Raw genomic sequence first — 56,162 nt, 5'->3', positions numbered from 1 at the left:
AGTTCGCTGTGGGGCTGTTGCTCCTATAAAGTGCACGAAAGAAACTCTTGGAATAGCGATCGTACCAAGCGGCAGCCCACTCGCCGACAAGTCGCTCTGTCGACGACACCCTACGCCGGTAGTCGACTGTTCGGCGGATACCTCCTTCTTCCTCAAGCTCGATGTCCAGGTGAGTAAACTTTGGGGCCGCATCCGAAAACCTGAGATACATGTATGCAAACACCGCGATATGACGTTTACCCATTGATAAGCAACGATTTTCAATCGCCACCACCGCAGACTGGACTGTGGCGAAATCCTCTAGCCTAACCGCTCGTTCTAGACGAACGAAGTCAAGGAACAATCTCCGGTCGGTAATTGCAAGGTTGCCGTCGGCCGTGTCTCGAACCCCGTGCGACAGCAGTTTTTGCGCAACAAAGCGATAAATAGACGCCATTCGCCGGTCTCATTTTCATTTGCGAGGCAGGACATAGCATGCGGACTAACCCTAGTTCTTGTGAACTGGGCGCCCTTTTTGAGGTCGTCTCCCACTATTCAGTGGGCATTGAGCATTGGATTCTCGCTAGAACGCACTGACATAGAGGCCGCCGTCGACCGGTATGTTCTGACCGGTCAGGTAACCGGCATGGACCGAGCACAGGAAGGCGCAGATCTGGCCGAATTCCTCCGGTGTACCGAGCCGTTTGGCCGGAACGTTGGCTGCTGCTTGCGCTTTGCGCGCGGCGGCGGCGGCTGGATCTTCGGGCGTGCCGGCCTCGTGCGGGCCGCGCAGCCGGTCGGTGTCGAGTTTTCCCGGCAGCATGTTGTTGATCGTCACATTGCGGTCGATCACCGTCCGCGCGACGCCGGCAAGCAACGAAGTGAGGCCGGCGCGGGCGCCGGACGACAGGTCGAGGCCGGGGATAGGCACATAGACCGACAGCGAGGTGATGTTGACGATGCGGCCGAAGCCGCGCACCGCCATGCCGTCGATCACGGCCTGAACCAGTTCGACAGGGGTCACCATGTTCTGGGTGACGCCCTCGAGGATCTTTTCGCGGTCGAGCGCGCGGAAATCGCGAAACGGCGGACCGCCATTGTTGTTGACGAGGATGTCGGGATCGGGGCAGGCGGCAAGCAGCGCCTTCTGGACATCGGGCTTGGATACGTCGCCGACGATTTCGGTCACCTTGACGCCGAATTTCTCGCGCAGTTCAGCGGCGGTTTTGGCCAGCACGTCGGCGTTGCGGCCATTGATCACCAGATCGCAACCTGCCTCTGCCAGTGCCATGGCGCAGCCGCGTCCCAAGCCTTTGCTCGAAGCGCAGACGATGGCCTTCTTGCCGCGAATGCCGAGATCCATGGTGATTTTCTCCTCTGATTGCCGCCGCAACCTATCCGGATGGCTGGACCAATCGCAACCGTCATACGGTTGTTGCATGAATCGGGGCATAGGCTCAGGCGAAAGCAACGGTGACAAATGATGTACGGCGCAGAGCCTCGCACTTTCCGCAGCATGTTCATCTCCGACGTCCATCTCGGATCGAAGGCGGCGAAGGCCGAATTCCTGATCGATTTCCTGCGCCATCACGATGCCGATATCATCTATCTCGTCGGCGACATCGTCGACGGCTGGCGCCTGAGACGAAGCTGGCATTGGCCGCAAAGCCATAACGACGTGATCCAGAAATTGCTGCGCAAGGCGCGCAAGGGCGCCAGCATCACCTACATCGCCGGCAACCATGACGAGTTCGCGCGACAGTTCCAGGGCGTTCATTTCGGCGGCATTGTCGTCGCCGACCGCGCCATCCACGACACCGCCGATGGCAAACGCCTTCTTGTCATCCATGGCGACCAGTTCGACACCGTCGTCCATAATGCGCGCTGGCTGGCCTATCTCGGCGACTATGCCTACGACGCGGCGATGCTGCTCAACCGCGTCATCACACGTCTGCGCCAGGTGCTCGGCTTGCCTTATTGGTCGTTCTCGTCCTGGGCCAAGGTCAAGGTCAAGAAGGCGGTGAATTTCATCGGCTCGTTCCAGACCGTGCTGACCGAGGAGGCGCGCCGCTCGCATGTCGACGGCGTGATCTGCGGGCACATCCACCATGCCGCGATCGAAAGCTATGAGGACGTGCAATACATCAACACGGGCGACTGGGTGGAGAGCTGCACGGCGGTGGTCGAGCATTTTGACGGCAGGATGGAGATCCTGCACTGGGCGCATGTCCTGCCGGAGACTCCGGTCGGCAGCGAGGTGCTCGTGCCGATCGACATCAAGGGCAGGGCAGTCCAGGCGGCTTGACCAAATCCGGCCGCATCTCGCTTCAATCGGTTAGTCCAGCGGTTTCATCGACTTTTTCGCCGTGTTAAGCAGCGGCAGGTGTGGCGGGCCGACCCGGCTGAATGCCGTGCCGACGGATCGCCTGTCAATGTCCTCGCTGCCGCCGCTTTCGCCCGAACAGCTCGTCAAGCCACGCCATTTCGAACTGCGCATGAGCTTGATCTTCTTTACGCTCTTCGTTCCGCTCGGGACGCATGTGCCGTATTTCCCGCTGTGGCTGCAGGCGAAGGGGTTCCATGCCGAACAGATAGCCGTGATCCTCGCCGCGCCGATGTTCCTGCGCGTGGCGACGACGCCTTTTCTTACTGCGCTGGCAGACAAAGCGAGCGATCGCGCCAATGTCTATGTTGCGCTGGTCGCCGCATCGCTGATCCTGTCCGCCGGCTACCTCCTGCCGCCGACCTACACAACGGTACTTGCCGTGTCGCTGGCCCTGACGGTGGTCTGGACGCCGCATTCGCCGATTGCCGATTCGCTCGCCCTTTCAGGTGTTCGCCGCTTCGACTCGAATTACGCAAGCATGCGCAAATGGGGCTCGATCTCCTATCTCTGCGCCAATCTCGCCGGCGGTTTCATCCTGTCGGCGAGCGGTGCCCAGGCTGTCCCGGTGGTCATCTTCGCGGCGCTGTGTGCCGCGCTAGCCGCCGGACTGATTGCGCCGCGCCTCGGCCGTCCACGCCGCGCCTCGCCGCTTTCGGCCGCCGATATCCAGCAATCGGTACCGAAACTCCTCAACCGGTACTTCCTCTATTTTTCGACAGGCGTCGGCGTCATCACCGCCAGCCACGCATTTCTCTACGGTTTCGTGTCGATCTACTGGAAGTCGATCGGCATCAGCGATTCGGTTGTCGGGCTTCTGTGGGGGTGGGGCGTCGTCGCCGAGATATGCATGTTCGTCGTTTTCACCCGCGCTTTCGCCTCCTTCTCGGTCGTCTCAATCATGCTGATTGCCGGGATCGGCGCGATCGTGCGCTGGTTCGCCTTTCCGCTGATCTGGCCGCTTGGGCTTGGCGTTGGCGGGTTTTTCGCGATCCAGACGCTGCACGCGGTTTCGGTGGCGCTGGTGCTGATCGGCCTGCAAAAGATGATCGGTGAGACGGTCGCGGAAGAACGCACCGGGGCGGCGCAAGGCATCGCCTACTTCTCCAATGGCTTCTTCATGGCGGCGGCGACGCTGATTTCCGGTCCTCTTTACGACCGCTTCGGCGCAAATGGCTTCTTTGCGATGATCCCGATCGCTCTGACGGGCCTGGCTCTGATCGGGCTTGCCGCGCGGTCAGCCCCACAGCGCCCGCTCGGGCGGTGACACCAGCGAACCTTGGTAGACGAGACCGGGAACGCGGTCGCTGGCCAGCAGCAGCGGACCGTCGAGATCGACGAAATCGGCATCCTGCGCCAACAGCACGGCCGGCGCCATCGCAAGCGATGTGCCGACCATACAGCCGACCATGACACCAAGAGCCAGTTCGCGGGCGCGGTCGCGAAGCACGAGTGCAGCGGTCAGGCCACCCGATTTGTCGAGCTTGATGTTGACGGCGTCGTAAAGGCCGACAAGCGCTTCAAGGTCCTTCGCCTCGTGCACGCTTTCGTCGGCACAGATCGGTACCGGATGCGCGATGTGGCGAAGAATACCGTCATGTCCCGCCGGCAGCGGCTGTTCGATCAAGACGATACCGTGCTCGGCGGCAAAGGCGAGGTTTGCGACGATATTGTCGTCATTCCAGCCCTCATTGGCGTCGAGAATGATTCGGCTGTCGGGTGCTGCCGCCGTCACTGCACGGATGCGCGCGATGTCGTTGTCGCCGCCGATCTTGACCTTGAGTAGCGGGCGCTGGGCGTTAGCGCGGGCCTGCGCCGCCATCGCCTCCGGCTCGGCGAGCGACAATGTATACGCCGTCTCAAGCGGTCGTAACGGAACGGTTCGTATCGTATGCGCCACGGGTGTTCCGCTGATCTTCGCTTCCAGGTCCCAGAGCGCGCAGTCGATGGCACTGCGTGCCGCGCCGGCAGGCATGGCATCGAGCAGGGCGATGCGGCTGATGCCGCGCGCGATCTCGCTGCGCATCGCCTCGATCGCGTCGCGCACACCCTCCATGGTTTCGCCATAGCGCTTGTAAGTGACGCATTCGCCGCGTCCTGTACGGCCGTTTTCGGTGATGGCGCAGGAAATCACCTCCGCTTCGGTCTTCGAGCCGCGCGAAATGGTAAAGGTCCCGGCTATCGGAAAGCGCTCGGCCTCGACCGAAATGACACGCGCCATATTTTTCTGCTCCGGCTGTGCAACAAGGAGGATATCGGCAAATCGACAGGTCGGCCCCGTCAGGCTAAACAGGACGCCATGTTGACCATCCGCAAACGCGACGCAAGCGGCCCTGCCAAGGAGCCCGATCACCAGCCGCGCATCGCGATCGGCGAGGAGGGCGGCGTTCTCGGCTGCGCTTTCTCGGGAACCTGGACGACGCGCACCGTGGCGCTGGTCGATGCCGAGATGCGCAAGATCGAGAAGCGCAGCGGCTTCAAGACGCTGGCGCTCGACCTTTCACAAATCGAGAAGATGGACACAGCCGGGGCGTGGCTGATCGACCGCCTGGTCAGCAGCTTCGAAAAGAAGGGCGTCGAGATCACGATGCAGGGGCAAAGCGAGATAGCCTCGATCCTGCTTGGCGCCGTCGGGGACGCCGTTCGTCGCGAGCCCGAATCAGGTCCGGCAAAGCCGCCCAACTTCATCATTCGCGGGCTCGAGGCGGTTGGCCGGCGCGTTTATGAGATGCGCGACGATTTCCTGGCCGCAATGAATATCCTCGGCGCCACGATACGCGGCTCGCAGATGAAGCTTGGCCGTGGCCATGCCGTCAACATGGCGGCAATCTTCAACCAGATCGATCGCATGGGTGTCGGCGCCATACCGGTAGTCGTGCTGATGTCGGCCATCGTCGGTGCGATCGTCGCCCAGCAAGGCGCTTATCAGCTCAGCTATTTCGGCGCCGACATCTTCGTCGTCGACCTGGTCGGGGTGCTGATCCTGCGCGAGCTCGGCGTGCTGATGACGGCGATCATGATCGCCGGCCGCTCCGGTAGTGCGATCACCGCCGAGATCGGCTCGATGAAGATGCGCGAGGAGGTCGATGCGCTGAAGGTGATCGGTCTTAACCCAATCGGCGTGCTGGTGTTTCCGCGGCTCGTCGCGCTGGTCGTCGCGTTGCCTTGCCTGACGATCATCGCCAACTTTGCCGCACTGGGCGGCGGCATTTTGGCTGCATGGCTCTACTCCGATATTGCACCGGCAGCGTTCATCGACCGGCTGCGTGTCGCAATCGACCTCAGCACCATCTTTGCCGGCCTGATCAAGGCGCCGTTCATGGCCATGATCATCGGCATAATTGCCTCGGTCGAGGGCATGAAGGTTGGCGGCAGCGCCGAATCGCTTGGCCAGCATGTGACCGCCTCCGTGGTGAAGTCGATCTTCGTGGTCATTATCCTCGACGGGCTTTTCGCCATGTTCTATGCAGCGATCGAGTTCTGAGATGGCGCTGCCGGGCACAAACACGACCAAGGTGGCGGCGAAAGCCAAAGAAGACGAGATCGTGCTGTCGGCGCACGACGTCACGGTGTCGTTCGCCGATCAGGTCGTTCTGGACAAACTGTCGCTCGATATCTGGCGCGGGGAGATTCTCGGCTTCGTCGGTGCCTCCGGTGCCGGCAAATCTGTTCTCTTGCGCACCATCCTTGGCTTGACGCGCAAGCAATCGGGAACAATCAAACTGTTCGGCGTCGACGTCGAGAAGGCAACCGAAAGGGAGCGCCTTCGCATCGACATGCGGCTTGGCGTGCTGTTCCAGCATGGCGCCCTTTTTTCGGCGCTGACGGTCCTCGAAAACGTTCAGGTGCCGATGCGCGAATATCTCGATTTGCCGAAGAAGCTGATGGACGAACTTGCCATGCTCAAGGTCGAGCTGGTCGGATTGCCGCCGGATGCGGCGCAGAAATTCCCCTCCGAGCTCTCGGGCGGCATGATCAAGCGTGCTGCGCTGGCGCGCGCCCTGGCACTCGACCCGGACATCGTTTTTCTCGACGAACCGACGTCCGGGCTCGATCCGATCAGCGCGGCTGAGTTCGACGAATTGGTCGTCAAGCTGCGCGATACGATGGATTTGACCGTGTATATGGTCACGCACGATCTCGACACGCTGTTTACGGCGTGCGACCGCGTGGCGGTGCTTGGCAAAAAGAAAGTGCTGGTCGAGGGCACGATCGACGACATGCTCAGGAGCGAGGAACCCTGGGTAAAATCCTATTTCCGCGGAAAACGCGCCCGGCAACTTGATCTTGCGGCGCGCGCATAGCCATAAGTGAGCAATGGAAACCAGGGCCAACTACGTCATTGTCGGCATTTTCACGCTGGCCGCGATCCTCGCGGCTTTCGCTTTCGTCTATTGGACGGCGGCAATCGGCGAAAAGGGTGAGACGACGGTGCTGCGCGTGCGCATTCCAGGCTCCGCTTCGGGGCTCGGCCGTGGCAGTTTCGTGCTGTTCAATGGCGTCAAAGTCGGCGACGTGCGCCGTGTCTATATCGACGTCGACAATCCGACCGCTGCTATCGCCGACACCGAAATAGACCGGAATACACCCATCACCAAGTCGACGCAGGCCGATATCGGGCTTGCCGGCCTCACCGGCCAGGCCAACATCGAGCTCAAGGGCGCCGACCCCAAGGAGCCAAAACTTCTCGACGAGGCGGAAAAGGAAGGCCGTGTCGCCGAGATCGTCGCCAATCCGTCGGCGGTCACCAACCTGCTGCAGACGGCGCAGAACATCTTCACCCGCGCCGACAAGGTCCTTTCGGAGCTCGAAGGCTTCACCAAGGATGTTCGCGGGCCGCTGACGCAAACCGTCAACAATGTCCAGACCTTCTCCGATGCACTGGCCAGGAATGCGGACGGCGTCGACAAGTTCCTGGCCAGCGTCAGCTCGCTGGCGGACGAACTGAAGGGTGTTTCGGGCAAGCTCGACGGCACCCTGAAGGCGGCGGAAGGGCTACTCAACGCCGTCGACAAGGACCAGATCAAGAGCATCGTCGCCAATGTCGACACAGTCACTTCCAACCTCAAGGAAACCAGCAAGCAGTTCGACACGGTCATCAAGAACGTGGACACCGCGGTCGGCTCGATCAACGACTTCGCCCAGAAGACGCAAGGCACGCTGGCCAAGGTCGACGGCGTTCTCGACGGCATCGATCCGGCTGAGGTTCGCACCGCGCTGGCCAATATCCAAAAGGCCAGCGAAAACGCCAACGAGGCTGCCGCCGACATCGCCAAGGTGACCAACAAGTTCGCCAACCGAGCCGACGACATCGATGAAACCATCAAAGACGCGCACCAGCTCGCAGGACGCCTCAACGATGCCTCGGTGCGAGTCGACGGTATCCTTGCCAAGGTCGACAAACTGCTCGGCTCCGGTCAGGCCGACGGCGTCATGGCCGATGCGAGGGCGACGCTCAAATCGTTCAAGCAGGTCGCCGACACGCTGAACGCCCGCCTCGGCACCATCACCGACAATCTGGCGCGGTTCTCGGGACAGGGGCTGCAAAACGTCGAATCGCTGGTCCAGGACAGCCGTCGTTCGATCAACCGCATCGAAGAGGCGGTGACCGACCTCAGCCGCAATCCACAGCGGATCCTGTCCGGCGGCGAGGGTGAGGTCCGGCAGTTCGACGGCAGGGTGCGCCGTTGACTTCGGCCTGCGCCCACCGCAAGAACATAGCTTGCGGATGCGCGTTGTTTCCACGATCCGGGGGGGATCGCGTTTGAAATCGATCAGTTCAGGCAGCGTCAGATCGAGTGGGTTCAAGACCGGAGCGGCACTGCTGGCGCTTTCGCTCGCCGGCTGCGCGGCGCTGGGCGGCAAGCCGGCGCCGCTGGATACGTTTGAGCTTTCGGCGCCGTCGCTGGAAGCGCGTGCCCACAGCCGTCGCCAGATACTCATCGCTCAGCCATCGGCGCTCAAGGCGCTGGACAGCCAGAACATCGTCATTAAGCCATCGCCGCGATCGATCCAGTATCTCAAGGGCGCGCAATGGGCCGACCGGCTGCCGATGATCGTACAGGCGCGGCTGGCAGAGACGTTCCAGCGCTCGGGCAGCTTCACCGGCGTCGGCAAGCCAGGCGAGGGGCTGGCGATCGACTATCAGGTGATCGTCGAGATCCGCTCGTTCGAGGTGCGTGTCGATGGCGGCGAACATGCCGAGGTCGAGCTGTTCGTGCGCCTGTTGAATGACCGCAACGGTGAAGTGCGCGCTTCGAAGACGTTTAGCGCCATCGCGCCCGTTTCGGGCAATGGCAACCAGGCCTATGTCGGCGCGCTCGATGCCGCGTTCGGCGATGCGGCCGGGCAAATCGTCCGCTGGACGGACACCGTGATCTGAACCGGGCTAGCTGCTGTGAGGCGGCTGGAGACCGAAGCAGCTCACGGAGCGTATTCGACAAGCGTATGATCTTCGCCCGCGAGTTCATCGTTGATGATTGAGGCTATGGTTTCCCAATCACCTCCAGCCAGCCCTGCGCCAATTTTCGGGTAGCCGATTCTTTTGCCCGCGAATTTACCTTTGACGGCCTGCATGACTTTTCGAATTGCCTGGTAGTCGGCTTTCACGCCTTTGCCCTGCCAATGGAACTGAGTGTAGCCGTTGACAACATGGAAAATGCGGCTGCCTCGCTTGATTTCGGCAACGGATATGCTTCCCAGCTTGGCTGGGTCACCCTTCAATGTCGCGCAATCCGCAGCATATGCTTCGGGAAAACGCTGCTTTATGGAAAGAGCAATTCCTTTGCCCATCTGGCACTGGCAGTTGCATCCATGCACAATGACATCGAACGTTCCGTCGAGCGCAAGCTGAAGCAGATCACCGCGAATTGTCTGCATTGCCACGAGATACCGGCCTCTGCTCTGGGCGCAAACATCCGACCAAATCAGGAGATTTGCGGACTATCTTTTTCAGTATCGGGTCTAAGCAGAAAGGGCAGAGTGCACTTTCTGTTTTCCTGTCCCGCCGCTTAGTGCAGACGGCCGCTGGCATGGGCAAGCATGGTGTAGACCTTGCCGGTGTCCGACGTCAGGTAGGTCTGCGCCATGATGTTGTCGCGGTCGTTGCGCGACACGTCCTTGAGCAGCTTTTCGAAATCGTCGCAGTAACGATCGACAGCAGCGCGGAACTCCGCCTCTGACTGATATTTGCGGCGGATCTCGTCGAACGTCTGTTGGCCCTTCAGCGTGTAAAGTCGGCGCGTGAAGACGTCGCGCTCGCCGCGCCGGTAGCGGTTCCACAACTCGATCGAGGCGTCGTGATCGATGGCGCGTGCGATATCGACCGAGAGCGAGTTCAGCGATTCCACGACATGAAGCGGCGAACGCGCAGCGGGAGCCGGGCGCGGCGCTTCGGCAGGCGCTGCCGGCTTGGCGTCGTCTTCGCGCGATGCACCGGTCAGGAGGTCACGCACCCAACCGCCCTGCGGCGTGCGGCCGTTGGGGTCGCGCTGGCGCGGCGCTTGGTCTGCGGGACGTTCGAGGTCGAGCGTGCCGCGCAGCGCCGTCTCGCCCGAAGGCGCCTGCGGTGCACGGCGCTGTTCGGGAGCCGGAGCCGGGCGACGTGGCGGTTCGGCGGGGCGTGCGGCAGGCGCTTGCGGCGCCGGACGCAGGTTGCGCTGTTCCGAACTGTCGGCGCTGCGGCCAGATTTCGCAACGATTTCAGAAAGTTCCTTCAGCGCGTTGATCTGCTCTGAAACGGCACGGCGGATAGCCGTGGTTGATTCCTTTGCCTCTTCCGGCATCTCGATGACGCCTTTCTTAAGCTCGGCCCGGGTGAGGTCGAGCTCGCTCTTGATCGAGCCGGCGGTACGCCGCATCTCCTCGGTCGCATCGGCAAAGCGCTTGGTTGCCGAATCGACCACTTCGGAAATCGCGGTACGGATCTTGTCGGCGGATTCCAGCGTCTTGCCCTCGGCGTTCTGCAGCGTCTGGCCGACCAGATTCTCGAACGAGCGCATGACCCTTTCGAGATCTTCCGACTTCTTCACAAGGCCGACGGCAAGGTCCTCCAGCGACGATTGCCTTTCGAGCGTGTGCTCAAGATTGCTCTGGGCCGAGCTCAACAGGTCCGAGGCACTGGAAAGCAACCGGCTGTGCTCGTCGAACTTGGTGGCGATTGAAGCAACCTCGCGCAAGGTCGACGACGACAGCTCGGTGAGCCGCGTCGTGTTCGAATCGACCAGACGCGCCGAACTGGCGAAGGTCTGCGCGGTCTTTTCCGTGGTCGCCGCGAAGCTTTGCGTGCTCCCGGTCAGGCGTTCGTCGACCTGGCCGAGATTGGTCGCCGCCTGCTCGATCAATTGACCGAGCTGCGAGCTGGAGGTGGTCATGCGGCCGATGAGGTCGGCAACGCTGTCGGCAAGCGTCGAGCGCGCGCCTTCGACGGCCGACAGGGTTTCGGCCGTGCGGCTGGCGATGGCGTCGACGAGGGCGGCGTTTTGATTGCGCAGCTTCTCGGTCGCACGTTCGGTGACCTCTTCCATGCTCTTTTGCAGCTCGGAGCCGCCCTGGGCGAAGCGCTCGACCAGAGGCCGCGCCGTCTCGTCCAGGATTTTCGATATTTCTGCCGAACGGGCCGCAAGCATCGTACTGAGCTCGCGAGTATTGGCACCGATGGTCTTTGCAGCGTCATTGGTGCTCTGACCGATATGCTGGCCGACCGCGGTGAAGGTTTCGGCGATGGTGTTGGCACGCGAGACCAGTTGCGCTTCGGCACCCGAGACTTGTTCGTTGAGCTTTTGGCCCATTGTCTCGGCGGAGTAAGCGAGGCGGTTCTCGACGCTGGCGACCTGCTCCTCGACGCGGGCCGCAGTGGCGGCAGCACTCGATGCCAGGCGTTCGTCGGCACCGGCAAGCAGTTGCTCGATTTCACGGGCATGGACTGCGAGTTCCTGGCCAGTCTGCCTGGCGCGTTCGGCAACCCGCTGCTCGGTGCTGGTGAAGGCACCGACAATGGTGTCGGCATGTTCGCCGATTGCGGTGCTGCTGTCAGCGATACGGGACACCAGGCGATGATCGGCCTCCTCGAAGATGCGGCCGATCTCGGACGCACGGGCCGAAAGTGCTTCGGAGCCCTCGGCAATGCGCGAAATAAGTTGCTGGTCGGCGGCATCGAAAATGCGGCCGAGATCCGACGCGCGTGCCGCGAGCGCTTCGGCGGATTCGCCGATGCGCACGCCCAGCCGCTCGTCGGCTGTTTCGAAATTGCGCAGGATGTCGCCGGCACGCGCCGCCAGCGACTGGGCCGTTTCGATGGCGCGAGAGACCAGCCTGTGGTCCGCCGCGTCGAAGGTGCCGGCAATCTCACTTGCTCTGGCTGCCAGCTGATCGGCCGTTTCCTGGGCACGCGCGAGCAAGCTGTTCGACGTGTCGTCGACGCGGGCAATCAGTGCGCTCGACGTATCCTCGGCGCGGGCGGCGAGGCGACGATCCGCCTCTTCAAAGGTGCGGGCGATGTCCTCCGCCCTGGCGAGCAGGGCGGCCGAGGTCTGCTCGGCGCGCTCGGCGATCTTGCGGTCGGCATCGCTGAATGCCGCGCCCGCCTGCTCATGCAGCGCGCTGGTAACTTCCATGACCTTCTCGCGCAGCGCGCCGGCGACGAAGACCGCGCTTCTTTCGAGCACACTGCGCACGTTGTCGACACCCGTCGACAGCGCCCGCTCCATTGTGCTGGCGCGCTCTTCAATGATGCCTGTCTGCCGGCTGAACGCCTGCTCGATCTTTTCTACGTCCGCAGCGATCGCATCGGAGATGTCGGTGCTCCTGGCGGCGATCTGGTCGATATGGCCGGACAGCGAACGGTCGACATCCTTGCGCGTTTCGGCGAGCCTGGAGAGATCGTCCTGCAGTGCGCGGGTCAGCATGTCGCGACCCTCGCTCAGCTTGCCGACATGACCGGCGACAATCTCGTCGACCTCGCTGCGGCTCATTGCAAGCCTCTCCAGGTCGGCTTCCAACGCGCGCCTGAGGATGTCGCGGCCTTCCGCCAGTTTCTCGACCTGGCCGGCAACCAGCCCATCGATGCTCGAGCGGCTTTCGGCCAGCTTGGCGAGATCGTCCTCGAGCGCCTTCGACAGGGTCGAGCGGTCCTGGACGAGCTTCTCTGCGTGGGTTGCGACAAGGCTGTTGACGTTGCCGAGATCGGCTTCCAGCGCACGCGAAAACTGCGCGCGATTATCGGTCAATAGCTGCGACTGATCGGCGATGGCGCCCCTGATCGTGTTGAGATCGGCCTCCAAGGCGCGCTTGAGGATATCGCGGCCTTCGGCCAGTTTCTCGACCTGGCCGGAAACCAGTCCGTCGATGCTCGAGCGGCTTTCGGCCAGCTTGGCAAGATCGTCTTCCAAGGCGCGCTTGAGGATGTCGCGACCCTCAGCCAGCTTCTCGACCTGGCCGGCGACCAGCCCGTCGATGCTCGAACGGCTCTCTGCCAGCCTGGCAAGATCGTCCTCGAGCGCTTTCGACAGGGCCGAACGGTCTTCGGCAAGCTTGTTCATATGTTCGGAGACGACGCCCCGCACGGTCTCGAGATCGGTCTCCAGTGCCCGCGACAGCTGACCACGGTCTTCCGCCAGCTTTTCGGACTGGCTGGCGATGACGCCCTTGACGGTGCTCAGATCGGCTTCGAGCGCACGCTTGAGGATGTCGCGGCCCTCTGCCAGCTTTTCGACCTGGCCGGCAACCATCACATCGATGCTCGAGCGGCTTTCGGCCAACTTGGCGAGATCGTCTTCGAGCGCCTTCGAAAGGGTCGAACGGTCTTCGGCGAGCTTGTTCATGTGATCGGAGACAACGCCCCGCACAGCCTCCAGGTCGCTCTCCAGTGCCCGCGACAACTGGCCACGGTCTTCCGCCAGCTTTTCAGACTGGCTGGCGATGACGCCCTTGATCGCGTTTAGGTCCGATTCAAGCGCGCGCTTGAGGATGTCGCGGCCTTCGGCCAGCTTCTCGACCTGGCCGGCAACCAGCCCATCGATGCTCGACCGGCTTTCGGCCAGCTTGGCAAGATCGTCTTCAAGCGTCTTCGAAAGCAGGCTGCGGTCGTCGGCGAGCCTGCCAGAATGATCGGCGATCAGGCTCCTGATGTCGGACAGGTCGTTATCGAGTGACTGGGAAAGCCCGCTGCGGTCTTGCGCCAATTTCGCCGAATGGGCCTCAATGAGGCCATTGATGCCGGCGATGTCGGCTTCCAGCGCACTGGCGAGTATGGCGCGACCCTCGGCGATCTTTTCGACTTGACCGGCGACGAGGCCGTCGATGCTGGCGCGACTCTCTGCCAGTTTGCCGAGGTCGGCCTCGAGCGCGCGCGAAAGGATGCTGCGGCCCTCGGCGAGCTTGCCGACATGCCCGGCAACCATTTCATCAATTATCGTGCGGGCTTGCACGAGTTTTCCAGAGTCTTCGTTCAAGGCCTGGGCAAGCCTGTTGCGACCCTCTTCAAGGCTTTCGAGATGGCTGCCCAGCGAAGCGTCGATCGCTGCGCGCGATTCGTTGACCTTGCGCAGATCCTCTTCAAGGGCGCGCGAGATCAGGCCGCGGCCTTCGGCTAGCTTCTGCACCTGGTTAGCCACCGCTGCGTCGATTTCGGCGCGACCTTCGGCGAACTTCGCCAGATCGGCCTGCATTGCCGCCGCCATCCGGTCGCGGCTTTCGGAAAGCTTGCGGCTGTGGTTCTCGACGGCTTCCTCGATGCCGGCGCGAGCATCGGCAAGCCGCTCGATGTCCGTATCGAACGAACGCGATACGACATGGCGCGCCGCTTCCATGCGCCCGGCGAAATCGCCGGCGCGGGCTTCAAGCATGGTCGAGGTCGATGAAATGATGTCGGCCATGTCGGCGCCGATCTGGGTCTTGCCCTGATCGATCATCGCCGACAGCGTCTCCTTGCTATCCTGGAAGGTGTGGGCGATTTCGCGGGCGCGCTCGACCAGCGTCTCGTTGATCTGGCGTGCGCGAGCCTCCAGCGCGGCGTTGAGCTTCTGCGTGCCGGTGTCGAGCGCCTCGGCGCGGGTCTGGAACTCGCTGATCAGCGCCTGGCCACGTTCAGCAAGCGTCCGCTCGATGCCGTTGAGACTGGCTTCGAATTCCGAATTGAGTGTGCGGGCGGCACCGCCGAGCAGCGACACCATGCCGCTCGTGCGGTCGTCGAGCAGGTCGGTCAGTGACCGCGTCAGGCCGTCGGTGGTGTCCGTCAGCTTGGCGATCCGGGTGTCGAGCAGGCTGGCGAAGGCCTCGCCCGACGTCGACAGCCGATCGGTGATCGATTCGAGCCGGCCTTCCACCGAATCGAAGATCGACATCGAGCTTCCGTTGATCCTGTCGATCAGCGTGTCGCCGGATTCGTTGATCGTCATCGACAGCTTGGTCGAGGCGTTGAGAATGCTGTCGCGAATGATATCGCTGGCGGCGTTGATCTCGTCTTTCAGTGTCTCGTGGGCGCCGGTGATCGAGGCGCGCACGCGCTCGGCATGGGTGACGACCGCTTCGCGCTCGCTGCCCAGCCCGTCGACCAGCGAGCGGATGCGGGACTCGTTCTCTGAATAGGAGCGCTCGATCTGGTTCACCTCGCTGTGGACCAGCGTTTCGAGCTCGACGGCACGCGCAAGCGTGCGTTCGATGCCTTCGCCCATGGCTGCCACCTCGCGGCGAACCGCTTGGCCGATCATCATGACGCGATCCTGGGCAAGATTTTCCGGCTCGGCCAGACGGAAGGCCACCTCGGTCATCGACTGCGCGGCAAGGCGCATCTCCTGAGCGCGGCGAATCATCACTGCGAATGCCCAGAACAGGATGACGGGCACTATTGCCGCGACCGCCAGGCCGATCAGCTCCGGACGGGCGAAAAACTGATCGAAGGTGCGGATGTTCCAGATGCCAGGTCCGAACAACAGGTTCGCAAGGCCGCCAGCGCCGGCGATCCAGGCCAGCGAAACGAAAGCCACGACCCAGTAGATCGTGTTCGAGGCGCGGCGATTGAGGGTGTGCAGGAGCGTCTTATAGTCTTTTTGACGATCGTCGTTGGCCGGCGAGAAAGCTGCCGGCTGGGAGCCATTGCGCGTTGCGACAGGACGCAACTCAGCCGGCTTGGCCTTTGGCGCGGGATTTGCGATCTGGCCTTGATTGGCGGCAGGTGCCGCGTTCTGGGTCTGGTCCGGGGCAGGCGCTTCGTTCTGGCTGCGACCTTCGCGCGCCAGTTCGTCGGCGGCTTGCGATATTTGTGCTTCGAGATCTTCCATGGATGCAGCCATGTCGAAGTCGCCGCCGGCATCGCCGCTCAGATCGATATCAAGTGCCTTTTCAAGTTCCCTGGCTACGTCGCTGTCGAGCGTTCTTGTCGTCGTTGGTTTCTTCGCCATGCCTTCGCTACCCTGTACAAGCTGCCGCGGGACTTATGGTTGTGCTTATTGATTCTGCCTAGCGTGTCCCACGCAGGAGGCTGAAAATGGACCTGTCGTATCGTAATGACACAGCCGGGTAAAGAAAACATGCATTCCGCCCGATACGTAAAACTTTAAATATAAGGTTAACACAGCCGTGATTCCGGCGCCGTTATCGCGACATTTTTCCGGGCCAATCATTAACCCGTTGTCCACCGGATACGCCTAGTTTTTGCGGCGGTCGAAGAACGGAGTCTCAAAGTGATACGTGGCGAAAACGGCATTGCCTTTTCGATGCCCGGTGGCGACGTGTCGGGGACAGCCGGGGCGCGGCCGATCGACCTGGCGCATCTTGCGCGCCAGACGATGGGCGATCGGAGCCTCGAGCAGGAGGTGCTGACTCTGTTCGTGCAGCAGGCGCTGTCGGTGCGCGACAAGATCGTCGATGCGGATGTCAGGCAGCGGCTGCTATTGGCACACGGGCTCAAAGGTTCGGCGCGCGGGGTCGGCGCCTTCGCCATTGCCGATTGCGCCAGCGCGATCGAATGCCGGCCCGAAGACGCCAGCACGCTGAAGCGGCTTGGCTCGCTGATCGAAGAAGTGCGCGACTTCGTCGCCGCCATCAGCCGATAGGACTTATCCCAAAGACGCCACGCACGGGCGCTTTGGCGCCGCAGTTGACTTGTCCGGCAGAGTGATTATGTCGGCTCAGACTCCCTTCAGGTGACAAATGACCAAACTGACCTTCATCGCCCATGACGGCACGCATTTTGACGTGGATGCCGAAAACGGCTCGACCGTCATGGAAAATGCGATCCGCAATGCGGTGCCGGGAATAGAAGCGGAATGCGGCGGCGCCTGCGCCTGCGCGACCTGCCATGTTTATGTCGACGAAGCCTGGACGGCGGAGGTCGGCGAGCCGGAAGCCATGGAAGAGGACATGCTGGATTTCGCCTACGAGGTCCAGCCGAACTCGCGGCTGTCATGCCAGATCAAGGTGCGCGACGCTCTCGACGGGCTGGTCGTGCGCGTGCCGGCCCGCCAGGGCTGAAGCCGATTTTTGCGGCTGCCGCTTGGCAGCGGACCAATGGTCATGCAGTGTCGCGCCGTTTTCCCATAAAGGCGCATGCTTCATGACCGCTATCACCAAGACGGACGTACTCATTGTCGGGGCAGGGCCTGTCGGCCTGTTTGCCGTATTCGAGCTCGGCCTCTTCGACATGAAGTGCCATCTGATCGACATACTCGACCGGCCCGGCGGGCAATGCGCCGAACTCTACCCGGAAAAGCCGATCTACGACATTCCGGGCTGGCCCTCGATCTCGGCGCAAGGCCTGGTCGACAAGCTGCTTGAGCAGATCGCGCCGTTCAAGCCCGAATTCACCTATAGCCGCATGGTTTCGAGCCTGGAAAGGCTGGACGACGGCAGCTTCCGCGTCATTACCGACGAAAACGAGGTGTTCGAAGCCAAAATTGTGGTGATTGCCGCCGGCGGCGGTTCGTTCCAGCCGAAGCGGCCGCCGATTCCAGGCATCGAACCCTACGAAGGCAAGAGCGTGTTCTACTCGGTGCGCCGGATGGAGGACTTTCGCGGCCATGACCTCCTCATCGTCGGCGGTGGCGATTCGGCGCTCGACTGGACGCTGAACCTGCAGCCGGTCGCCAAGAGCGTGACGCTGGTGCACCGGCGGCCCGAATTCCGCGCAGCGCCCGACAGTGTCAACAAGATGTATGCCATGCAGGAGATGAAGCAGCTGGAATTCCAGGTTGGACAGGTGACTGGCCTGACCGGCAGCGACGGCCAGCTAGTCTCGGCCACGATCAAGGGGCCGGAGGGCGATGTCGAAGTGCCGTGCACGCGGATGCTGCCGTTCTTCGGCCTGACGATGAAGCTCGGCCCAATCGCCGAATGGGGGCTCAACCTCCACGAGAACCTGATCCCGGTCGACACCGAAAAATTCCAGACGTCGGTGCCCGGCATCTTCGCCGTCGGCGACATCAACTGGTACCCCGGCAAGCTGAAGCTGATCCTGTCGGGCTTCCATGAGGTCGCTCTAATGGCGCAGGCAGCCAAGCGCATCATCAGCCCCGGCGAGCGCATCGTATTCCAGTATACGACCTCGTCGACCAGCCTGCACAAGAAGCTCGGCGTGGTCGACTGAAGCTCGCCGGATTTCGCCGGACAGGTCTATTCGGCCAGGGTTGGGGCCACAGCCTCGGCATGGCCGCGAAGCGTTTTCTCCGGCATCAGCCAGAGCGTGATGAGCGACAACAGCAAGATCGCGGCCGCGGCAAGAAAGATCATCACGAACGGCATGGCCGAGGCGATATGGCCGGCCGGCTGCGTGCCTTCGCTGGCCAGCGGCAGCCCGTAACCAAGGGCGACGGCACCGAGCATAGCGACGCCAAGCGCGCTGCCCAGCGAGCGCAGGAAGGTGAGAACGCCGGTCGCCACGCCAAGGTGCATACGATCGACGGCGTTCTGGACCGAGACGGTGGCAACCGGAAAGGTCGTGCCTGTGCCCAGGCCTACGCAGGTCGTCAACACCTCGACGAGCAACAGTGAGGCATGCCCGGCGACCAGGCTGAGCACGCCGAGGCACAGGATCGAGAAAACAGTTCCGATCATGGCAATGCGCTTATAGTGGAAAAAGTGCGGGATCATTCGCGCGCTGAAGGTCGCACCGGCCACCGTGCCGAGCATCAGCCCAAGCAACGCGGTGCCCGATTGACTGACCGACAGGCCGACGACCGATTGCAGGTAGACCGGCAGATAGACCGACAAGCCGACATTGGCGGCCTGCAGCAGGAACATCGACAATGTGCCGGCGAGAACGATCGGATTGCCGAGCACTTCGAGCGAGATCAGCGGTTCGGCCGCGCGCATGAGCCGCAGCGCGAACGCGCTCCAGAACACCGCCGAGCAGGCGAGCAGTCCAAGGATTTCAGGCGACAGCCACGGATACTCGCTGCCGCCCCAGTTCAAGGCAAGCAGCAGCAGCGAGGTGGCCGCGACCAGAAGCAGCGCGCCGAGGCCGTCGATGCGGTGATGTTTTGCGGCGATCGGCAGCTTCTTGAGCGGGTTGTTGATGATCGCCATGGCCAGCAGGCCGAGCGGAATGTTGATCCAGAAGATCAGCGACCAATGCAGATGTTCGGCGAAGGTGCCGCCGAGCAGCGGCCCGGCGATGCTGGCGACGGCCCATGTGCCCGAGATCCAGGCGGCGTATCGGGCCCGCTCGCGCGGCGGCACGAGGTCGCCGATCACGGTCTGCGTCAGGGCGAACAGGCCGCCGCCACCGGCGCCCTGGATCGCCCGGCCGACAACCAGGACCAGCATGTTAGGGGCCGTGGCGCTGACCAGCGAGCCGGCGAGAAAGATCAGGATTGCAGCATAGACGGTCGGCCGGCGACCATAAATATCGGAGATCTTGCCGTAGAGCGGCGCCACGGCGGTCGCGGTCAGAAGATAGCCGGTCACGATCCATGGCAGATATTCGGCATGCCCGAGCAGACGTGCCATCGTCGGCATCGCCGGCGCGACGATGGTCTGGTCGAGCGCCGCCAGCAGCATCGACAAAAGCACGCCGCCGATGATGGCGTTTTTCTCGGTTTCGGTCAGCGGCGCGCTGGTTTCCACCATCGTTTGCTTGTCGACAGCCTGGTCCATATCCGTTCATCCATTATGCCTGCGTGCACGTCCGCGACGGGCTGGGAAGCATCCAGTACGCCGATTGGCGTTTGCCGGAGGCTGATCCCTGCGAACCTGGCATATGTCGTTCGCTATAGGCCGATTTCGACAGCGGCTCGAAAGTTTTCCGAAGCTGGCACTATGTTTCGGCAAAATTGGCTTTGTCCGACGACGCGGAGTTCAGCCGGGAGCGAGTCGGCCGTTCTCAATGCGCTCGATGCGATAGTGCAAAAGCCGCAGGATGCGGCTTTGGAAATTGGCGCTTTCGACGCGATCGAAGCGCATCTGGTCCTGGTCGTGTTTGGCAAGCATGGCCGCAGTGATTTTTGCGGCGTGGGCCTTTGCCAGTTCGCAGGTCTTTTCCGGGTAGCTCGCCTTCAAGGCGTCTTCTAGTTCGCGGCCGTGGTTCTTGGCAATCTCGACGTGGCGTTCCTCATGGCGCTTGATGTCGGCGGACAACGTATCCCAGAACAGCCTGACGCCGGCATCGGCTTTGCGCGGGCGAAGCCACTCAGGAAGGATGACCTTGACCTTGACGGTGACGACAGCGTCGGCAATCCAGCACGAGCCCGGCTTTTGCGCATAGCTGACGCGGGTGGTGAACGCCATCTGGGTAGCTCCCGGATGCCGCGACCCGGTGCTTTTCACCTGAGGCCCGAGTTTCGACAGCTGGGTCTCGATGTCGTCGAGCGTCCTGCCGCCGATCGGGAAATAACTATATGTCTTGACGAGAGTTGCAGCGCCGGCCGGGAATGCGGTCAGAGCGAGCATCAGGGTGCAGAGGAGGGATCGTTTCATCGTGTTGCCTCTTTCCCCACCTTGCTTTACCGCCGTCCTCGGCGCAACGGAATTGATCCCCCCGCCACGCCGCGGGATCGAACATGGTTGATGGGCAATGATGACAGGGCGATGGCAGTTGGCGCACGGACGCCATCTCGACCTTGGCGGCAAGGCCGTGGTCGTTGGCATCCTCAACATTACGCCGGACAGTTTTTCCGACGGCGGCCTGTTCGATGCGCCGGAAAAGGCAGTGGCCCAGGCGCGCCGCATGGTCGAGGAGGGGGCCTCCGTCATCGACATCGGCGGAGAATCGACACGTCCCGGGGCGTCTGCGGTCTCCGCAAAGGAGGAACAAACCCGCATACTGCCCGTCATCGAGGCGCTGGTGAAGGCCGGCGGAACGCTGATCTCGGTCGATACCTATCGCGAGGATACGGCCCGGCTTGCCGTCCAAGCCGGCGCGCATATCGTCAATGACGTCTGGGGCCTGCAGCGCGAGCCGGGCATTGCCCGCGTCGCGGCCGAAACCGGCGCTGGCCTTGTCGTCATGCACACGGGACGGGACCGGCAGAAACTGCCCGACGTGATTGCCGATCAGCTCTTCTTCCTCAGGAAGTCGCTGGAAATCGCGCGGCGGAGCGGTGTTGCCGACGATCATATCGTGCTCGATCCGGGCTTCGGCTTTGCCAAGGAGGCGGCAGCGGAAAATCTTGACCTGATGGCACGGTTTTCGGAACTTCATGCGCTGGGTTTTCCACTGATGGCCGGCACATCGCGAAAGCGCTTTATCGGCACCGTCACCGGCCGCGACGCAGCCGCAAGAGGCGCCGGGACCGCGGCCACCAGCGTCATCCTGAGGCTCAAAGGCGCGCATCTCTTTCGCGTCCACGATGTCGCAATCAACGTGGATGCGCTGGCCATCGCCGATGCTATGCTGGCACGTGAGATCGGGGAAAGCTGAGCCATGTATGTCATCCGCATGAAGAACTGCGCCTTCTTTGCCCGGCACGGTGTGCTGGACGAAGAAGAGACGCTCGGCCAGCGCTTTTATGTCGATGCGGCACTCATGGTGGATCCCGGGCGGGCGCTGGTCGAGGATTCCATTGAGGACACCGTCAATTACGGCATCGCCTTTGCGGTCATCGAGAAGATCATTACCGGCGAACGGCGCTTTCTGATCGAAGCGCTGGCGCTCGAAGTGGCGAGGGCGCTGACGGCGCGGTTTCCGCAGATCAAGAAGGCCGAGATCACCGTGCGCAAGCCGAACGCCCCGGTGCCGGGTGTGCTCGATCATGTCGAGGTGACCGTTGTCTGGCCAGAATAGTAACAACAACAACACCGTCTATCTCAGCCTTGGCGGCAATCTCGGTGATCCGGCGAAGTCGATGGCTGCGGCACTGGGCATTCTGGATGCCAACGAGAGAACACGCGTCGTTGCCGTTTCGTCGCTCTACCGCACGCCGCCCTGGGGCAAGCTCGATCAGCCGGATTTCCTCAACGCGGCGGCCGAAATCTCGACCGCGCTCGCGCCGCGGGCTTTGCTCGACCTTTGCCTCGACGCCGAGCGAAAACTGAAGCGGGTGCGCGAGGAGCGCTGGGGTCCACGCCTGATCGATATCGACATTCTGGTGTTCGGCGACCGCATCATCCACGAGACCGGACTGGAGGTGCCGCATCCGCGCATGCTGGAGCGCGCCTTCGTGCTGGCGCCGCTGGCAGAAATTGCGCCGGAGCTTGTGGTCGACGGCAAGAGCGTATCGGAGCGGCTGGCCGCCGTCGACACATCGGGCATTGAACGGCTGGCGTCAGGCCGGGATTGGTGGAAAACCTGATGCTGTCGCCATCGGTGCCTGAAATCAGCCGGAGAACCCACCTCCGTCGAGGAACATTTGTTCGTCCGGTGTCGTCTCGCGGCCAAGCATCCTGTTTCGATGCGGAAAGCGGCCGAAGCGCTGGATGATGTCCCGATGCTCGATCGCATATTTCAGATAGATCGGGGCTTTGGCGGCGGTAAGCTCTACCGATTTGAGCTGATCGGCGAGGTCCTCCGAATGCTCATAGGGCAGATAGAGAAAAACGCGGAGCTCTTCGTCGAGTGCCAGGTCATGGCCGGCAGCGATCGCTTTCCCGGCGAAATGCCGCGCCAGAGGGTCCGTGGCGTACATGTGGCCGGTGGCGCGAAAGCAGTTTCGCGGAAACTGGTCGAGCAGGATCATCAGTGCCAGCGACCCTTCGGCGTGTTCGGACCAGCCGTCGCATTCGCGGCGGGCGGCGGCAAAGTGCAAATCGAGAAACCGGGTGCGGAAGTCGGCATCAAAGGCGTCGTTCTTCTCGAACCACGCGTCCTCCCCGGCGTCGCGCCAGAATCTGGTGATGGAGACAGCGCGCTCGTCCAGTTCGTTCATCATTCGCGTCTTTCCAACGTTTAATCGGCCGGCTCGGATTTCTGCAGCACGCCGGCGGTCTCCTCGTTGAGCGCCTGGCCCACGCGCCGTGGCGTGCTGAGCGGCGTCGGGATGGGGGTGCCGATATTGCCTTTGAGGAAGCGCCGCCCGGCGCGGATGCCTTCTGCCTGTTGAAGTTCGAAACGGGCAGCATCGCGGCGGCGGACGTCCTCGACTACCTCGGCGACCTCTTCCGGATCGACGCCGAGAGCTTCCAGTGTCGAGCCGCCGAAGACAAGCGCCGATTCGAACGTCTCGCGGAGCTGATAGTCGACGCCGGCACGAATGAGCTGCAATGCCGTGCCGCGGTCGAAAGCCCGCGCCAGCACCGTCAGCAATGGAAACTCCGCCTTGATGAGCTCGGCGATGCGCACGGCGGCATCGGGCTTGTCAACGCAGATCAGGACGGCGCGTGCGCGCCCGGCTCCCGCGGCACGCAGAATGTCCAGCCGCGTGCCGTCGCCGTAATAGACCTTGAAGCCGAAATCGGCCGCCGCCTGGATCATCTCGACCTCATTGTCGATGATCGACACATCAATCCCGCGCAACAAAAGCGGCTGGCTGGCGATCTGGCCGAACCGGCCAAAGCCGATGATCAGCACGCTGCCGGTCAGGCCTTCGGCGACATCGACGCCTTCAAGCGACTGCTCGTCGCGTGGCGTCAGATACCGCAATGCTATGATCGCTAAGGGCGTCAGCACCATGGAAATGATGACGATGGCGGTCAGCATCGCATTGGCCTGGCTATCGATGATACCGACAGCCGCCGCTGCGGAATAGAGGACGAAGGCGAATTCGCCGCCTTGCGCCATGAAGACCGCGCGCTCGAGCGCTTCCCGGTGGCCGGTTTTGAGAATGCGGGCGACGATATAGATGCCGATCGCCTTCATCATCATGTAGGCGACGACATAGATGGCAATGAGCTGCCAGTTGACGACGACCACATGCAGGTCGAGCGACATGCCGACGGCGAGGAAGAACAGTCCGAGCAGAATGCCACGGAACGGTTCGATGTCCGCCTCCAGCTGATGGCGGAAGGTCGATTCCGACAAAAGCACGCCGGCCAGGAAGGCGCCCATCGCCATGGACAGGCCGGAAAGCTGCATGGCGAGCGCCGACCCGAGCACGACCAGAAGGGCGGCTGCGGTCATCACCTCACGGGCGCGCGCATCCGCCAGGATACGGAAGAACGGATTGAGCAGATAGCGTCCTGCAAGCACCAGCCCGACGATCGCGGCAAGGCCGATGCCGACCTCCGTCAACCGATCCGACAGGCTCATGTCGGCGCCGCCCGGCGCGAGGAAGGCGATCAGCGCCAGCAGCGGCACGATGGCCAGGTCTTCCAAAAGCAGGACCGAGACGATGCGCTGGCCCTTGGGCGTGGCCAGGTCGCCGCGTTCTTCCAGCAATTGCATGACGATTGCCGTCGAGGTGAGTACGAAACCGGCGCCGGCGACGAAGGATTGCGCGATCGGGAAACCTCCCGCCAGGCCGACGCCGGTCAGCAGGACCGCGCAGACGCCGACCTGCAGCGCGCCAAGCCCGAAAATCTCGCGGCGCATGCCCCATAGCCGTGACGGCTGCATCTCCAGCCCGATAATGAACAGGAACATGACGACGCCGAGTTCGGCGACATGAAGAATGGCTTCCGATTCGGAAAAAATGCGCAGCCCGAACGGACCGATCACGACGCCGGCCGTCAAATAGCCGAGGATGGAGCCAAGTCCGATACGCCTGAAGATCGGCACCGCAACGACGCCGGCGGCAAGCAGCGCCACCACCTGGATCAGATCGCCGTTCGATGCCTCTGCCGCCATGCCTGCCGTTCCGCTCTCTTGCAACAAGCGGCCAAGATAGGGGCTTCGGGGCGGATCGAACAGTGCGAATCCGGCGCGTTGTGAAGGCGATATTGCAGGCGCACCGAACAGGATAATGGGCTCCCGCGCGTTGCTTGTTCCAGCAGTCCGGCGCTAAGGACGCCCGGCTTCGGCCAGTGAAGGGCGAGCGTCGATCAAGTCGCGGCCCTTTCAGGCGGTGACAACCAAGTATCAGGGCGGCACGACAGCAGCCGAGGCCTGCAAGGCCTATGACGAGGTGATTGCCGCGATCAAGGGCTGAGCACTTATTTGCAAATCAAAAGATGGCGGCGCCGTTTGGCCGCCGCCTTTTTCACGCCGAAAGCTCAGTTCGGAGTTACAGAGCCGACCTCGACTGCATCGATCCGCTTCAACTTCATGCCGATGACCGGGACCAGCAGCTGGTCGACGCGCACGGCAACGGTCACCGTCATTGAATTGTCGTCGGGGACAAGCGCCTGCATAACGCCGCGCAACTGATTGCGATTGATGGTGAAAACCACCTTGTGCGCATCGACGACATTGCCGCCGATAATGTCGAGGCCGGAGCCGGCGGCCCCGCCCATAAAGCTGCCCTTGTAGCCCTGCCGGCCCTTGTGTTCGATCGTTGCCGACATCTGCTGGGTGAACATGCCTACCCGACAGCCGCCGTCGAGCGACATGCCGACCTTGCCGTCAGGCGTCGAGCCGATGAAGCTGCAGGTGAATTTCGTGCCCTTGTATTTGCCGGCAACGATTTCCCCGGGGCCGACCCATTTGCCTTCGACCGACCGAAAGAACTGCTTGTCCGGTTCCGCCGCCGAGGTCTTTCCGGCAATGCCGACGGTTGCGACAAGCGCGAGCGCCACGGGCAGCCCGCTGGACAGAATAACGCTTTTCATCGACGACACCCGGCAACAAAGAGACTGGTTTGGACGCTTCCGACCATGGACAAGATTGGTTAATGCTTTGTCACCCCAAGGCAATAGTCACGTTCCGGAAGCGGATGTTTCTTTTTCTTTCTTTGCTGCAAAGGAGGTCAGCGCGGAGAGGAAATCGCCCAATCCGGGCCGCCTGACCGCGTAAAAGGGCAGGGGCCTTGCGGTTTCCATCGCTGCAATGCCGATGCGCGCAGTCATCATGCCGTTGACGACGCCTTCGCCGAGCTTGGCCGAGAGCCGGGCGGCAAGGCCGTGGCCGACGATCTGCTGGACGAAACTGTCGCCGACGGCGATCGACCCGGTGACCGCGAGATGGGCCAGAACGCTGCGCGCCAGGCGAAAAAAGCCAAGCGTGCCGGGGCGGCCGCCATAAAGCTCCGACAGCCGGCGAATCAACCGGCCGGCTTCGAACACGACATAAGCGACGTCGACCAGCGCGCGGGGGCTGACCGCGGTCACCAGGGAGACGCGCTTCGCCGCTTCGAGGATCATCACCCTGGCACGGGCGTCGAGCGGGCCGAGTATCTCGGTCTCGGCCAGCCGCACCAGATTGCCGCCGTCAATGATCTCGCCGCGCAATTCGGCCAGCGAGCGCCTGCCGGCCGCGGTTTCAGGTTTGGCCGAGACAAAGACCGACAACTCGTCGGCCACGGCGCGGGCGGCCTTCGGATCGTCACGGGCAATCGCATCGAGCGCCCGCTTCTGCAACTTTTCGACCTCGGCAAGGCGGGCAATCGCCATGAATTCGCGCACGAGGATGATCAGAAGCGCCAGGATGGCGATCGCGGCCATAGCGGCAGCCAGCCAGCCCAGCCACTCGGCGCGCTCGAACAGGTCGCGAATCAGCTGGTCGGTCCAGAGGCCGACGGCGAGCGAAACCAGAACGCCCAGCGCGCCGAAGAACAGGCTGCCAAGCAGCGAACGTTTTCGCGGCGCAATCGCCGGCGGCGGTTCGGCGGCGACGATATCAGGCTCGTCGAAGACGTCGATCTCCGCCGGTGTGACCACGGCAAGATCCGCCGTCACGGTACGCGGCTTTCGCGCCGGCGCGGCCCCGGACGCAGCATGGTGAGCCGTCGAATCTTCCTTCTGCTGGGGCTCCGGCTCGATGCGAAAGGCCGCCGGTCTGCGGGGCGCACTCATGCGAGATGATCTCCGATCAGGAACTGCAGCGCGCGGTCGAGCCTGATATGCGGCAGCGACAGCGTGACGCCCTCGGCGGTGCGCTCGAGTTTCGGCGGGCGAAAGCGCACGAAGCGGATCGCGGGGTCGTCATCGTTCTGCCGGCGGGTCGATTCGGAAACATCGAACACCGCATCAACTTTCTCCGGCAAGTCACCGGGAAATATGGCTGTTTCTGTCTTTCCGTCAAAGGTTTCGCCATCGATTTTTTCGCCGCGCAACGGCATGCCGATAATGACCGGCAAAGTCTCGCGGCCCTGCTTGACCGTGCCTTCCCGGGTCGCGCGCATGGCAGCCATAGCGACGACGTTGACGTCGGCGCCGGTGAAATTCGCCCGCGCCACGGCTCGGTCGGCTAGCCGCCGCACGATCGCCTGCAGCCGGTCGTGGCTTTCGTGGTGCAGATGGTCGGCCTTGGTCGCGGCCACCAATATACGGTCGATACGCCTCGAAAACAGGTCGGTCAGGAAATTGCCCCGGCCGGGCCGGAAACAGGACAGGATTTCGGTGACCGCGCGCTCTAGATCGGCCATCGCACCGGGGCCGGCATTCAATGCCTGCAATGCGTCGATCAGCACGATCTGGCGGTCGAGACGCGTGATGTGTTCGCGAAAAAACGGTTTGACGACATGCGTCTTGTAAGCCTCGTAGCGCCGCTCCATCATAGCCTGCAGCGATCCCGAGCGGGCGCGCCGGCCGCCCAGATTCGGCAGCGGCGCGAAGGTGAGAGCGGGCGAGCCTTCAAGATCGCCGGGCATCAGGAAGCGGCCGGGCGGCAAGGTCGAAAGCGCCCGCTCGTCGAGTTTACAGGCCTTGAGATAGGCCGCGAAGCTCTCAGCGAGACGGCGCGCCGTCATCTCGTCGGCCTCGGCGTTGGGGTCGACCGGATCGGAGAGCGCCCGCCATTCCCGCGAAAGGTCGACACGCACCGCCAACACGGCCATCTCGAAGGCCTCACGCGAAAAATCGGCGTAGGACTTGCCGAGCAGCGGCAGGTCGAGCAGCCATTCGCCGGGATAATCGACGATGTCGACCGACAATTTGCCGGCGGAAAACATGCGGCTCCAGCCAGAGGCCGATTCGTATTCGATGGTGAGCCTCAGTTCGGAAATCGCACGCGTCGAATCCGGCCAGACGCGATCGTCGACAAGAGCCGCGATGTGATCCTCGTACTGGAAGCGTGGGACCGCGTCGTCCGGCTGCTCTTCGAGAAAAGCCCGGGCGATGCGCCCCGATTTTTGTGCCTCAAACAGCGGCAAGCGTCCGCCATGGACGAGATTGTGCACAAGGGCCGAGATGAACACCGTCTTGCCGGCGCGGGACAGCCCGGTCACGCCAAGACGCAGCGACGGAGCGAAAAGCCCGGCAGCGCGGCCTGACAACGTATCCAAGGCAATCTTCGCCTCGTCGGTAAAAGTCGTCAGCGCTGATGGCAAATCTGTTCTCGCGGGCCGGTCAGGATCCGATATAGGCTTTGATGCGCGGCTTTGAAATGGCCTCAGATATCGGCAGGCGTCAGGAAGGCTCCGAGATAGCCGGTGCCTGGCGCAGCCTCGGCAAGTCTGCCGTCGAACCGGACCACCGCAAGTGCGGAGGTCGGGAAGCCGTGGTTCAGCATGACCCGCGCGGTCTCGTCGCCGTCGCCCGAGAGCGCCATGGCGAGATCCTCAATCATCGGATTGTGGCCGATGACGAGCAAGGCATCCAGCCCGCCATTCTGCCGGATGGCAGTGAGGTACGCGGCGGCATCGTCGCTGTAGAGGGTGTCACAGAACAGCACCCGGCCCGTGTCCGTGTGGCCAGCCAGGCTTTCCAGCGTCTGGCGGGCGCGCTTGGCGCTTGAGCAAAGGGTGAGGGCCGGTGCGTATTTGCGGGAACGCATCAGGACGCCCATCGCTTCGGCATCGGCGAAGCCGGATGGATCGAGCGGGCGGTCGAAGTCAGCCACACCAGGCAGCGCCCAGCCGGCCTTCGCATGCCTCAGCAGGTACAGTCTGGTCACCGGATCCCCGTTGTGCCGGGCACCGAACCCGTCAGCACGCCGCAGGATTTGCCATCAGAAGAGCTCCGTGCGCAATGGCAAGCGCCCCTCAAGCATAGCGAATCATGTACGGATTCGGTCGTATTCTTCGCAAAAAGGGCATCGCCGATGCCGTTTTGTCCGAGACTAACAATTGCGTGAAACTGTCGTCGATTGACCTTGTGCAGCTTTCGGTCCGCGAATATATAGGCGCCAAATTTGGGGTTTGTTGGGTGAGTCGAATGAACGACATCGTTACCGCCGATTACGTACCCTCCGAAGACGAGCCGTTCATGAACGAGCGGCAGAAATCCTACTTTCGCATGAAGCTCGTCACCTGGAAGAACGACATCTTGCGCGAAGCGCGCGAAACTCTCGAAATCCTGCAGCAGGAAAACGCCAACCACCCCGACCTCGCCGATCGCGCCTCCTCAGAAACCGACCGCGCCATCGAACTTCGCGCCCGCGATCGCCAGCGAAAACTCATCTCCAAGATCGATTCGGCCCTCCAGCGCCTTGACGAAGGCACTTACGGTTATTGCGAGGAGACGGGCGAGCCGATCGCGCTGAAGCGGCTCGACGCGCGCCCGATCGCGACCTTGTCGATCGAGGCACAGGAGCGCCATGAGCGGCGCGAGAAGGTCTACCGCGACGACTGAGTCGCCGGGAAAAACAGCGGCATCGGTAAAGCGTTCACAATGGCCGGTTTTCCGGCCATTTTCATTGGCCGTTCGCTATCGGCCTATCTTTTCTGATTGGACAACTCGCCGAGGAGCTTCGTCATCTCGTCGTCGAGAGAGGGTGATGCCTTCGCCACCGGCTTGCTCGGCGTTTGGCTGAAGCGTGGCTCGTCGAGGGAAACCTCCAGCTCCTTCATCAGCGCATCGTCAATCGACTCGTGCTGTGCCGGCGGCTCGTATCTTGCCGGGGAGTCCTGTCTTGCCGGCGGCTGCGCATGCCGCGAGGCACTGGCGTTGACGGATCCATAACTTGGCAACGGCGTGACGTTCGATGCCGGTTTCGGCGCCGGCGCCGGCATTGTTGCCGGCATCGTCGCCGTCTGGCGGGCTCGGACAGGGGTCGCGGTTACGCTTGCCGGCTGCGGTGGCGCTTGCCTCACCGGCGCGGCTGTGGTCGAAGCAGACCTTGCTGCCGGCTGGTGGCCGTTGTCTCCGGTCAATGCCGGGCGCCGCAACGCCGAGAGCCTGATGTCGCGCTCGACGACGACGTCGGTCGGACCACCGATCAATAGCAGGTGCTCGATATCGTCACGGCGCACCAGCACCAGCCGCCGGTGACTGTCGACCGCTGTGGCATCCATGACAGCCAGCCGCGTCTTGCGGTTCCTGCCGCCGGCGACGAATGTCCCGAACGTCAGGCTGCGGACCAGCCTGATGATAAGAAGAATGATGAGCAGAAGGACAAGTACTGCAAACGTCCATAGGATTGCTGCGGCATAACCAGGACCCGCCACGCCATCCAGCCATTGCAGCATTGGTTCCCCCAAAATCAGCTTTCGAAGAGAAGCGACACTAGACTGTTGCGGCAGGCCACCGCAAGTTGCCTTTCACGCTTCGTGAACAGCTTGAAACGCCGGGAGCCGAACGGCGTCATTTTTAGCGGACATCTGCAGCCGGGCCTTTTCCCAACCCTGAGAATATGATTCAACCGACACCGGAATTCACGAGCAGGGGGCACATGGCCAAGGAAGCGCGCGGCGATTTCTATCCGGTACCTATCGTCGACCAGAACACGCGACCGGGAGCGGTCACCCGGCTCATCGTCTTCATCGTCGTCCTGACTGGGGCAGCGATCGTCTTCGGCCTTTTCCGCGAGCGCCTTGGCGATCCATTCCTGCTTGGCATGCTTGGCGTGCTGGCGATGATCGGCGTCGGCTTTCTATTCGCCACTGCGATCGGCTTCGTGCACATCACGCCGCGCTCGACAAGCGACGAACTGTCGAAAGCTTTCGTCGATTCGATGTCGCAAGGTCTCCTGGTCACCGACACCAAAGGCCGTATCATCTACGCCAACCGGACCTATGCCGATATGACGGGTGCCGAGTCGGCCGCCGACCTCAAGACCGTCGAAGGTTTGCTTTCAGACGTTCCCGAGGCCTCGGTGACCATATACCGGCTGGCGTCAGGCCTGCGTGACGGCCAGCCTGGCGACGGCGAGTTTCGGCTCGCGCAGTCCATTCGGCCAGGCGCCGAACCCGGCGCTCGCTGGTACCGCGTTCGGGCCCGCGCCTTCAGCGTTCCCGGCCAGCGGCTGCCCATGCTTGCCTGGCAGCTTGCCGACATCTCGCAGGAACGGGCCGAGCAGGAGCGGTTCTTTCTCGACCTGCAAAAGGCGATCGATCACCTCGACCATGCGCCGGCCGGTTTCTTTTCGGCCGACCAGGAAGGCCGCGTAACCTATATCAACGCGACCCTTGCGGAGTGGCTGGGCATCGACCTGGCCAGCTTCACTCCCGGCGCCATCACGCTGCCGGAGATCGTCGCCGGGGACGGCATGGCGCTGGTCCGTTCGGTCAAGGCCGACGCTGGTACCACCCGCAATGCCGTTATCGACCTCGATCTGACGACGATGACCGGCGAGGCGCTGCCGGTGCGCTTCATGCATCGTGTCTCGGCCAGCCGAGAGGGTCTCAACGGCCCGACTCGCACCATCGTGCTCAACCGGACGCAAGGCGAGGACGCTTCGGCCGACCTCCGCGCATCGGAAATACGCTTCACGCGGTTCTTCAACTCGACGCCGATGGCGATAGCCGGCGTCGACCATGCCGGCCGCATCCTGCGCACCAATGCGCCATTCCTGTCGCTGTTTTCCTCGGTCGTCGACCGCGACGCGGTCGATCGGCGTGTGCGGCTGGATACGGTGATCCACGAGCGCGACCGGCCGGCTTTCGCCGCGGCCTTTGAAAAGGCACGCCAGCAACAGGCTGACATCGAGCCGATCGATACGGTGCTGCCCGGCAATGAGGAGCGCCACATACGCTTCTACGTCAACGCGGTCGCAGACGGTACCGGTGGCGAGGGCGCCGAGGAATCGGCCATCGTCTATGCCGTGGAGACCACTGAGCAAAAGGCCCTCGAGGGCCAGATGGCGCAGAGCCAGAAGATGCAGGCGGTCGGCCAACTCGCCGGCGGCATCGCGCATGATTTCAACAATGTGCTGACCGCCATCATCATGGCCTCGGACCTGCTGTTGACCAACCACCGGCCGTCCGATCCGTCATTCCCGGACATCATGAACATCAAGCAGAATGCCAACCGGGCGGCCTCGCTGGTGCGGCAGTTGCTGGCCTTCTCGCGCAAGCAGACGCTGCGGCCGGAGGTGCTCAACCTGACCGACGTGCTCGCCGATCTCAGGATGCTGCTTGCCCGGCTGGTCGGCAACGACATCAAGCTCAAGATCGACCATGGCCGCGACCTGTGGCCGGTCAGGGTCGATATCGGGCAGTTCGAGCAAGTGGTGGTCAATCTGGCGGTCAATGCGCGCGATGCGATGCCGGCCGGCGGCGACCTCACGGTGCGCACCCGCAACGTCAGCGCCGGGGAATGCAAGACCTTTTCCTACCGCGAACTCACTCCGGCCGACTATGTGCTGGTCGAGGTCGAGGACAGCGGCAGCGGCATCGCGCCTGATGTGCTGAAAAAGATCTTCGAGCCCTTCTTCACGACAAAGGAGGTTGGCAAGGGAACCGGCCTCGGCCTGTCCATGGTCTATGGCATCATCAAGCAAACAGGCGGCTTTATCTTCTGCGATTCCGAAGTCGGCAAGGGATCCGTGTTCCGCATCTTCCTGCCGCGGCACATTGCGGAGGCAAGGACGGCGGGCGAGGCTGGAGAAGTGCCGGCCGCCCCTGCCAAGATCGCCGACTCAGCCAAGGATCTGTCGGGCTCGGCCACGGTGCTGCTGGTCGAGGACGAGGACGCCGTGCGCATGGGCGGCATGCGGGCGCTGAAATCGCGCGGCTACACCGTCCACGAGGCGTCGTCGGGCGTCGAGGCGCTTGAAGTCTACGAAGCGCTCGGCGGCAAGGTCGACGTCGTGGTGTCGGACGTGGTGATGCCGGAAATGGATGGCCCGACGCTGCTTGGCGAATTGCGCAAACGGCAACCCGACATCAAGTTTATCTTCGTGTCCGGCTATGCCGAAGACGCGTTCGCCAAGAACTTGCCGGCCGACGCGCATTTCGGCTTCTTGCCGAAGCCGTTTTCGCTCAAGCAATTGGCCACGATCGTAAAGGACATGCTGGAATCCTGACCCTTCCAACGCTCCGCTTGCGCAATGTCGTGAGACTGCCATGATTGCAGGCGAAACGGGCGACGGGTTTTGGAAAGCATGCCGTGACGCCACACAACGAGGCTAGCAAAGGCGACTACGCAAGCACGGTGCTGCTGCCGGGCGACCCGCAGCGCGCTGAATGGATGGCGGAGACCTTTCTGGAAGCGCCGCGCTGCGTCAACCGCCGCCGCGGCGCGCTCGGCTTTACCGGGTTGTTTCGCGGCAAGCCTGTCAGCGTCCAGTCCACCGGCATTGGCGTCCCGTCATTCCTGGTCTACGTGCACGAGCTGCTGGATTTCTACGGTGCGAAAACGTTGATCCGCACCGGCACCTGCGGTGGCCTGACCGCCGAGACGGCGCTGCGCAGCCTGGTGATCGCACAATCGGTGCGTGGCGAAAATGCCGAGAGCGGCCAGGTTTTTGGGCTCTATCGTGCCGATGCCGGCCCCGATCCGGCATTGTTGGCCCAGGCGTTGGCCCGGGCTGCGGAACTCGGCATCGACCATCGGGCCGGGCTGACGATCTGCAGCGACATTTTTTATCATCCGCTGGGGCGCGAACGCTTTGCCGAAGCACAGGCACAGGGGGCGCTCGCCGTGGATATGGAAACCAGCGCACTCTACCGCATTGCGGCCGATTTCGGCGCCCGGGCGCTGTCCATCCTGACCGTCGTCGACAATGTGGCAACCGGCGAGCAGACCGACTATTCCGAACGCCAGGGGCTTTTCACCGATATGACCCGGCTGGCGCTCGACATGGCGGCGGAGAGCTAGGCGGCTTCTACTTCGGAGTAGGGAAGCTCGCCAGGTTCCGTACTTTTCAACGCTTCGTGCAGGTCGAGGCGGTAAAGGCGCCGTCTGGCTGCTTCATGATGATGTCGAAGGACGGGGTGGTTCCGCTTTCCAGCGTCGCTTGCGTAAGCGAGATCGAGTTGCCACCGCTGGTGTAGCCGCCCAGCGGACCCAGCCAGGTAATCACCCCGTCTGCATCCATCTGGTAGTTATAACTCTGCGGCGCGGTGCCGAAGCTAACCGGACCGCTATAGACGTTTCCCTTGATGGTAATGTCGCCGAGGCTGAGGAACATGCCCAGCAGATAGACTTCGCAATGATAGGAGCCGTCCGGCAGCTTGCCGTCGCTGAAGCCGGCGCGCGCTACGGTCGTCGTCGCCAACAGAAGCATGGTGATGAAAATGCAAGACGTTCGGAAGGCCATGGCGTCGCTCGTTTAAGGGTTCGAACTTGCCCCATTTCGCTGCGGCGCTGCAATCCTCGCCAGCGCTCATATGATGCTGCTCAAAATTCGGGCATTGGCCTGTATATGAGTAAAACTTAGGCTGATACGAGTGATCTTTTCTCATTTCAAACCTGGCAGGCGAGGTTCATCTCCTGCGGCTAATACATTAACCGACTGACAGAGCTTGGAAATCTCAAACGTTCCGATCTTTCGCCGGTGATTGGCACAGCCGTTGCATGGTCTGTTCCGATGCAGTTAACCAGCTTGGGAGTTTAAAAGTATGAGGGGCAGTTTCTCGACAATAACAAAAATGTTTTCGGCCGGCGTGGTCACCGCCGGCTTGCTGATGAGCGTTCCCGCCAAGGCGGCCGACGACACCATCAAGGTCGGCATCCTCCATTCGCTGTCGGGAACCATGGCGATCTCGGAGACGACGCTGAAGGACGCCATGCTGATGCTCATCGAAGAGCAGAATGCCAAGGGTGGCCTGCTCGGCAAGAAGCTCGAGGCGGTGGTCGTCGATCCGGCTTCCAACTGGCCGCTGTTCGCCGAAAAGGCGCGCGAGCTGATCTCCAAGGACAAGGTCGCGGCGGTGTTCGGCTGCTGGACCTCGGTGTCGCGCAAATCGGTGCTGCCGGTGTTCAGCGAACTCGACAACATCCTTTTCTATCCCGTCCAGTATGAGGGCGAGGAGAGCGAACGCAACGTGTTCTACACCGGTGCGGCGCCGAACCAGCAAGCCATTCCCGCGGTCGACTATCTGATGAGCGAGGACGGCGGTTCGGTGAAGCGCTGGGTTCTCGAAGGCACCGACTACGTCTACCCGCGCACCACCAACAAAATCCTCGAGGCCTATCTGAAGGCCAAGGGCGTCGCTGCGGAAGACATCATGGTCAACTACACGCCGTTCGGCTTCTCCGACTGGCAGACCGAAGTTTCGGCGATCAAGAAGTTCGGCTCGGCCGGCAAGAAGACCGCCGTGGTCTCGACCGTCAATGGCGACGCCAACGTGCCGTTCTACAAGGAGCTCGGCAACCAGGGCATCAAGGCCGAGGACATCCCGGTCATGGCCTTCTCGGTCGGCGAGGAAGAGCTTGCCGGTCTGGACACTGCGCCGCTGGTCGGCCATCTCGCCGCCTGGAACTATTTCGAGAGCGTCGACACGCCCGAGAACGCGAAGTTCATCGCCGACTGGCACAAATTCATCAAGAACGACAAGCGCACCACCAACGACCCGATGGAAGCCCATTATATCGGCTTCAACATGTGGGTGAAGGCGGTCGAGAAGGCCGGCACCACCGATCCGGACAAGGTCATCGACGCCATGGTCGGCGTCTCGGTGCCGAACCTGACCGGCGGTTATTCGACGATGATGCCGAACCATCACATCACCAAGCCGGTGCTGATCGGCGAAATCCAGGCCGACGGCCAGTTCGAAACCGTCTCGCAGACGCCCGGCCTGGTGATGGGCGACGAGTGGTCCGACTATCTGCCTGACTCCAAGGACCTGATCTCCGATTGGCGCGCGCCTCTGTCCTGCGGCAACTTCAACGTTGCCACCGGCAAATGCGGCGGCAAGGGAACCAACTGATCCTCCCGGTCTGTCCTCCCAGACCCGCAAGCCTCCGGGCAGGCTCCTCCTCCAGCCTGCCCGGAGGCGACATTCAATCTTCAAGAGCCACCAGAAACCAATGATCCTGATCCGCGCGATTGGCCTGATGCTGCTCCTTCTCCTGGGGATGCTGCTGCCGTCGAACGCCAGCGAAGCAGATCTGCGCGTGGTCATCGCCAAATTCGCTACCGCCGCCAATTTTCCGGCGATAGAAGCCGTGGTGCGGGAGCTTGCGGCTTCCGGCGATCCGGCCGTAGAACGGCCGCTTGCCGCGCTTGCGGAGGGCAGCCTTTACGTGCGCAAGGCCGATTCACTGGTCTTTGTCGGCAAGGAGAGCGGCGACGGCATCGAGCTGCTCGATGCGCTTACCGGCGAAAGATCGGGCGAAGCTGCCAAGGCCGACATCACCAAGATCAAGGTCAACAACACGCTGCGCCGCGTTATCCGCGACGCGCTGGGCACACTGACGCTTGGCTCCAAGGATCCGGCCGTGCGCATTGCCGCCGCCGACACAATGTTCAAGACGCCGGACGCGGCAAACATCGAGCCGCTCGACACCGCGATCGCAAATGAGAGCGTGGCAAGCGTCAAGGCGCTGCTAGAACAGGCCCGCGCCGCGTCGATTCTCGTTTCCGACAGGCCGGAGACCGACAAACTGGGCGCGATCGCGCTCATCGGTGCGCGCGGCGACCGCGATGCGGTGTCGCTGCTCACGTCGGTAGAGGCCAGTTCCGAAGGTGCGGTGAAGGACGCGGCGACGGCTGCGATCGCCAACATCAATTCGACGCTGGCGCTGTGGGATGCCGGCCAGAATATCTGGTATGGCATATCGCTTGGATCGGTGCTGCTGCTGGCGGCGATTGGCCTTGCCATCACTTTCGGCGTCATGGGCGTCATCAACATGGCGCATGGCGAGATGGTCATGCTCGGCGCCTACACGACCTTCGTCGTGCAGGAGGTTATCCGCAATTCCTTTCCCGGCCTGTTCGACTGGTCGCTGGTCATCGCCCTGCCGCTGGCCTTCCTGGTGGCGGCGCTCGTCGGCCTTGTCATCGAGCGCGGGCTGATCCGCTACCTCTACGGTCGGCCGCTGGAAACCCTGCTGGCGACATGGGGTGTGTCGCTGATCCTGCAGCAGGCCGTACGCACCATGTTCGGACCGACCAACCAGGAGGTAGGCAACCCGTCCTGGATGTCCGGCTCGTTCAATATCGGCCAGCTTGCCGTGACCTGGAACCGACTCTGGATCCTGGTATTCGCGCTCGGCGTGTTCGCGGTGCTGCTCTACGTGATGAAACGCACGCCCTGGGGGCTGCAGATGCGTGCCGTCACCGCCAATCGCCGCATGGCTGCCTCGATGGGCATCAGGACGCCGTGGGTGGACGCCCTGACGTTTGCACTCGGCTCCGGCATTGCCGGCATCGCCGGTGTCGCGCTCAGCCAGATCGACAACGTCTCGCCCAATCTCGGCCGCGGCTACATCATCGACAGCTTCATGGTCGTCGTTTTCGGCGGTGTCGGCAATCTTTGGGGCACGCTGGTCGGCGCTTTCTCGCTCGGCATCGTCAACAAGTTCCTCGAACCTTATGCCGGAGCAGTGCTCGGCAAGATCGTCGTCCTGGTGCTGATCATCCTGTTCATCCAGAAACGGCCGCGCGGTCTGTTCGCGCTAAAGGGCCGGTCGGTGGAAGCATGATCACGGGACGCTTCTTTGCCGCCGGCGCCGACCGCCGCGTCGCCATCACCATCTTCATCCTGCTGGCGGTTGCAATCGTCGTGCCGCTGCTCAATCTTGCGGTCTCGCCGACAAGTGCGTTTTACGTGCCGTCCTATATCGTCGCGCTCACCGGCAAATACCTCTGCTACGCACTGCTCGCCTTGGCGCTCGATCTCGTCTGGGGCTATTGCGGCATCCTCTCGCTCGGCCACGGCGCCTTCTTCGCACTCGGCGGCTATGCGATGGGCATGTATCTGATGCGCCAGATCGGCTCGCGCGGCGTCTACGGCAATCCGCTGCTGCCGGATTTCATGGTGTTCCTTAACTACAAGGAATTGCCATGGTTCTGGTATGGTTTCGACCATTTCTGGTTTGCCGCGATCATGGTGCTTGCGGTGCCCGGCCTGCTCGCCTTCGTCTTCGGCTGGTTTGCCTTCCGCAGCCGCGTCACCGGCGTCTACCTGTCGATCATCACCCAGGCGATGACCTATGCGCTGCTGCTTGCGTTTTTCCGCAACGACATGGGTTTCGGCGGCAACAACGGCCTGACTGATTTCAAGGACATTCTAGGGTTCAACGTGCAGGCCGACATGACGCGGTCGGCGCTGTTCGCGGCCAGCGCCGTCATGCTGGCGTTTGCCGTCTTCGTCACCTGGGCAATCGTCGGTTCCAAGTACGGCAAGCTTTTAATGGCGGTGCGCGATGCCGAGAGCCGCACGCGCTTTCTCGGCTGGCGGGCGGAGAACGTCAAACTGTTCGCCTTCACCGTGTCGGCGGTGATGGCCGGCATCGCCGGTGCGCTTTACGTGCCGCAGGTCGGCATCATCAACCCTGGCGAATTCGAGCCGTCCAATTCGATCGAGGTGGTGGTGTGGGCGGCCGTCGGCGGGCGCGGCACCATCGTCGGGCCGATCATCGGCGCGCTTCTGGTCAATGCCGGTAAATCCTGGTTCACCGGCGTGCTGCCGGAATTCTGGCTGTTTGCGCTGGGCGGACTGTTTGTCGCCGTCACGCTGTTCCTGCCCAAGGGCATCATCGGCATGTGGGATTCCTGGCGCGGCAACGCCAAGGCGCTGCGGGCGGCCTCGGTTGCCGAGGAAGTCGGCATCGATCCCGATGCGCCGGTGCCGCCGAAAACCGACCGCTCGGCGGCGAGAAGGCCGGGCGACTGGTCGGCCTCCGGCGCCGAACCGCAGCCGGCGGAGTGATGGCCTGATGTCGAAGAGCAACACCATCCTCTATCTCGACGGCGTGTCGGTTTCCTTCGACGGGTTTCGCGCTATCAACAACCTTTCGCTGGTGCTCGACAAGGGCGAGATGCGGGCGATCATCGGCCCCAACGGCGCCGGAAAGACGACGATGATGGACATCGTCACCGGCAAGACGCGGCCCGACGCGGGTGAAGTTTTCTTCAACGGTGAGGTCGACCTAACCAAACACGACGAGGCCGAAATCGCCATGATGGGCATCGGCCGTAAATTCCAGAAGCCAACGGTCTTCGAAAGCCACACGATCGAGGACAATCTGATGCTGGCGCTGAAAGGCCCGCGCTCGATCTTCCCGGCACTGTTCCACCGTCGCTCGGCCGCGGACGTGCGGCAGATCGACGACATCCTCGGCATCATTCGGCTTGGCGACAAGCGTGACGAACTCGCCGCCAATCTGAGCCACGGCCAAAAGCAATGGCTCGAGATCGGCATGCTTCTGGCGCAGGATCCGAAGCTGCTGCTGGTCGACGAACCGGTTGCCGGCATGACCGACGCCGAGACCGAGGAAACCGCGCGGCTGCTCAGGGACATCGCGCGCGACCATTCTGTCATCGTCGTCGAGCACGACATGCATTTCGTGCGCGAGCTCGGCGTCAAGGTCACCTGCCTGCACGAAGGCTCGGTGCTTTCCGAGGGCAGTCTCGACTTCGTTTCGGCCGACGAGCGCGTCGTCGAAGTCTATCTGGGGAGATGAACATGGTCTGGCGCGTTCCGTTCTATCATTTCGATCTTTCGTTCTTCACGCGTTGGAGAAAGCGCTGACCATGCTCGAAGTCTCCAATGCCGCGCTGCACTACGGCGCTGCCCAGGCGCTGCGCGGCGTCTCGCTGAAGGCCGGCGCCGGCAAGATCACCTGCGTGCTCGGCCGCAACGGCGTCGGCAAGACCAGTTTGATGAGATCGATCGTCGGCCATCACCGGCTGACGAGCGGAAGCGTTGCCTTCGAGGGGAAGGCGCTCGACCGGAGCGCGGCGTATGATCGCGCCCGGTCGGGCATCGCATTCGTGCCGCAGGGCAGGGAGATATTTCCGCTGCTTACGGTGCGGGAAAACCTCGAATCGGGTTTTGCGCCGTTGAAGCGCGCCGATCGCAACATTCCCGGTCACGTCTTCGAATTGTTTCCGGTGCTGAAGCAGATGCTCGCGCGCCGCGGCGGCGATCTTTCCGGCGGCCAGCAGCAGCAGCTTGCCATCGGCAGGGCGCTGGTGATGCGGCCGAAGCTGCTGGTGCTCGACGAGCCGACCGAAGGCATCCAGCCGTCGATCATCAAGGACATCGGCCGCGCCATCCGGTATCTGCGCGACCAGGCCGGTATCGCCGTGCTTCTGGTCGAACAATATCTCGACTTCTGCCGGGAATTGGCCGACGAGGTCAACATCATGGACCGCGGTCAGATCGTCCATACCGGCCCCGCCGAGGATCTCGACCGGGCGGACGTCCGCAAATTCCTGACTGTCTGAATTCTTATTGATTCCATTACTTTGCAACTCTGGCGCGCTGCAGATTGCGTGCTAGATTTTGCTTGGCCTTGGTGAGTCGGCCGCTTTCCGTACCAGTTTCAACTTGGCAGATCAGGGGAAGGCGCGGCTGCGTCCGCACGCTTGCGCGCAAGCCCTTCCAGCGATCTGTTGTCGTCCAACATTTCGGGTGCTTGGGAGCCAGGGCCAGTCAATGGAGCGCTATGTCGAGGACTACCAGAAACGACGGCTCACGGAGCGCGTCGACATCCTGACAGCCATCAACATTCTGAAATCGCAGGGGTATGACCACGACGAACTCATCGCGGAGATCACCAAGGTCTTCTATGTCGATCTCGATGCCTTTAACGAGATCGTCAGGGTTGATCGGCGTCCGGACGAACGCGCCGCATAGCCGGTAGTTTAGGACCAAGCCAGGCGGACCACCGACAGCGGGGCGTCAGCCTGCGACCCGCTTCATCAGCGCGATGGCGCCGAATGGAGCGCGGACCTTGCCCTCGGTGATGAAGTAGACGAACACATCGCGTGGCTTGACCGGCGCGTCGGTTGAAGGATCGGCGCGCGACAGGTCGGCCGGCACCTTGCCTTCCGCCCAGGTTTTTGCGCGCGCCGCCCATTCGTCGAGCGCCTTTGGCGTATAGCAATCGGGATTGTCGTCGCTGCCGGTCTGCAGCCGGGCATAGATGAAATCGCCGGTGACGTCGGCAATCCCCGGATATTTGGCGTGGTCGGCATAGACGATGGCGGCCTTGTGCTTTCGCGCCAAGGCGGCGAACTCCGGCACGACGAAGCTGTCGTTGCGCACCTCGACCGCGTGGCGCAGCGCAACGCCGTCCTGCTTTTCCGGCAACAGCTTGAGGAAGGCCTCGAAATCGTCTGGGTCGAATTTCTTGGTCGGCGCGAACTGCCACAAGATCGGCCCGAGCTTGTCGCCAAGTGCCGCGACGCCCGACCCGAGGAAGCGCATGATCGATTCCCCGGCCTCGCCGAGCACGCGGCGGTTGGTGACGAAGCGGTTGCCCTTCAGCGAATAGACGAAACCATCCGGCGCCTCGTTGGCCCATTTGACGAAGGTCGGCTCCTTGAAGCTCGAATAATAGGTGCCGTTGACCTCGACAGTGGGCACCTGCCGGCTGGCATAATGCAGTTGCTTGGCCTTCGACAATTTGTCCGGGTAGAAGGACGTGTCCCACGGCTCGAAGGTCCAGCCGCCCATGCCGGCGCGGATTGTTCCTGATTGAGTCATGGTCGTCCTCCCGGTTTGCAGAAAAGGATCACGCGATGGCGGTCGTCTCGACGGCTTTCGCCATGTCGACGACCGTCCATCCTGGCCGATATGGATTGGGCCGGCGACCCGTTTCGCGAAAGCCGTAGGCCTTATACAACGAAACGTTCCGTTCCATTCTGGCATTGGTGTAGAGTCGGATTTCAGGCAAGCTCCACAGGCGCGTCTGTTGCTCGGCCCAGTCGAGCAGCCCGATGCCGAAACCCTTGCCCTGAAAGGCGGGCGCAACGGCGACGCTGAAGATCATTGTATGGTCCGCATGTCGTTCGAGAACGATCAAGCCGGCCGGGTGTCCGTCCTGCTCCGAAAGCCAGACCTCGCCGCGTTCTATGCGCGGCGCGTAGTCCTCGGTGACAGGGATCGGCGGTGCGCCGAGCAGGGCAGTGTAGGGCGCGTAGGCGTCGGTGGTGAGCGAGATCACCGTGGGGAGATCATCGGCCCGAGCGGCTCTCATGATCAAAACTGGCCCGCGCCGCCAGCGGCCGCAATCACCTTGTCCATACCGGCCGCTATCGCGGCGACGGCATTGCGACTGGCGTCGCCCAAGCCGTGGCGCTCAGCGAGCCAGTGCGCGTCATTGTAGGAGAGCCAGACCTTGCCTTGCTCGTCCTCCCAAGCTAGTGCCTTGACCGGCAGATCGATGCCGGCAAGCTGCCGGTCCTGCATCAGCGGCGTGCCGCCTTTCGGGTTGCCAAAAATCAGAAGCTGGGTCGGACGCAGGGAAGCTTCGACAATGCGCGCACCGGCGGCGTGGTCAATGCGGGCGAAGACCAGCAATCCTGCACGTTCCACAGTCCCGACCAGGCGATCGATCGTTTCGGCCACGCCGAAGCGGCTTTGGACCGTGATGAGACCGTTCTTTGCCATCACTCCGCCGCTTCGCGCTTGCCTCCGGGGCGCCGCTCCAGCAAGTCCCTCAGGAACTGCCCGGTATAGCTGCGTTTTTCGCGGACGATGTCCTCCGGCGTGCCGGACGCCACCAGCTCACCGCCGCCGTCACCACCTTCGGGGCCAAGATCGAGTACCCAGTCAGCCGTCTTGATCACCTCGAGATTGTGCTCGATGACGACGACCGTGTTGCCCTGGTCGACCAGCTCGTGCAGCACTTCGAGCAGCTTGGCTACGTCGTGGAAATGCAGGCCGGTGGTTGGCTCGTCGAGGATGTAGAGCGTCTTGCCGGTCGCCTTGCGTGATAGTTCCTTGGCGAGCTTGATGCGCTGCGCCTCGCCGCCCGACAAAGTCGTTGCCTGCTGGCCAACATGGATGTAGCCGAGGCCGACCCGTTTCAGCGTCTCCAGCTTGTCGCGCACGCCAGGCACGGCGGCGAAGAAATCGACGCCTTCCTCGACCGTCATGTCGAGAACGTCGGCGATCGACTTGCCCTTGAACAGCACGTCCAGCGTTTCGCGGTTGTAACGCTTGCCGTGGCAGACGTCGCAGGTGACGTAGACGTCGGGCAGGAAGTGCATCTCGATCTTGATGACGCCGTCGCCCTGGCAGGCCTCGCAGCGGCCGCCCTTGACGTTGAACGAGAAGCGCCCCGGCTGGTAGCCGCGCGCCTTGGCCTCCGGCAGGCCGGCGAACCAGTCGCGAATCGGCGTGAAGGCGCCGGTATAGGTGGCAGGGTTGGAACGCGGGGTGCGCCCGATCGGCGACTGGTCGATGTCGATGACCTTGTCGAGGAATTCCAACCCCTCGATGCGGTCGTGCTCGGCCGGATGCTCGCGCGAGCCCATGATGCGGCGCGACGCCGCCTTGAACAGGGTCTCGATCAGGAAGGTCGACTTGCCGCCGCCGGATACGCCGGTGACGGCGGTAAACGTGCCGAGCGGGATTTCGGCGGTGACGTTCTTCAGGTTGTTGCCGCGCGCGCCGACGACCTTCAGCCGGCGGTTCTTCTTGGCCTCGCGGCGCCGTGCCGGCGTCGCCACTTCGAGCTCGCCCGACAGGTATTTGCCGGTGATCGAAGCGGGCGTCGCCATGATCTGCTGCGGCGTGCCCTGGGCGATGATGTGGCCGCCATGAATGCCGGCAGCCGGGCCGATATCGACGACATAGTCGGCATGCAGGATGGCGTCCTCGTCGTGCTCGACGACGATGACCGTGTTGCCGATGTCGCGCAGATGCTTCAGCGTGTCGAGCAGGCGGGCGTTGTCGCGCTGGTGCAGACCGATCGACGGCTCGTCCAGCACGTAAAGTACGCCGGTCAGGCCGGAGCCGATCTGCGAGGCAAGACGGATGCGCTGGCTCTCACCGCCTGAAAGCGTGCCGGAGTTGCGCGACAGCGTCAGATAGTCGAGACCGACATCGTTGAGGAAGCGCAGCCGCTCTCGGATTTCCTTGAGCACGCGCACCGCAATCTCGTTCTGCTTGTCGTTGAGCGAAGCGGGCAGATCGGTGAACCACTGGTCGGCCTTGCGGATGGACAGCTCGGTGACCTCGCCAATGTGCTTGCCGGCGATCTTGACCGCGAGCGCCTCGGGCTTCAGCCGATAGCCGCGGCAGGCCGGGCAGGGCGTGGCCGACATGAAGCGCTCGATCTCCTCGCGCATCCAGGCGGATTCCGTTTCCTTCCAGCGGCGCTCGAGGTTGGGGATGACGCCCTCGAAGGTTTTCGTCGTCTTGTAGGAGCGCAGGCCGTCATCGTAATGGAAGGTGATTTCGCGCTCGCCGGTGCCGTGCAGGACGGCTTGCCTTGCCTCCTCGCTCAAATCCTTGAACTTGTCGCCGAGCTTGAAGCCATAGGCGACGCCCAGCGCTTCCAGCGTCTGCGCATAATAGGGCGAGCTCGACTTCGCCCAAGGGCTGACGGCGCCGGCGCGCAGCGAGACATTCTCGTCGGGCACGACCAGGCTGGCATCAATGGCGCGTTGGCTGCCGAGCCCGTCGCAGGTCGGGCAGGCGCCGAACGGATTGTTGAAGGAGAACAGCCTGGGCTCGATCTCGGGAATGGTGAAGCCGGACACCGGGCAGGCGAACTTTTCCGAGAACAGCATGCGTTCATGCGTCTCGTTCTTCGATTTGTTGACCGAATCCTCGCCGGTCTGGCTGGCGTCGAGCGGCTTGTCGGCAAATTCCGCCACCGCCAGCCCGTCGGCCAGCTTCAGCGCGGTCTCGATAGAATCGGCGAGCCGCGTCGCCAGATCGCCGCGCACGACGATGCGGTCGACGACGACGTCGATGTCGTGCTTGTACTTCTTGTCCAGCGCCGGCACGTCTGCGATCTCATAGAAGACGCCATCGACCTTGACGCGCTGAAAACCCTTCTTCTGCAGCTCCAGCAGTTCCTTGCGGTACTCGCCTTTGCGGCCGCGCACCATCGGCGCCAGAATGAACAGCCGGGTGCCTTCCTCGACCGCAAGCACCCGGTCGACCATCTGCGAGACCGTCTGGCTCTCGATCGGCAGGCCGGTGGCCGGCGAATAGGGTACACCGACGCGGGCGAACAAAAGCCGCATATAATCGTAGATCTCGGTGACGGTGCCGACCGTCGAACGAGGGTTCTTCGAGGTGGTCTTCTGCTCGATGGAGATGGCCGGCGACAGGCCGTCGATCTGGTCGACGTCCGGCTTCTGCATCATTTCGAGGAATTGCCGTGCATAGGCCGAAAGGCTCTCGACATAGCGGCGCTGGCCCTCGGCGTAGATGGTGTCGAAGGCAAGCGACGACTTGCCCGACCCCGACAGGCCGGTCATGACGATCAGGCTGTCACGCGGCAGGTCGAGATCGACATTCTTCAGATTGTGTTCGCGTGCCCCGCGAATGGAGAGATATTTATGGTCGGCCATCGCCGGTCGCCGCCTCAGAATCTGGAATTCGTGGGATGGGCGGGTTTTCCCGACCACCCCCTATGTAGGTAATTTCGCCGCCTTTTCGAGAGACGCCACAACTCTCGACCAAAGCGTTTAACCGCCTTTCGCGCGAACGGGCAAGCGGAAAGAACAAAGGCCGAACACGCTCCTGACAAAAGCTGCCCGTGAGGCCGGCTTCACAAAGCGTCTCGCGATCACATTTTTCGGCAACCCGGCTATTCAAGGTTGACGTCCCCGCGTCATGGGGGCAGAATCCAATTGTCAACGAAGCCGGCCGTCTTTCGATGGCCTCGCGGCCTGGGGCTAGCCTGCGAGACGCCGCGGGTTATGCGATGAGCGCTTCGACGACAGTCGCAACGAACAGAAGGAGAGCAGAGGCATGACTCCACCGGATTGTTCCTTGAGGCTCCACGTGTCGCTGGAGCCGCGGCAGGTATAAGTAGCCAGGTCAGGCGTTTAGCGCTACCTGCCCACGTTGACCTGCCGATCCCCACAACAATCAGAGACTGCTAGTCGGATCGTCGGCTGAACGCCGCGAAGCATCCGAAATAAAAAGCCGGCAGTACACTCCCGGCAATTTGGATTTCAGATCCAAGAAGGCCCCGTCAGTTGCAAAGCAATGGCGGGGCTGTTCGTTTGAAGCGCAATATTTGTGGTTCACACCAGGCGAACTTAGCGGCTGGAGGGCCTGATCCTGCCGGTAGCGACATCAATGGTGATGCTACCGGAAATCCGAACGTCGGTATCGCGAATCTTGAAGGTGCCGTTGCCGCTGCCTAGAGCCATATCGTCAGGCTCAGGCCGCGGCGCTGGCTCGGCGATGCGATAATCGCTGGTCACACCGGGCAGAGCGCCCTTTTGCGAAGACGTCGAATTATCTTGGGCAAGTGCCATACCCACCAGCATGTTCGTGCCGGCAACGGTAGCGATGGCAAGGCATAGCAGGCTGGATGAGCGGCTGGCGGTCATCGCCGGACTATAGTGCCGCGATAGCGGCAAGACCAGACCGATGGCGCTGAAATTGCGGGCGCTCAATCGCCTCAGTTCCGTCCGCCGGCCCGGCACGTTCATGCGGCCTGCTTGCGAGTGTCGAAGACATGGTCGACGAGGCCCCAATCCTTGGCCTCCTGCGCGGTCATGAAAAAGTCGCGGTCGAGCGTGCGTTCCACTTCTTCGTAGGTGCGGCCGCAATGGCGGGCGTAAAGATCGGTCATGCGCCGCTTGGTGCGAAGGATGCCCTCGGCATGGCGCTGGATATCGGAGGCCTGGCCCTGGAAACCGCCGAGAGGCTGATGCAGCACGATGCTGGTGTTGGGTAGCGCGATGCGCCGCCCCGGTGTGCCGGCCATCAAAAGGAACGAGGCCATCGAGGCGGCGAAGCCCATACAAACCGTGGAGACCGGGCAACTGATATACTGCATCGTATCGTAGATCGCGAAACCGCTGGTCACCACGCCGCCCGGCGAGTTGATGTAGAGCGAGACCTCCTTGTCGGGATTGTCGGATTCCAACGACAGAAGCTGGGCGCAGACCAGCGCTGAGGTGCCGTCATCGATTGGGCCGTTGATGAAGACGATGCGCTCGCGCAGCAGCCGCGAAAATATGTCGAAGGCACGTTCGCCGCGGCTCGACTGCTCGATCACCATCGGCACCAGATTGGCAAGGCCGCTCATCGGTTGTCTCCGTTGACTGTTGTCGTTCAGGCCGCGCGCAGGAAGAGGCGCGGGGTGTTTGCGGCGATCTGCTTGTGCCTGGGAGTGCGCGCGTCAAAGGAAAGCCGGCAACCGGCGCCTGCCATCGCGATCTCCGGCACTGCTGCCCGAGCAAAACCATCATGGACGATGCGCAGATGCGTGCCGCCGGAAACGGTGCGGTCGAGCGTAAAGGTGACGATGCTGTCCACTGGGCTGTCGTTCATTGCGCTGTCCAGGGGACCGCCGGGCGGCACCTGCGTATCGCCGGGCGCCGGCCGCTCCCGCCAGGAATAGCGCAGCAGCCGTCCGGGATCCGCGTCGAGGATTTCGCACTCGATCGGCGCATTCGGCGCTTTAAAGGCAAAGCGGTTGCCGATTTCGGGCTTGATGTCGTTCGGCATCATCCAGGCCGCGAGCAGGTCCGGCACCGTCAGCGCCCGCCACACCTGTTCCGGCGGTTCGGGCAGCTCGCACTCGAACTCGATCTTGTCTGCGGCCATTTCGGCGCGTTCTTTGCCTCGGTTGGTCATTGGTCCATGTCCTTCAAAACCGTCTTGAGCCTTTCGATGCGCTCTGGCCAGAACGCACGGTAGCGTTCGATCCAGCCGAGCAGTGGCGCAAGCCCCTTCGGATCGACGCGGTAATAGGCGTTGCGACCGGCCCGGCGCTCGACCACGAGGCCGGCGCCGCGCAGCACTGCGAGATGTTGCGATACCGCCGGCTGCGATACCGGTATGCCAGTGCGCAGTTCCGACACCGTCATCTCGCCGTCGGCGAGCCGCTCATAGACGGCGCGACGCGTTGGATCCGCTAGTGCCCGAAAAATGTCTGCTTCGATCATGCCGAAAGCATAAGTCAATACTTATCGGTTTGGCAAGCCGTGTTTTTTAAGACAGGCGGTATTTTTTAAGACAGGCGAGGTTTTACAAACTCGCTGGAAGCCAGCGTCTCACCATGTCGGGGGATCCGTTGAACGTCGCCTCGAAAACTGGTGACGCGAGCACAACATGAATATGAAGCAATTCGGAGCCGACGTTTCGGAAGCCATGTTGCCTGTACGCGGCGACAACAAGCGACTGTCCGGCAGTCAAGACGAGATGCTCTTCGTCGATCCACATCTCGGCCCTGCCAGCGATGACGGTAAGTACTTCCTCGACCGGGTGCCAATGTGTCGGGGCGCCAACGGTGGGTTCGACCCATTGTTCAAACATGCAAAGTTGAGTTGCGCCGTTGCGGGCAGAGACATGCATGCGGGTCTTTACTCCCGTCCGCCACTCTTCTTGCGGCTGATCGTTATGCGCAACCATCTTCATGCGTTCGCCTCGATCCCATGGTCTGTGGAAATTCGACGCCAAGACACTACTTCTTACTGACAACTATTGACAGTGCAGGGCCTCTCCTATAGAACGAAAAGAGAACAAAAACCTTGTGGGAAAAGGCAGCGACGGCAGGCAGGGATTGTCCATAGCCTGTAAGGTGCGGCGACAAAAATTCGGTTTCGGATGAGCGCGGAGAAGTATCATGGCGGGTAGCGTCAACAAGGTCATTCTGGTGGGCAACCTCGGGGCGGACCCTGAAATCCGCCGCCTGAATTCGGGTGACCCGGTCGTCAACATCCGCATCGCGACGTCGGAAAGCTGGCGCGACAAGACGTCCGGAGAGCGCAAGGAAAAGACCGAGTGGCACAATGTCGTGATCTTCAACGACCAGATCGCCAAGGTGGCCGAGCAGTATCTGAAGAAGGGCATGAAGGTCTATGTCGAGGGCCAGCTGCAGACGCGCAAATGGCAGGACCAGACCGGCAATGACCGCTATACGACCGAAATCGTGTTGCAGAAATTCCGCGGCGAGCTGCAGATGCTCGATGCGCGGGGCGAGGGCGGCGGCCAGGTCGGCAACTATGCCGGTGGTGGTGCGAGCCGCGGTTCCGATTTCGGCCAGTCCGGCCCGGGCGAAAGTTTCAATCGCGGTGGCGCCAACAAGGGCGGCGGCGGTGGTTCGTCGCGCGAGCTGGACGACGAAATCCCGTTCTGATTTCTCGGGCGGACTGCCCTTGCGGCGAAAAGCGCCGGCACCTTGGCCACGAAATGGCGTCCCGAAAATCTGTCTTGGATTTTCGGGACGTTGTGCGTTTGAGCGGTGAAAGGACGTATCAGGTGAAGGCAAGGGTCAAATGGGTCGAGGAGCGCACTTTCGTTGGCGAGTCCGCCAATGGGCACAAGCTGGTGCTAGGCACTGCGTTCGGGCCGGAGGGCAAGACGCCGGGGCCGAGCCCAATGGAACTGGTGCTGATCGGCACTGGCGGCTGCTCGGCCTATGACGTGGTCCATATCCTCGAAAAGGGGCGCGAGGCGGTCGAAGATTGCGTGGTCGAACTCGATGCCGACCGTGCAGAAGCCGATCCCAGGGTGTTCACCCGCATTCACATGCATTTTGTCGTCAAGGGCCGGGCGCTATCACACGCCAAGGTGAAGCGGGCGATCGGGCTTTCGATCGAGAAATACTGCTCGGCCTCGGCAATGATGGCCAAGACTGCCGAGATTACCCACGACTTCGAAGTCATTGAAACGACAGCGAAGTAGGGCTGTTCCTACGTCGCCATCAGCGCCTTGATGCCGTCGGCGACGAACTGTACGGCGAGCGCCGCCAGGATGACGCCGAGCAGCCTTGTCAGGATCGAACGGCCGGTTTGGCCGAGGATACGGTCGATGCGCTCTGACAGCACGAACACCAGGTAGGTGATGACGAGGCAGATGGCGATGATGCCGACAAGGGCTGTCTGCGCACCCAAACCCTGAAACGAGCTTGAGAGCAGGACGGTCGCCGAAATCGCGCCGGGACCGGCAATGAGCGGGATCGCCAGCGGAAAGGCGGCGATGTTGTGGATCATGTCCCTGGTGATGGCGACGTCGCCGATCTTCTCCTTGCGGTCCTGCCGGCGCTCGAACACCATTTCGAAGGCGATGAAGAACAGCAGAAAGCCGCCGGCGACGCGGAAGGCCGGCAGAGTGATGCCGAAGACTGACAGGATCGACGCGCCGGCGATTGCGAACAACGCCATTACCAGGAAGGCGATGACCGAGGCGCGCACGGAGACCTGGTTGCGCTCCTCGCGGTTCATGCCGCGGGTCACGGCGAGGAAGAGCGGCGCCAGGCCGGGCGGATCGATCGTCACCAGTATGGTGACGAAGGCGTTGAACAGGCTGTCGAAGCTCGGCATGCTGACCCTCCCCCGCCGGCAAAGCCGGATAACGGGATTGGTAGAGCAAAGCGGAGGCAGTGGAAACCGTGCGGATCAGGGGCTGACGGCCCGGCGCGCCAGAAACTCGACTTCAAGACGCCAGGTGGCGCCGTCGTCCTGTGAGCGTTCGCCCAGCCAGCGGAACGAATTTTCGGTGATGCGCGAAAAGCTCCAGCGCACAGCAGATCCGGTGCCGTCTGCGCCTTGCTGGATGATGGTGTCGCCCTCGGCACGGCCGAGCTGGCGGCTGTAGTACTGATTGCGCGGATCGCTCCAGAAGATGTGCCAGGCGTCAACGCCGGGATCATAGACACGCAACGTCGTGCCATAGAAGGTCCATTTGCCGAGCGAGGGCGAGGGGCCGGCGTCACGGGCAGGCAGGATCCATACGTCCTGGATCGCGCGGCCTTCGAGCACCCAGCCGAAATGCACTTCGCCGCGCCCGGTCAGCACCTGACCGTCCTCGAGATGGCGCGTGGCGTCGAACGTCCAGGCGCCGACGAAGCGGCCATAAAGATTCAGTTTCTCGGCAAGGGCCGGTACGGGCCCATCGCTGTGCAGGACCTTGGCAAAGGAATTGGACATGGCTTCGCTCTCATCTTGTCAGGAGACCGGCAAGCATAGACGCCGACAGGGGTTCTGCGCTTGGGAAAAGTTGCTATGTTTCGGCGATGACGACGAGCGCGCACAGGCTGGCGTCGGGCCGAGGCTGGCAGGTGTCGGATGTCATCTGCACCGCCAGCGCCGCCGACAGGCCATTCGAGGAGGAGCATCGGGATTTCTGCGTTGCCGCCGTAACCAACGGCACCTTCCGCTATCGTGCGCGCGAGGGCACGGCGATGCTGGCGCCGGGCGCGCTCCTGCTCGGCAATCCCGGCACATGCTACGAATGCGGGCACGAGCATGGCGCCGGCGACCGTTGCCTCTCCTTCCATTTCGGACCGGCCTATATGGAGCGGATCGTCGCCGACGTGCCGGGCGCCAAGACGCTCGATTTCGGAACGCCGCGCCTGCCGCCCTTGCCGGCGCTGGTGCCGCTGCTTGCCGAAGCGGAGGCGGCGCGCGAGATGGCCGACACCGGCGTGTTCGAGGAACTCGCCCTGCGCATTGCCGGTGCCGCGGTAACTGCGGCTTGCAGCGCTACGGATCGGGGACGGACGCCGAGCCGCCGTGACCAGAAGCGTGTCGCCGAAGCGGTGCGGCGCATCGAAGTCGATGCCGACCGGCCGATCTCGCTTGCCGAACTCGCCGACGAGACCGCCACCAGCCCTTACCATTTCCTGCGCACCTTCCGGCACGTTGCCGGTATGACGCCCTACCAATTCCTGCTGAGAGCGCGGCTGCACAGGGCAGCCGTGCGGCTGCGGACGTCGGATCAGACGATTTCGGCGATTGCCTTTTCGGCGGGATTCAACGATCTATCAACCTTCAATCGCCGTTTCCGGCGGCTGATGGGCGAGGCGCCGGGTACTTATCGCGCCCGCCGGCGACGCCCGTGAAAGGGTACACGGCCATATCGTCGCAATTGGTTTATCCTTTTGAATTTGCCGCTAAAAACCACACTGGAAAACTGCCGCGATTGTTGGAGTTTCAGGCTGGCTTCCTATATAAGCACCAAGTGATTCCTGATTAGATTGTGATCCGATTTGACCGACCAAAAGACACCGCGCGGCGCCGACGGCGGCCCCACCGGCATCGAGCCGATATCCATCATCGAGGAGATGCAGCGCTCCTATCTCGACTACGCCATGAGCGTGATCGTCAGCCGCGCATTGCCGGACGTGCGCGATGGCCTCAAGCCGGTGCATCGCCGCATCCTCTACGCCGCCTATGAGAGCGGCTATCACTGGAACCGCAAATATGTGAAATCGGCACGCCCGGTCGCCGACGTGATGGGTAAATACCATCCGCATGGCGACGCCTCTATCTACGACGCTTTGGTGCGCATGGCGCAGGATTGGTCGCTGCGCGTGCCGCTGATCGACGGGCAGGGCAATTTCGGCTCGATCGACGGCGATCCGCCGGCGGCGATGCGCTACACGGAATCGCGGCTGACCAAGGTCGCGCATGAGTTGCTGGAAGACATCGACAAGGACACCGTCGATTTCCAGGACACTTACGATGCGTCGGGCAGCGAACCGAAAGTCCTGCCGGCGCGCTTCCCGAACCTGTTGGTCAACGGCTCCGGCGGTATCGCCGTCGGCATGGCCACCAACATCCCGCCGCACAATCTGGGCGAGGTCTGCAACGGCGCCATTGCCCTCATCGATAATCCGGCGATCGACCTTCCGGCGCTGATGGAGATCATTCCGGGACCGGATTTCCCGACCGGCGGCATCGTGCTTGGCCGTTCCGGCATCTACAGCGCCTATTCGACCGGCCGCGGCTCCATCGTCATGCGCGGCCGCGTCAACGTCGAGGCGCGCGGCAACGATCGGGAATCGATAGTCATCACCGAGGTTCCCTATCAGGTAAATAAGGCGTCGATGATCGAGAAGATGGCCGAGCTGGTGCGCGACAAGCGCATCGAAGGCATTTCCGACATTCGCGACGAGAGCGACCGCCAGGGCTACCGCGTCGTCATCGAACTGAAGCGCGACGCGGTCGCCGATGTCATTCTCAACCAGCTTTACCGCTTCACCCCGCTGCAGACGTCCTTCGGCGCCAACATGGTGGCACTGAACGGCGGCAAGCCGGAATTGCTGACTCTGACCGACATGCTGAAGGCGTTCGTCGCCTTCCGTGAGGAGGTGATCAGCCGGCGCACGAAATTCCTGCTGCGCAAGGCGCGCGACCGCGCCCATGTGCTGGTCGGCCTTGCCATCGCTGTTGCCAACATCGATGAAGTCATCAAGCTGATCCGCAGCGCTCCGGACCCGCAGACGGCGCGCGAGCAGTTGATGGAGCGGCGCTGGCCTTCGGGCGACGTGGAATCGCTGATTCTTCTGATCGACGATCCGCGCCATCGCATCAACGAGGATGGCACCTACAATCTCTCCGAGGAGCAGGCGCGCGCCATCCTCGAACTGCGCCTGCAGCGCCTGACCGCGCTCGGCCGCGACGAGATCGCCGACGAGCTGAACACGATCGGCGACGAGATCAAGGACTACCTGGACATCCTCTCGTCCCGCGCCCGCGTCCAGCAGATCGTCAAGGACGAGCTCATCGCCGTTCGCGACGAGTTCGGCACGCCGCGCCGTACCGAGCTCGCCGAGGGCGGGGCGGACATGGAAGACGAGGACCTGATCCAGCGCGAGGACATGGTCGTCACGGTCAGCCATTCCGGCTACATCAAGCGCGTGCCGCTGTCGCTCTACCGGGCGCAGCGCCGCGGCGGCAAGGGCCGCTCCGGCATGTCGACCAAGGAAGAGGATTTCGTCACCCGGCTGTTCGTCGCCAACACGCACACGCCGGTGCTGTTCTTCTCCTCGCGCGGTATCGTCTACAAGGAAAAGGTCTGGCGCCTGCCGATCGGCAACCCACAATCGCGCGGCAAGGCGCTGATCAATATGCTGCCGCTCGAACAGGGCGAGCGCATCACCACGATCATGCCGCTGCCGGAGGATGAGACGAGTTGGGGCGAGCTCGACGTCATGTTTGCCACCACGCGCGGTACCGTGCGTCGCAACAAGCTGTCGGACTTCGTCCAGGTCAACCGCAACGGCAAGATCGCCATGAAGCTGGACGAGGAAGGCGACGAGATCCTCGGCGTCGAGACCTGCACCGACAATGACGACGTGCTTTTGACGGCAAGTTCCGGCCAGTGCATCCGCTTTCCGGTCAGCGACGTACGCGTCTTCCAGAGCCGCAATTCGGTCGGCGTGCGCGGCATTGCGATGGCCGATGGCGACCGGGTGATCTCGATGGCGGTGATCGAGCATGTCGATGCGCCGCCGGCGGAGCGTGCCGCCTACCTCAAGCGGGTGGTGGCCGAACGCCGGCTCGCTGCTGACATCGCGGCCGGCGAGGAGGAAGAAATCCAGCTCACCAATGAAGAGGTCGGCGAAGAGGCAGAGCTTTCCGACGACCGCTATGAATTCCTCAAGGCGCACGAGCAGTTCGTGTTGACGGTGACGGAATATGGCTACGGCAAGCGTTCATCGTCCTACGATTTCCGCCTGACTGGCCGTGGCGGCAAGGGTATTCGCGCCACCGACGTCTCGAAAACGGCCGAAATCGGCCGCCTGGTGGCGACCTTCCCGGTCGGCAATGACGATCAGATCATGCTGGTTTCGGATGGCGGCACCGTTATCCGTGTTCCAGTGAACGGCATTCGTTTCGCCAGCCGCGCCACCAAGGGCGTTACCATCTTCAATACCGCAGAGGGCGAGAAGGTCGTTTCGGTGGAGCGAATTTCAGAACCGCAAGCGGATGAAGAGATCGAAGAGAATGCTGAAAGCGGCGCTGTTGCCGATGCCGATGGTAGGGAGCCCGATACTTCCGTCGAGTGAGTTTGGCACGGCGACGCCAGCCCTGTGGGCCGGCGTGTGAAGACACCCGCAATCTAGAAGCGGCGATAAGGCCTGCGGTTGCCGAAGCCTTCGAACCGCTTGGTGTTGGCCTTGGCGCGGACGCGCTGTGCTTCCTGATGCAACCCGAATACGGTGGCGATCAGCATGGCGACGGTCATTGCGGTGGCGAGCATGTAGATCAGCATGTGCGTGTTCTCCTGCGCCTAACAACGATTAGATGGGTGTTTGGTTTCATCTCCTGCAGCTGCAACTTAGTGAACACTGCGTGAAGCTGTTGTGAGCGGCACATTCATCTGTCGTTCACGTCGGCCAAAAGGTTCACGGCGCGGGCTGGCGATCGGATTTGCCTTTAGGAGAGAGGCTCGCTAGAAGCACCTGCCATGACCGAACGCATCGCCCTTTATGCCGGCTCTTTCGACCCGCTGACCAACGGCCATCTCGACGTGCTGAAGGCGTCGCTGGCCGTGGCGGATACAATCTATGCGGCGATCGGCATCCATCCCGGCAAGAAGCCGTTGTTTTCCTTCGAGGAACGGGTTGGCCTGATCGAAACGGCCGCGAAGGCAGAATTCGGCAGCGACGGTGCGCGTATCAAAGTAGTCGCCTTCGACGGGTTGGTAATCGACGCGGCCAGGAAGCATGGCGCCTCGATCATGATCCGCGGCCTGCGCGACGGCACCGACCTTGACTATGAGATGCAGATGGCCGGCATGAACGAGACCATGGCGCCGGAGCTGCAGACGGTGTTCCTGCCCGCCAGCCCTTCGGTGCGCACCATTACCGCCACACTTGTGCGCCAGATAGCTTCGATGGGAGGCGACATCCGTCCCTTCGTGCCGGCGGCCGTGGCCGGCGCGCTCACCGCCAAATTCGCGAAATAAATGCATGTCACCCAAAAGTGGAACCCGGCTTTGGGTAACGACATGCATGAACGAAGATATTCGGAGAAAGATCCCATGCAGCTGAAAAAGCTTGCCTTCTTGCTTGCCGTGCTTGCCGGTCTTGTGACCGCATCCGTGTCGGCCTTTGCCGCCGATCCGGAAAACACCATGATCGTAACGCTGAAGGACGGCGACGTGACCATCGCGCTGAGGCCCGACCTTGCGCCGAAGCACGTCGCGCAGATCAAAAAGCTGGTGCGCCAGGGCGCCTACGACAACGTCGCCTTTCACCGCGTCATTGACGGGTTCATGGCGCAGACCGGCGACGTCAAGTTCGGCAACATGAAGAGCGGCTTCAATGCCGACGCTGTCGGCACCGGCGGCTCCGATCTTCCTGACCTGCCGGCCGAATTCTCCAGCACCGAGCACTACCAGCGCGGCGTGGTCGGCATGGCCCGCTCCGACGATCCGAATTCCGCCAATTCGCAATTCTTCATCAT

The 56,162-nt window shown here is 62.5% G+C and carries 54 protein-coding genes (2 of these 54 running past the window's edge); 27 read left to right on the top strand and 27 right to left on the bottom strand.

The genetic code is table 11. The annotated features are described in order from the left end of the window. Together NKH04_RS12540 and NKH04_RS12535 are read right to left on the bottom strand one after the other, a co-directional pair. On the bottom strand, positions 1–436 hold the 5' portion of the coding sequence (locus NKH04_RS12540; protein ID WP_352471736.1) for a hypothetical protein. 2 nt of this gene lie to the left of the window's left edge; 436 of the gene's 438 nt are visible here — the first part of the coding sequence; the start codon lies at positions 434–436; the stop codon is cut by the window's left edge — 1 of its three bases falls inside, at position 1. A 126-nt stretch (positions 437–562) separates the two neighbouring features. Then, complete coding sequence (locus tag NKH04_RS12535) at positions 563–1,342, bottom strand: SDR family oxidoreductase (protein WP_352471735.1); 780 nt, start codon at positions 1,340–1,342, stop codon at positions 563–565. 153 nt (positions 1,343–1,495) lie between these two features. Here NKH04_RS12535 and NKH04_RS12530 point away from each other — a divergent pair, with 153 nt between their 5' ends. Both NKH04_RS12530 and NKH04_RS12525 read left to right on the top strand, forming a co-directional pair. Beyond that, complete coding sequence (locus tag NKH04_RS12530; protein ID WP_352613819.1) at positions 1,496–2,284, top strand: UDP-2,3-diacylglucosamine diphosphatase; 789 nt, start codon at positions 1,496–1,498, stop codon at positions 2,282–2,284. Between the two features lie 127 nt (positions 2,285–2,411). Then, positions 2,412–3,629: an MFS transporter gene (locus tag NKH04_RS12525; protein WP_352971206.1), complete on the top strand. Its 1,218-nt coding sequence runs from the start codon at positions 2,412–2,414 to the stop codon at positions 3,627–3,629. Here NKH04_RS12525 and dgcA read toward each other — a convergent pair. Then, positions 3,600–4,583, bottom strand: coding sequence for an N-acetyl-D-Glu racemase DgcA (dgcA, locus tag NKH04_RS12520; RefSeq protein ID WP_353044368.1), 984 nt, complete (start codon positions 4,581–4,583; stop codon positions 3,600–3,602). The two genes, NKH04_RS12525 and dgcA, sit on opposite strands and share 30 nt — an antisense overlap. Before the next feature lie 78 nt (positions 4,584–4,661). On the opposite strand from dgcA, the gene NKH04_RS12515 reads away from it, so the two are divergent. From NKH04_RS12515 to NKH04_RS12500, 4 genes are read left to right on the top strand one after another with little or no spacing between them, the layout of a single operon-like run. After that, entirely contained in the window at positions 4,662–5,846 is a 1,185-nt protein-coding gene (locus tag NKH04_RS12515; protein ID WP_352613793.1) for an ABC transporter permease, read from the top strand. A gap of 1 nt (position 5,847) precedes the next feature. After that, positions 5,848–6,666, top strand: coding sequence for an ABC transporter ATP-binding protein (locus tag NKH04_RS12510; RefSeq protein ID WP_352613792.1), 819 nt, complete (start codon positions 5,848–5,850; stop codon positions 6,664–6,666). 13 nt (positions 6,667–6,679) lie between these two features. Continuing rightward, positions 6,680–8,053, top strand: a complete 1,374-nt coding sequence (locus NKH04_RS12505) for an MlaD family protein (protein WP_352540616.1) — start codon at positions 6,680–6,682, stop codon at positions 8,051–8,053. 37 nt (positions 8,054–8,090) lie between these two features. Continuing rightward, positions 8,091–8,744: an ABC-type transport auxiliary lipoprotein family protein gene (locus NKH04_RS12500; protein ID WP_352502487.1), complete on the top strand. Its 654-nt coding sequence runs from the start codon at positions 8,091–8,093 to the stop codon at positions 8,742–8,744. Between the two features lie 41 nt (positions 8,745–8,785). Here NKH04_RS12500 and NKH04_RS12495 read toward each other — a convergent pair whose 3' ends face one another. Further along, positions 8,786–9,241 carry a macro domain-containing protein gene (locus NKH04_RS12495; protein WP_352448960.1) on the bottom strand — a complete coding sequence of 152 codons (456 nt, stop codon included), beginning with the start codon at positions 9,239–9,241 and terminating at the stop codon, positions 8,786–8,788. A gap of 131 nt (positions 9,242–9,372) precedes the next feature. After that, positions 9,373–15,759, bottom strand: coding sequence for an apolipoprotein A-IV repeat region-like domain-containing protein (locus tag NKH04_RS12490; RefSeq protein WP_352971211.1), 6,387 nt, complete (start codon positions 15,757–15,759; stop codon positions 9,373–9,375). 285 nt (positions 15,760–16,044) lie between these two features. Here NKH04_RS12490 and NKH04_RS12485 point away from each other — a divergent pair, with 285 nt between their 5' ends. The 3 genes from NKH04_RS12485 to NKH04_RS12475 all read left to right on the top strand — a co-directional run bounded on the left by NKH04_RS12485 (position 16,045) and on the right by NKH04_RS12475 (position 17,942). Continuing rightward, on the top strand, positions 16,045–16,413 hold the full coding sequence (locus NKH04_RS12485; protein WP_352971317.1) for an Hpt domain-containing protein: 369 nt from the start codon (positions 16,045–16,047) through the stop codon (positions 16,411–16,413). Positions 16,414–16,510: 97 nt separating this feature from the next. Beyond that, positions 16,511–16,831, top strand: a complete 321-nt coding sequence (locus tag NKH04_RS12480; protein ID WP_023674833.1) for a 2Fe-2S iron-sulfur cluster-binding protein — start codon at positions 16,511–16,513, stop codon at positions 16,829–16,831. 82 nt (positions 16,832–16,913) lie between these two features. After that, positions 16,914–17,942, top strand: a complete 1,029-nt coding sequence (locus NKH04_RS12475) for an NAD(P)/FAD-dependent oxidoreductase (RefSeq protein WP_352925259.1) — start codon at positions 16,914–16,916, stop codon at positions 17,940–17,942. Positions 17,943–17,968: 26 nt separating this feature from the next. Here NKH04_RS12475 and NKH04_RS12470 read toward each other — a convergent pair whose 3' ends face one another. Continuing rightward, positions 17,969–19,450: an MDR family MFS transporter gene (locus NKH04_RS12470; RefSeq protein WP_352971214.1), complete on the bottom strand. Its 1,482-nt coding sequence runs from the start codon at positions 19,448–19,450 to the stop codon at positions 17,969–17,971. Positions 19,451–19,651: 201 nt separating this feature from the next. Continuing rightward, positions 19,652–20,269 carry a DUF922 domain-containing Zn-dependent protease gene (locus NKH04_RS12465; protein WP_352971217.1) on the bottom strand — a complete coding sequence of 206 codons (618 nt, stop codon included), beginning with the start codon at positions 20,267–20,269 and terminating at the stop codon, positions 19,652–19,654. A 97-nt stretch (positions 20,270–20,366) separates the two neighbouring features. Here NKH04_RS12465 and folP point away from each other — a divergent pair, with 97 nt between their 5' ends. From folP to folK, 3 genes are read left to right on the top strand one after another with little or no spacing between them, the layout of a single operon-like run. Then, positions 20,367–21,212 (top strand): dihydropteroate synthase, encoded by an 846-nt coding sequence (gene folP, locus NKH04_RS12460; RefSeq protein WP_352471723.1) that lies wholly within the window; start codon positions 20,367–20,369, stop codon positions 21,210–21,212. A 3-nt stretch (positions 21,213–21,215) separates the two neighbouring features. Next, positions 21,216–21,575, top strand: a complete 360-nt coding sequence (gene folB / locus NKH04_RS12455; RefSeq protein WP_352471721.1) for a dihydroneopterin aldolase — start codon at positions 21,216–21,218, stop codon at positions 21,573–21,575. Continuing rightward, a complete protein-coding gene (gene folK, locus NKH04_RS12450; RefSeq protein ID WP_352471720.1) occupies positions 21,559–22,083 on the top strand; it encodes a 2-amino-4-hydroxy-6-hydroxymethyldihydropteridine diphosphokinase in 525 nt (174 codons plus the stop codon). The genes folB and folK overlap by 17 nt, the downstream gene beginning before the upstream one ends. Positions 22,084–22,107: 24 nt before the next feature. Here folK and NKH04_RS12445 read toward each other — a convergent pair whose 3' ends face one another. From NKH04_RS12445 to NKH04_RS12420, 6 genes are all read right to left on the bottom strand, one after another. Continuing rightward, positions 22,108–22,656 carry a DUF924 family protein gene (locus NKH04_RS12445; RefSeq protein ID WP_352448961.1) on the bottom strand — a complete coding sequence of 183 codons (549 nt, stop codon included), beginning with the start codon at positions 22,654–22,656 and terminating at the stop codon, positions 22,108–22,110. A 20-nt stretch (positions 22,657–22,676) separates the two neighbouring features. Then, positions 22,677–24,512 (bottom strand): monovalent cation:proton antiporter-2 (CPA2) family protein, encoded by a 1,836-nt coding sequence (locus NKH04_RS12440; RefSeq protein WP_352682898.1) that lies wholly within the window; start codon positions 24,510–24,512, stop codon positions 22,677–22,679. Positions 24,513–24,877: 365 nt separating this feature from the next. After that, the gene (locus tag NKH04_RS12435; protein ID WP_352816669.1) at positions 24,878–25,432 is read right to left on the bottom strand and encodes a hypothetical protein; all 555 of its coding nucleotides are present in this window, start codon (positions 25,430–25,432) and stop codon (positions 24,878–24,880) included. An 87-nt stretch (positions 25,433–25,519) separates the two neighbouring features. After that, on the bottom strand, positions 25,520–26,614 hold the full coding sequence (locus tag NKH04_RS12430) for a YcjF family protein (RefSeq protein WP_352770349.1): 1,095 nt from the start codon (positions 26,612–26,614) through the stop codon (positions 25,520–25,522). Beyond that, positions 26,611–28,089: a YcjX family GTP-binding protein gene (locus tag NKH04_RS12425; protein WP_352502493.1), complete on the bottom strand. Its 1,479-nt coding sequence runs from the start codon at positions 28,087–28,089 to the stop codon at positions 26,611–26,613. The genes NKH04_RS12430 and NKH04_RS12425 overlap by 4 nt, the downstream gene beginning before the upstream one ends. A 62-nt stretch (positions 28,090–28,151) precedes the next feature. Further along, positions 28,152–28,655, bottom strand: coding sequence for a SixA phosphatase family protein (locus tag NKH04_RS12420; RefSeq protein WP_352971222.1), 504 nt, complete (start codon positions 28,653–28,655; stop codon positions 28,152–28,154). 260 nt (positions 28,656–28,915) lie between these two features. On the opposite strand from NKH04_RS12420, the gene dksA reads away from it, so the two are divergent. Further along, complete coding sequence (gene dksA, locus NKH04_RS12415) at positions 28,916–29,332, top strand: RNA polymerase-binding protein DksA (RefSeq protein ID WP_023674847.1); 417 nt, start codon at positions 28,916–28,918, stop codon at positions 29,330–29,332. An 83-nt stretch (positions 29,333–29,415) separates the two neighbouring features. Here the strand turns inward: dksA and NKH04_RS12410 are convergent, their stop codons facing one another. After that, positions 29,416–30,168, bottom strand: coding sequence for a hypothetical protein (locus NKH04_RS12410; protein WP_352925254.1), 753 nt, complete (start codon positions 30,166–30,168; stop codon positions 29,416–29,418). 203 nt (positions 30,169–30,371) lie between these two features. On the opposite strand from NKH04_RS12410, the gene cckA reads away from it, so the two are divergent. Together cckA and NKH04_RS12400 are read left to right on the top strand one after the other, a co-directional pair. Beyond that, positions 30,372–32,945, top strand: a complete 2,574-nt coding sequence (cckA, locus tag NKH04_RS12405; protein WP_352971227.1) for a cell cycle histidine kinase CckA — start codon at positions 30,372–30,374, stop codon at positions 32,943–32,945. A gap of 83 nt (positions 32,946–33,028) precedes the next feature. Then, entirely contained in the window at positions 33,029–33,739 is a 711-nt protein-coding gene (locus NKH04_RS12400; RefSeq protein ID WP_352682887.1) for a purine-nucleoside phosphorylase, read from the top strand. Positions 33,740–33,785: 46 nt separating this feature from the next. Here NKH04_RS12400 and NKH04_RS12395 read toward each other — a convergent pair whose 3' ends face one another. Further along, entirely contained in the window at positions 33,786–34,181 is a 396-nt protein-coding gene (locus tag NKH04_RS12395; protein WP_352502497.1) for a hypothetical protein, read from the bottom strand. A 301-nt stretch (positions 34,182–34,482) separates the two neighbouring features. Here NKH04_RS12395 and urtA point away from each other — a divergent pair, with 301 nt between their 5' ends. The 6 genes from urtA to NKH04_RS12365 all read left to right on the top strand — a co-directional run bounded on the left by urtA (position 34,483) and on the right by NKH04_RS12365 (position 40,671). After that, the gene (gene urtA / locus NKH04_RS12390) at positions 34,483–35,793 is read left to right on the top strand and encodes an urea ABC transporter substrate-binding protein (RefSeq protein WP_352455694.1); all 1,311 of its coding nucleotides are present in this window, start codon (positions 34,483–34,485) and stop codon (positions 35,791–35,793) included. Positions 35,794–35,893: 100 nt separating this feature from the next. After that, positions 35,894–37,510 carry an urea ABC transporter permease subunit UrtB gene (urtB, locus tag NKH04_RS12385; RefSeq protein ID WP_352816657.1) on the top strand — a complete coding sequence of 539 codons (1,617 nt, stop codon included), beginning with the start codon at positions 35,894–35,896 and terminating at the stop codon, positions 37,508–37,510. Beyond that, the gene (gene urtC / locus NKH04_RS12380) at positions 37,507–38,739 is read left to right on the top strand and encodes an urea ABC transporter permease subunit UrtC (RefSeq protein ID WP_352455696.1); all 1,233 of its coding nucleotides are present in this window, start codon (positions 37,507–37,509) and stop codon (positions 38,737–38,739) included. Before urtB ends, urtC begins: the two co-directional genes overlap by 4 nt. A 7-nt stretch (positions 38,740–38,746) precedes the next feature. Continuing rightward, positions 38,747–39,493, top strand: coding sequence for an urea ABC transporter ATP-binding protein UrtD (urtD, locus tag NKH04_RS12375; RefSeq protein WP_023674855.1), 747 nt, complete (start codon positions 38,747–38,749; stop codon positions 39,491–39,493). Positions 39,494–39,563: 70 nt separating this feature from the next. Beyond that, entirely contained in the window at positions 39,564–40,259 is a 696-nt protein-coding gene (urtE, locus tag NKH04_RS12370) for an urea ABC transporter ATP-binding subunit UrtE (RefSeq protein WP_352682903.1), read from the top strand. Positions 40,260–40,470: 211 nt separating this feature from the next. After that, positions 40,471–40,671 (top strand): hypothetical protein, encoded by a 201-nt coding sequence (locus NKH04_RS12365; protein ID WP_023674857.1) that lies wholly within the window; start codon positions 40,471–40,473, stop codon positions 40,669–40,671. 45 nt (positions 40,672–40,716) lie between these two features. Here NKH04_RS12365 and NKH04_RS12360 read toward each other — a convergent pair whose 3' ends face one another. From NKH04_RS12360 to NKH04_RS12320, 9 genes are all read right to left on the bottom strand, one after another. Then, entirely contained in the window at positions 40,717–41,523 is an 807-nt protein-coding gene (locus NKH04_RS12360; RefSeq protein ID WP_352816651.1) for a DUF72 domain-containing protein, read from the bottom strand. A 28-nt stretch (positions 41,524–41,551) separates the two neighbouring features. Then, entirely contained in the window at positions 41,552–42,022 is a 471-nt protein-coding gene (locus tag NKH04_RS12355; RefSeq protein WP_352816648.1) for a GNAT family N-acetyltransferase, read from the bottom strand. Next, positions 42,019–42,429 (bottom strand): DUF302 domain-containing protein, encoded by a 411-nt coding sequence (locus NKH04_RS12350; protein ID WP_353044367.1) that lies wholly within the window; start codon positions 42,427–42,429, stop codon positions 42,019–42,021. Before NKH04_RS12350 ends, NKH04_RS12355 begins: the two co-directional genes overlap by 4 nt. Continuing rightward, on the bottom strand, positions 42,429–45,350 hold the full coding sequence (gene uvrA, locus NKH04_RS12345) for an excinuclease ABC subunit UvrA (RefSeq protein ID WP_352770370.1): 2,922 nt from the start codon (positions 45,348–45,350) through the stop codon (positions 42,429–42,431). The genes NKH04_RS12350 and uvrA overlap by 1 nt, the downstream gene beginning before the upstream one ends. 696 nt (positions 45,351–46,046) lie before the next feature. Beyond that, positions 46,047–46,445 carry a hypothetical protein gene (locus tag NKH04_RS12340; RefSeq protein WP_353044366.1) on the bottom strand — a complete coding sequence of 133 codons (399 nt, stop codon included), beginning with the start codon at positions 46,443–46,445 and terminating at the stop codon, positions 46,047–46,049. Next, complete coding sequence (locus NKH04_RS12335) at positions 46,442–47,047, bottom strand: ATP-dependent Clp protease proteolytic subunit (RefSeq protein WP_352455702.1); 606 nt, start codon at positions 47,045–47,047, stop codon at positions 46,442–46,444. The genes NKH04_RS12340 and NKH04_RS12335 overlap by 4 nt, the downstream gene beginning before the upstream one ends. A 26-nt stretch (positions 47,048–47,073) precedes the next feature. Continuing rightward, positions 47,074–47,598 carry an SRPBCC family protein gene (locus NKH04_RS12330; protein ID WP_352921214.1) on the bottom strand — a complete coding sequence of 175 codons (525 nt, stop codon included), beginning with the start codon at positions 47,596–47,598 and terminating at the stop codon, positions 47,074–47,076. Further along, a complete protein-coding gene (locus tag NKH04_RS12325) occupies positions 47,595–47,909 on the bottom strand; it encodes an ArsR/SmtB family transcription factor (RefSeq protein WP_352448759.1) in 315 nt (104 codons plus the stop codon). The genes NKH04_RS12330 and NKH04_RS12325 overlap by 4 nt, the downstream gene beginning before the upstream one ends. Positions 47,910–47,991: 82 nt before the next feature. After that, on the bottom strand, positions 47,992–48,381 hold the full coding sequence (locus NKH04_RS12320) for a cupin domain-containing protein (RefSeq protein WP_352816638.1): 390 nt from the start codon (positions 48,379–48,381) through the stop codon (positions 47,992–47,994). A 208-nt stretch (positions 48,382–48,589) separates the two neighbouring features. On the opposite strand from NKH04_RS12320, the gene NKH04_RS12315 reads away from it, so the two are divergent. Together NKH04_RS12315 and NKH04_RS12310 are read left to right on the top strand one after the other, a co-directional pair. Continuing rightward, complete coding sequence (locus NKH04_RS12315) at positions 48,590–49,102, top strand: single-stranded DNA-binding protein (RefSeq protein ID WP_352448761.1); 513 nt, start codon at positions 48,590–48,592, stop codon at positions 49,100–49,102. Positions 49,103–49,224: 122 nt separating this feature from the next. Then, positions 49,225–49,650: an OsmC family protein gene (locus NKH04_RS12310; RefSeq protein WP_352770376.1), complete on the top strand. Its 426-nt coding sequence runs from the start codon at positions 49,225–49,227 to the stop codon at positions 49,648–49,650. Between the two features lie 8 nt (positions 49,651–49,658). Here NKH04_RS12310 and NKH04_RS12305 read toward each other — a convergent pair whose 3' ends face one another. Next, a complete protein-coding gene (locus tag NKH04_RS12305; RefSeq protein WP_023674869.1) occupies positions 49,659–50,288 on the bottom strand; it encodes a MarC family protein in 630 nt (209 codons plus the stop codon). 75 nt (positions 50,289–50,363) lie between these two features. Next, a complete protein-coding gene (locus NKH04_RS12300; RefSeq protein WP_352471699.1) occupies positions 50,364–50,894 on the bottom strand; it encodes a hypothetical protein in 531 nt (176 codons plus the stop codon). An 86-nt stretch (positions 50,895–50,980) separates the two neighbouring features. Between NKH04_RS12300 and NKH04_RS12295 the strand changes: the two genes are divergently transcribed. Then, on the top strand, positions 50,981–51,808 hold the full coding sequence (locus NKH04_RS12295) for a helix-turn-helix transcriptional regulator (RefSeq protein ID WP_352471698.1): 828 nt from the start codon (positions 50,981–50,983) through the stop codon (positions 51,806–51,808). Positions 51,809–51,955: 147 nt separating this feature from the next. Then, a complete protein-coding gene (gyrA, locus tag NKH04_RS12290) occupies positions 51,956–54,760 on the top strand; it encodes a DNA gyrase subunit A (RefSeq protein WP_352471697.1) in 2,805 nt (934 codons plus the stop codon). Between the two features lie 53 nt (positions 54,761–54,813). Here the strand turns inward: gyrA and NKH04_RS12285 are convergent, their stop codons facing one another. After that, positions 54,814–54,966, bottom strand: a complete 153-nt coding sequence (locus tag NKH04_RS12285; protein WP_352540595.1) for a hypothetical protein — start codon at positions 54,964–54,966, stop codon at positions 54,814–54,816. Between the two features lie 195 nt (positions 54,967–55,161). Here NKH04_RS12285 and coaD point away from each other — a divergent pair, with 195 nt between their 5' ends. Together coaD and NKH04_RS12275 are read left to right on the top strand one after the other, a co-directional pair. Further along, positions 55,162–55,662 carry a pantetheine-phosphate adenylyltransferase gene (gene coaD, locus NKH04_RS12280; RefSeq protein ID WP_352448768.1) on the top strand — a complete coding sequence of 167 codons (501 nt, stop codon included), beginning with the start codon at positions 55,162–55,164 and terminating at the stop codon, positions 55,660–55,662. Positions 55,663–55,737: 75 nt separating this feature from the next. Beyond that, positions 55,738–56,162, top strand: the 5' portion of a protein-coding gene (locus tag NKH04_RS12275; protein WP_352471695.1) for a peptidylprolyl isomerase. It continues 166 nt past the right edge of the window; only the first 425 of its 591 coding nucleotides appear in the window; the start codon lies at positions 55,738–55,740; its stop codon lies beyond the right edge, outside the window.

The organism is Mesorhizobium sp. M1365 (assembly GCF_040317865.1).
In the GTDB taxonomy this organism is placed as follows: Bacteria; Pseudomonadota; Alphaproteobacteria; order Rhizobiales; family Rhizobiaceae; genus Mesorhizobium.
Note: the sequence above shows the minus strand (reverse complement) of the source record. Positions and strands in the feature narration are given on the sequence as shown.

Excerpts from the sequence above, each read along its gene's own strand:
- NKH04_RS12535 (WP_352471735.1), bottom strand. The coding sequence starts at position 1,342 with ATGGATCTCGGCATTCGCGGCAAGAAGGCCATCGTCTGCGCTTCGAGC.
- NKH04_RS12470 (WP_352971214.1), bottom strand. The coding sequence starts at position 19,450 with ATGGACCAGGCTGTCGACAAGCAAACGATGGTGGAAACCAGCGCGCCG.
- NKH04_RS12435 (WP_352816669.1), bottom strand. The coding sequence starts at position 25,432 with ATGAAAAGCGTTATTCTGTCCAGCGGGCTGCCCGTGGCGCTCGCGCTT.
- NKH04_RS12360 (WP_352816651.1), bottom strand. The coding sequence starts at position 41,523 with ATGACTCAATCAGGAACAATCCGCGCCGGCATGGGCGGCTGGACCTTC.
- NKH04_RS12530 (WP_352613819.1), top strand. The coding sequence starts at position 1,496 with ATGTTCATCTCCGACGTCCATCTCGGATCGAAGGCGGCGAAGGCCGAA.
- NKH04_RS12365 (WP_023674857.1), top strand. The coding sequence starts at position 40,471 with ATGGAGCGCTATGTCGAGGACTACCAGAAACGACGGCTCACGGAGCGC.
- NKH04_RS12510 (WP_352613792.1), top strand. The coding sequence starts at position 5,848 with ATGGCGCTGCCGGGCACAAACACGACCAAGGTGGCGGCGAAAGCCAAA.
- NKH04_RS12320 (WP_352816638.1), bottom strand. The coding sequence starts at position 48,381 with ATGAAGATGGTTGCGCATAACGATCAGCCGCAAGAAGAGTGGCGGACG.
- NKH04_RS12525 (WP_352971206.1), top strand. The coding sequence starts at position 2,412 with ATGTCCTCGCTGCCGCCGCTTTCGCCCGAACAGCTCGTCAAGCCACGC.
- NKH04_RS12505 (WP_352540616.1), top strand. The coding sequence starts at position 6,680 with ATGGAAACCAGGGCCAACTACGTCATTGTCGGCATTTTCACGCTGGCC.
- NKH04_RS12480 (WP_023674833.1), top strand. The coding sequence starts at position 16,511 with ATGACCAAACTGACCTTCATCGCCCATGACGGCACGCATTTTGACGTG.
- NKH04_RS12440 (WP_352682898.1), bottom strand. The coding sequence starts at position 24,512 with ATGGCGGCAGAGGCATCGAACGGCGATCTGATCCAGGTGGTGGCGCTG.
- dgcA (WP_353044368.1), bottom strand. The coding sequence starts at position 4,583 with ATGGCGCGTGTCATTTCGGTCGAGGCCGAGCGCTTTCCGATAGCCGGG.
- NKH04_RS12475 (WP_352925259.1), top strand. The coding sequence starts at position 16,914 with ATGACCGCTATCACCAAGACGGACGTACTCATTGTCGGGGCAGGGCCT.
- NKH04_RS12430 (WP_352770349.1), bottom strand. The coding sequence starts at position 26,614 with ATGAGTGCGCCCCGCAGACCGGCGGCCTTTCGCATCGAGCCGGAGCCC.
- urtC (WP_352455696.1), top strand. The coding sequence starts at position 37,507 with ATGATCACGGGACGCTTCTTTGCCGCCGGCGCCGACCGCCGCGTCGCC.
- coaD (WP_352448768.1), top strand. The coding sequence starts at position 55,162 with ATGACCGAACGCATCGCCCTTTATGCCGGCTCTTTCGACCCGCTGACC.
- urtD (WP_023674855.1), top strand. The coding sequence starts at position 38,747 with ATGTCGAAGAGCAACACCATCCTCTATCTCGACGGCGTGTCGGTTTCC.
- NKH04_RS12315 (WP_352448761.1), top strand. The coding sequence starts at position 48,590 with ATGGCGGGTAGCGTCAACAAGGTCATTCTGGTGGGCAACCTCGGGGCG.
- urtB (WP_352816657.1), top strand. The coding sequence starts at position 35,894 with ATGATCCTGATCCGCGCGATTGGCCTGATGCTGCTCCTTCTCCTGGGG.
- folP (WP_352471723.1), top strand. The coding sequence starts at position 20,367 with ATGATGACAGGGCGATGGCAGTTGGCGCACGGACGCCATCTCGACCTT.
- NKH04_RS12490 (WP_352971211.1), bottom strand. The coding sequence starts at position 15,759 with ATGGCGAAGAAACCAACGACGACAAGAACGCTCGACAGCGACGTAGCC.
- NKH04_RS12515 (WP_352613793.1), top strand. The coding sequence starts at position 4,662 with ATGTTGACCATCCGCAAACGCGACGCAAGCGGCCCTGCCAAGGAGCCC.
- NKH04_RS12285 (WP_352540595.1), bottom strand. The coding sequence starts at position 54,966 with ATGCTGATCTACATGCTCGCCACCGCAATGACCGTCGCCATGCTGATC.
- NKH04_RS12465 (WP_352971217.1), bottom strand. The coding sequence starts at position 20,269 with ATGAAACGATCCCTCCTCTGCACCCTGATGCTCGCTCTGACCGCATTC.
- NKH04_RS12300 (WP_352471699.1), bottom strand. The coding sequence starts at position 50,894 with ATGTCCAATTCCTTTGCCAAGGTCCTGCACAGCGATGGGCCCGTACCG.
- NKH04_RS12445 (WP_352448961.1), bottom strand. The coding sequence starts at position 22,656 with ATGAACGAACTGGACGAGCGCGCTGTCTCCATCACCAGATTCTGGCGC.
- folB (WP_352471721.1), top strand. The coding sequence starts at position 21,216 with ATGTATGTCATCCGCATGAAGAACTGCGCCTTCTTTGCCCGGCACGGT.
- NKH04_RS12350 (WP_353044367.1), bottom strand. The coding sequence starts at position 42,429 with ATGGCAAAGAACGGTCTCATCACGGTCCAAAGCCGCTTCGGCGTGGCC.
- NKH04_RS12340 (WP_353044366.1), bottom strand. The coding sequence starts at position 46,445 with ATGAACGTGCCGGGCCGGCGGACGGAACTGAGGCGATTGAGCGCCCGC.
- uvrA (WP_352770370.1), bottom strand. The coding sequence starts at position 45,350 with ATGGCCGACCATAAATATCTCTCCATTCGCGGGGCACGCGAACACAAT.
- NKH04_RS12495 (WP_352448960.1), bottom strand. The coding sequence starts at position 9,241 with ATGCAGACAATTCGCGGTGATCTGCTTCAGCTTGCGCTCGACGGAACG.
- NKH04_RS12305 (WP_023674869.1), bottom strand. The coding sequence starts at position 50,288 with ATGCCGAGCTTCGACAGCCTGTTCAACGCCTTCGTCACCATACTGGTG.
- NKH04_RS12295 (WP_352471698.1), top strand. The coding sequence starts at position 50,981 with ATGACGACGAGCGCGCACAGGCTGGCGTCGGGCCGAGGCTGGCAGGTG.
- NKH04_RS12330 (WP_352921214.1), bottom strand. The coding sequence starts at position 47,598 with ATGACCAACCGAGGCAAAGAACGCGCCGAAATGGCCGCAGACAAGATC.
- cckA (WP_352971227.1), top strand. The coding sequence starts at position 30,372 with ATGGCCAAGGAAGCGCGCGGCGATTTCTATCCGGTACCTATCGTCGAC.
- dksA (WP_023674847.1), top strand. The coding sequence starts at position 28,916 with ATGAACGACATCGTTACCGCCGATTACGTACCCTCCGAAGACGAGCCG.
- urtE (WP_352682903.1), top strand. The coding sequence starts at position 39,564 with ATGCTCGAAGTCTCCAATGCCGCGCTGCACTACGGCGCTGCCCAGGCG.
- urtA (WP_352455694.1), top strand. The coding sequence starts at position 34,483 with ATGAGGGGCAGTTTCTCGACAATAACAAAAATGTTTTCGGCCGGCGTG.
- NKH04_RS12395 (WP_352502497.1), bottom strand. The coding sequence starts at position 34,181 with ATGGCCTTCCGAACGTCTTGCATTTTCATCACCATGCTTCTGTTGGCG.
- NKH04_RS12335 (WP_352455702.1), bottom strand. The coding sequence starts at position 47,047 with ATGAGCGGCCTTGCCAATCTGGTGCCGATGGTGATCGAGCAGTCGAGC.
- NKH04_RS12410 (WP_352925254.1), bottom strand. The coding sequence starts at position 30,168 with ATGCTGCAATGGCTGGATGGCGTGGCGGGTCCTGGTTATGCCGCAGCA.
- NKH04_RS12325 (WP_352448759.1), bottom strand. The coding sequence starts at position 47,909 with ATGATCGAAGCAGACATTTTTCGGGCACTAGCGGATCCAACGCGTCGC.
- NKH04_RS12500 (WP_352502487.1), top strand. The coding sequence starts at position 8,091 with ATGCGCGTTGTTTCCACGATCCGGGGGGGATCGCGTTTGAAATCGATC.